This is a genomic window from Sulfitobacter sp. 1A13353 (assembly GCF_043557255.1).
Classification (GTDB): domain Bacteria; phylum Pseudomonadota; class Alphaproteobacteria; order Rhodobacterales; family Rhodobacteraceae; genus Sulfitobacter; species Sulfitobacter faviae.
This window is the reverse complement of the sequence record NZ_JBIFFS010000006.1, coordinates 223617-279395: the sequence shown is the minus strand read 5'-3', so window position 1 is coordinate 279395 and position 55779 is coordinate 223617. Positions and strand designations below refer to the sequence as shown.

The window sequence follows — 55779 nt, the reverse complement described above, 5'->3', positions numbered from 1 at the left end:
AATGGCGGCCCAGCAGCCCCTTGCCCAGCAGATCTTCGGCGGGCGCGTTCAGAACGGTGATCCGCTCTTCGGCATTGATGGCCACGCTTGGCAGCGGCAGCGCCTCCACCACATCGGAAAGGGTTACGGCGGTGCTGCCCATGTCAGAGCGGTTCAAGATCGCGGCGGAAGCGCGCGGCGTTCTCGGCATAGTGTTTGGCGCTCGCGGTCAACTGTTGGATCGCCTGCGCGTCAAGCTCACGGACCACTTTGCCCGGCACACCCATGACGAGCGACCCATCGGGGATCACCTTGTTCTCTGTGATCAGCGCCCCTGCCCCGATGAGGCAGTTCTTGCCGATCTTCGCCCCGTTCAGCACCGTGGCCCCCATGCCGATCAGGCTGTTGTCGCCGATGGTGCAGCCGTGCAGCATGACCTTATGACCGATGGTGCAATCCTCGCCCACGGTCAGCGGATAGCTCATATCAGTGTGGAAAACGCAGTTCTCTTGCACATTGCTGCCGCGGCCCACGGTGATCATCTCATTATCGCCGCGCAGGGTGCTGCCGAACCAGACCGAGGCCTCGGGCCCAAGCGTCACCTTGCCGATGACATTGGCATCAGGCGCGACCCATGCTTCGGGGGCGACTTCGGGGCGCGCATCGGCGAGGGCGTAGAGGGTCATTTCAATTCCTCGAATTCGGATTGCAGACGGCGAACGTGATCCTTGATGGCGGGCTGTTGGCTCAGCCGCAGCCGGGCGGCGGTGATGATGGATTTCAGCCGCGCCTCGGTCTGGTCGAGATCGTCGTTCACCAGCACGAAGTCGTAGCCGTCCCAATGGCTGATCTCATCCCAGCTTTTGCCCATGCGCTTGGCAATCGTCTCGGCATCGTCTTGGCCCCGGCTTTCCAAACGGCGCTTCAACTCGGTGATCGAGGGCGGCAGCAGGAAGATCGACAGCGTGTGTGTGTTCAGGTCGGAGTTGCGGATCTGCTGTGCGCCCTGCCAGTCGATGTCGAAAAGGATGTCCTGCCCCTCGTCAATCGCTGCCTGCACGGGGGCCTTGGGGGATCCGTAGAAGTTGCCGAAAACATGGGCGTGTTCCAGCATTTCGCCCTCAGCCACGGCCTGCCGGAACTCCTCTTCGCCGACAAAGCGGTAATCCTTGCCGTCCTCTTCGCCCGGGCGGGGGGCGCGGGTGGTGGCCGAGACCGAGAAGTTGATCGTCGGATCCCATGCGCGCATGGCGCGGGCCATGGTCGATTTGCCCGCCCCGGAGGGGGAACTGAGGATGATCAGAAGGCCGCGTCGGCTTGGGTTTGTCACGTCTTACTCCACATTTTGCACTTGCTCGCGCATTTGGTCGATCACCGCCTTCAGGGCCAGACCGACAGTCGTCAATTCGGTGCTCTGCGCCTTGGAGCAGAGCGTGTTGGCTTCGCGGTTGAACTCCTGCATCAGGAAATCCAGCTTGCGCCCCACCGGCCCGCCTTGCCCGATCAGCGCACGCGCGGCGGCGACATGGGCGGCAAGGCGGTCGATCTCTTCGGTGACATCGGCCTTGACCGCGATCAAGGCCAGCTCCTGCGCCACCCGGTCTGCATCCGCGCCCTCGCTGTTGTCGAGCACGCGCGCAAGGTTGCGGCGCAACTGGGCAGCGGTCTCTTCCTTCCGGGCCTCGGCCAAAGCGGCGGCTTCGGCAGCGCGGTTTTCGACCTCGGTCAACTGCTCTTGCAATACACCGGCCAGCGCCGCGCCTTCCTGCGCGCGCATTTCGTTAAAATCACGCAGCAGGGTCGGCACTTCCGCCAGCAAAGCGGCGCGCAGTGCGTCGATGTCCTGTGCCTGATCGGCCTGTTCCAACACACCGCGCATGGAAAGAATGTCGCTCGCCCGCGAGGGCGCCAGCGATACACCGGCATCCATCGCACGGGCCTCAATCTCATGCAGGGCGGTCAGCAGTGTGTCGACATGCGCCTCGTTGATCTGCAAGCTGCCGTCACTCTCAGCCGAGGAGATGCGCAGGTTGCAGGTGATATTGCCCCGCGCCACCTCCGCCGAAATTTGCTTGCGCAAGGCGGCCTCAAGCCCCTCGACCCAATCGGGCACGCGCAGCCGCAGATCGAGCCCTTTGCCATTGACCGCGCGCAGCTCCCAAGACCAGCTCCAACCCTCCAAAGCGCCGGAGGCAGAGGCGAAACCTGTCATGGACCTGATCATCGGCGCGTTCCTTGCAAGGGCGGTCATGTCCTGCCTTACGGCGAAACCCCCGCGAGGGGCAAGCCCCCGCCCCCTCGGCCCGGCGGATCCCTTGGCTCACGCGTTAACCACTTCAGCGAAAGCGTAACGAAATCCTTAACCGCCTGCGGTATTAATGATTTGGTAATCATTTCGGCCGCATTGTGCCGCTGTCGTTTCAAAAACGGCTGCTGTATTGGCCAAGACCTTATGGGTGAGTTTCAATGGGCAATACAGGCCACACCGCGCAGAATGTTGTCGCCATGTCAGATCATCGGACGCATGTTGGCTATGGCCCGCTCGCGCAGGTCGAAGCCTATTGGGAGGCCCTGCGCGGCAACAGGTTGATGCCGCGGCGGTCGGATATCGACCCGCGCGGGATCGAGCAGGCATTGGAATATGCCTTTATCCTCGAACGTGTCGCGGTAGGTGTCGGCCGGTTGCGGATCGCAGGCGGCCACCTGCGCGACCTCATGGGGATGGAGGTGCGCGGCATGCCGATCACCGCCTTTTTCGGAACGCAGTCACGCCCCCGCGTCAGCGAAGCGCTGGAAGAAGTGTTTCAGATGCCCGGCCAGATCACGCTGCACTTGGGCGCGGCGGCGAGCTATGGGCGGCCTGCCTTGACGGGGCGGATGCTGCTCTTGCCGCTGAAAAGCGATCTGGGCGATGTCAGTCGGGTGCTGGGCTGTCTCGTCGTGCTGGGGGAGATCGGCCAAACCCCGCGGCGCTTCGATCTGGCGCAGGCCACGCGGCATAGCGCCTTTGGCGGGGTGGCCAAACCTGTGCGCCATGCCGATCCCCTGCAGCAGCCGCTTTTGCCACGCGAAACCGGATTCGCAGAGCCGAAAGCAAGCTTCACCGCCGCCCCATCGGGTGACATCCCGCCCTATCTGCGTCTGGTGAAGTCAGAGCAAGAATAGCCCGTCCGCCGCCCTCGGAACGCGAAAACGCCGCCCCGGAAAACGGGACGGCGTTTCTTTCGTCAAATACAAGTGCAGGTCGAGGATGTTACCCCGCCGCCCGCGCCGTCTGTGCCACGCGGCGGTTCGACAGTTCCTCGGCCACGAGGAAGGCCAGTTCCAGCGACTGGCTGGCGTTGAGCCGTGGGTCGCAGGCCGTGTGGTAACGGTCCGACAGGTCTTCGTCGCTGACCGCCCGCACACCGCCGGTGCATTCGGTCACGTCTTGGCCGGTCATCTCGAAATGCACACCGCCGGGGACGGAGCCTTCGGCGTTATGCACGGCAAAGAACTCATGCACTTCGCGCAGCACGGAATCGAAGGGCCGGGTCTTGTAGCCCGTCGAGGATTTGATCGTGTTGCCGTGCATCGCGTCACAGGTCCAGACAACATTAGCGCCCTCTTCCTGAACGGTCTTGATCAGACGCGGCAAGTGATCGCCCACCTGCCCCGCACCAAAGCGCGAGATCAGGGTGAGACGGCCCTCTTCATTCTCGGGGTTCAACTTAGCCATCAACTGTTTGAGGTCATCGCTGGTCATCGAGGGACCACACTTCAGGCCAATCGGGTTTTGCACGCCGCTGGCAAACTCCACATGCGCCCCGTCGGGCTGCCGCGTGCGGTCACCGATCCAGATCATGTGACCCGAGCCTGCAAGCCACTTGCCGGTCTGGCTGTCACGGCGGCAAAGCGCCTCTTCATACTCCAGCAGCAGCGCCTCGTGGCTGGTGTAGAATTCCACCGATTGCAGCGTATGCGCGGTTTCGGCGGTCACCCCAGCGGCCGCCATGAAATCAAGCGTGTCGGAGATGCGGTTGGCGATCTCGCGGTATTTCTCGGCCTTTTCGTCATCGGTGAAGCCCAGCGTCCAGCCGTGGACCTGATGCACATCGGCATAGCCCCCGGTTGAGAAGGCGCGCAGCAGGTTCAACGTGGCGGCGGCCTGCGTATAGGCGCGCAGCATCTTTTGCGGGTCGGGGATACGCGCCGCTTCGTTGAAGGCCAGATCGTTGATGATATCGCCGCGGTAGCTGGGCAGTTCCACGCCATCCACCACTTCGGTCGGGGCCGAGCGCGGCTTGGCGAATTGACCGGCCATGCGGCCCAGTTTGATCACCGGCACCTTGGCCCCATGGGTCAGCACGATGGCCATCTGCAACATCACCTTGAAGGTGTCGCGAATGGCGTCCGAGCTGAACTGCTCAAAGCTTTCGGCGCAATCACCGCCCTGCAATAGAAAGGCTTCGCCACGGCCTGCGGCGGCCAGATGTTTCTTCAATCGGCGTGCTTCGCCCGCAAAAACGAGGACCGGATAGCGTGCCAGCTGTGCCTCAACCGCTTCCAATGCGGCTTGGTCAGGGTAATCGGGCATCTGGACGCGCGGTTTGCTGCGCCAGCTCGAGGTGCTCCAGTCTGTCATCTTTCTACTCCGCTCCACAGCGCCGAGTGTCGGCACTTCGTGATCTTTCTCTATACAAAGGCGCGGGGAAAGTGACCAGAACCGAAATGCGCCCTATTGACGTGGCGTGAGGCCCGTGGGCAATGTTTCCGGCAAGTTCTGACGGCCATGGCACATGTCGGCAGAGACGACCTGAATAGAAAGACGCCGTGATGTCCCAACCGCGCCCGGCCACCCGCATGCCCCCCCAGACCGACAAGCCGCGGCGCTTCGTCTTTGTGTTGTTGGAGAATTTTACCCTTCTGAGCTTTGCCTCGGCGGTGGAATGCCTGCGGATCACCAACCGCATGCTCGAACGCGAGGTCTATGAATGGCAGGTCGTGGGCGAAAGCGGTGAGACCTGTGTAAGCTCATCCGGCGCGGTGTTCGCACTGGACGGCGGGCTTGAGGAGTTGGGCCGCGACGATACCATCATGATCTGCGGCGGCATCGGCGTGCAGGCCGCGACCACGAAAAAGCTGCTGGCATGGCTGCGCCGCGAGGCGCGCAAGGGGCTGGTTGTCGGCGGGCTGTGCACCGCGGCGCATACGCTGGCCAAGGCGGGGCTGCTCGACGGCAAACGCGCGACGATCCACTGGGAGAATCAGGACAGTTTCGGCGAGGAATTCGAAGAGGTTATTCTGACGAAATCGGTCTTCGTGGTCGACGGCAACCGGCTGACCACGGCGGGCGGCACGTCTTCTTTGGACATGATGCTGAAACTCATCGCCGATGACCACGGTGAGGAGACTGCCAATGCCGTGGCGGATCAGCTCATTTATTCCTCGATCCGCACCGACCAAGACACGCAGCGCCTGTCGGTGCCCACGCGAATCGGCGTGCGCCATCCGAAGCTTTCCCAAGTAATTCAGCAGATGGAGCGCAACATCGAAGAGCCGATCAGCCCCTCCATCCTCGCCCGTGACGTGGGCATGTCGACCCGCCAGCTAGAGCGTCTGTTTCGGCGCTACCTGAACCGCAGCCCAAAACGTTACTATATGGAATTGCGGCTGCAAAAGGCGCGCAACCTGTTGATGCAGACGGATATGAGCGTGATCAACGTGGCGCTGGCCTGCGGCTTTGCCTCGCCCTCGCATTTCTCGAAATGCTACCGGGCGCATTACCAGACCACGCCTTATCGTGAGCGCGGCAGCCAATCCACCCGGCAGCCCGCCTGAGCGTCAAGGCGTGATCCGGTAGACGGTGCCGTTGACCTCTGAGATGAACCAGATCCCACCCTCGGGCCCTTCGACGACATCGCGCACGCGGGCGGTCTCGGCGGTCTTGATCTGCGCCACCTCTTCCAGCGGCGTGCCGCTCAGCCGGGCGATATAGTCGAACTTGAGCGAGCCGACGAAGATGTCACCTTCCCATTCAGGGAAAAGCGCGCCGGAGTAGACCATCAGCCCCGCAGGCGCGATGGACGGGTCCCAGTAGAATTCGGGCTGCGCCATCCCCTCTTTCGCCGTGCCCTCGCCGATCTTCGCGCCGGAATAATGCTCACCGTAGGAAATCACGGGCCAGCCGTAATTCGTGCCTTTGGTGATGCGGTTCACCTCATCCCCGCCCTTGGCCCCGTGTTCCGACACCCAAAGCCGCCCATCCAGATCCAGCCCCGCCCCTTGCGGGTTGCGATGGCCGTAGGACCAGATTTCAGGCAGCACGTCGGGCGTGTCGACAAAGGGGTTGTCATCGGGGACCGAGCCGTCGCGGTTCACACGGATGATGCTGCCGTTATGGGTGCTGCGGTCCTGCGCCGCCGGACGATCGCCGCGTTCGCCGATGGTCACCAGCAGCGTGCCATCCGGCGCTTCGACCACGCGCGAGCCGAAGTGCTGGCCGCCGCTGCTGCCCGGCTTCATGGCGAAAAGCTCGGTTAGGTTTTCAAGACTGCGGGTATCCTCTGACAGATGCGCGCTGGCCAAAGCGGTCCCCGCGCCGCCGCCCTCTTGGGGTTTGGCATAGGTCAGGAACAGCAGGTGGCTTTGCGCGAAATCCCCGGCCAAGGTGATGTCCAACAGACCGCCCTGCCCGATCACGGCCACCTCCGGTAGGCCCGAGACCTCATGCCGTGTGTTGTCTTTTTGGTAGATCAAACGCCCGGCCTTCTCTGTCACCAACAGACCGCCACCCGGCAAGGGGGCAACGCCCCACGGGGCTTCGAGATCCTCGGCCATGGGGGTGATCGTGAGACCGCTCTGCGCTGTGGCGAAGCCCGCGGCGCAGAGGCTGCCGAGGCTGATGAAGGCGGCGGTGGCGAGGTGTTTTGCGCGGGTCATGGGCAGGCTCCTTTGGGCATGGGGGCTTGGTTCAAGACATAGCCAGCCCACCGCCCATTTCCACCATCGTTCCCGGTCCACGCGAAAACCTGCCCGCGAAAAACACTTTATAAATCGCCTTTTCTTTTTCGAAACCACGACCTAACGTTCGATCAGAACGAGAGTTCAACTAAGGGAGAGTACCAAATGAAAAAAATTCTGATGGCCACAACGGCCGTTGCCCTGCTCGCCACTGGCGCGCATGCTGAAGACACCAAGATCGGCATTCTGCTGGGCTTCACCGGCCCGCTGGAATCGCTGGCCAATGACATGGCCGCAGGCGCCGAACTGGCGATTTCCGAGGTTAACGAGAGCGGCCTGTTCCTCGACGGCGCCACCGTTTCGTCCGAGCGTGGCGACACCGGCTGCATCGATGCCGGCCTTGCTGTGGCATCGGCTGAGCGTCTGATCACCTCCGACCGTGTGAGCGGCATCGTGGGCGGCATGTGCTCGGGTGAAACCACCGCCTCGCTGCAAAACGTCGCCATTCCGAACGGCATCGTGATGATCTCGCCCTCCGCGACATCGCCCGCCCTGTCGACGGTCGAAGACAACGGTCTGTTCTTCCGCACATCGCCGTCGGACGCACGTCAGGGTCAGGTCATGGCCGACATCCTGAACGACCGTGGCATCAAGGAAGTCGCCGTCACCTATACCAACAACGACTATGGTAAAGGTTTGGCCGACAGCTTTGAGACCGCTTACAAAGAATCCGGCGGCACCGTGACCATCAACACCTCGCATGAAGACGGCAAAGCGGACTACTCCGCCGAAGTCGGCGCGCTGGCCTCTGCCGGTGGTGAGGTTCTGGTCGTGGCAGGCTATGTCGACCAAGGTGGCGCGGGCATCGTGAATGGTGCGCTGGACGCCGGTGCATTCGACGTCTTCATGTTCCCCGACGGCATGGTCTCCGACACGCTGGAAGAGAAATTCGCCGAGATTGCGGATGGCTCCTTTGGTCAGAACCCGAGTGCTGCTGGCGAAGGCCCCGACAACTACAAGAAGATGGGCAAAGAAGCCGGTTTCGAGCCGACCAACGCCTTCTCGCCTGAATCCTACGACGCGGCGGCGCTGATGCTGCTGGCGATGCAGGCCGCAGGCTCCAACGATCCGGCGGCGTACAAGGAAAAGGTGATGGAAGTCGCCAACGCACCGGGTGAGAAAATCCTGCCGGGTGAATTGGGCAAAGCGCTTCAGATCATCAAAGACGGCGGCGACGTGGACTATGTCGGTGCTTCGGCGGTCGAATTGATCGGACCGGGCGAGAGCGCGGGCAACTACCGCGAGATCGAGATGAAGGACGGCAAGATGGTCACGGTCGGCTACCGCTGATCCGCGCCACCATCTAACCGCTAAGAGAGGCCCGGTCGCAGTGCGATCGGGCCTTTTGCTTAGGAAATCGGCTTTTCTTCCGGGGATGCAGCCAGTACAAATCCCCTATTGAGGACGTGGAAAACACGTCCCGTCTGGGAGGACAGGATGAAAAAGCAACGTATGGCCGTCTCGGTCAGGGCTTTGGGCCAGTATTTTGCTGAACGCGATTTCGGCAATACGGCGCAATCTGCCTCTGACAAGGCAGCGCAGGGCTTTCTTCAGATCAGGATCGCAGCGGTCCCTTCCAAGAATCTCAGCTCATTGTAAACAGGTATGGCGGCGCGCATCTGCCTGCGCGGCCCATATGACGACCAATAAAAACCAGCCACAAGGTGGCGGACACGGGGATGGACATATGATCGTCGTAGACGACGTACACAAACACTTCGGCGGGTTTCACGCCGTCGACGGGGCGAGCCTGTCGATCGAGAAAGGATCGATCACCGGTTTGATCGGCCCAAATGGCGCGGGGAAAACCACGCTGTTCAACGTAATTGCTGGCGTGCTTCAGCCCACTTCGGGCCGCGTCACCATGGATGGGGAGGACATCACCGGCCTGCCCCCGCATGAACTCTTCCACAAGGGGCTGCTGCGCACTTTCCAGATCGCGCATGAGTTTTCTTCGATGTCCTGCCGCGAGAACCTGATGATGGTGCCGGGCAATCAGTCGGGCGAGACGCTGTGGAACACATGGTTCGGCACCAAACGCATCGCCAATGAGGAACGCGCGCTCAAGGCCAAGGCCGATGAGGTGCTGGAGTTCCTGACCATCGAACATCTGGCCGAACAGAAGGCGGGCCAGATCTCGGGCGGGCAGAAAAAGCTGCTGGAGCTTGGCCGCACCATGATGGTCGACGCCAAGATCGTTTTTCTGGACGAGGTCGGCGCGGGTGTGAACCGGACGCTGCTGAACACCATCGGCGACGCGATCATCCGGCTTAACCAAGAGCGCAATTACACTTTCGTCGTGATCGAGCATGACATGGATTTCATCGGCCGCCTTTGCGACCCGGTGATCTGCATGGCCGAGGGCCACGTTCTGGCCGAAGGCACGTTGGATGAGATCAAGGCGAACGAACAGGTGATCGAGGCCTATCTCGGCACCGGGCTGAAGAACAAGGACAAGGTAGGCGCATGAGCAATGATCCCTACGGCGACCGCGGCAACAAAGATTGGTCGGTCGGCAACGCGAAGGGCCAAGGCAGCATCATGCCCAAGGCCAGCGGCAAAACCCACCCCGCCCCCGGCGGCCCCTTCCTGATTGGTGACGGCATGACGGCGGGCTACGGCAACGGCCCCGACATCCTGCATGACTGCACCATCGCGGTCGACCGCGGTGAGATTGCGGTGATCGTCGGCCCCAACGGGGCGGGCAAATCCACCGGCATGAAGGCGGTCTTCGGCATGCTCGATATGCGCAAGGGCCATGTGCGGCTGGATGGTGAAGACATCACCGAACTCAGCCCGCAGGACCGTGTGGCCAAGGGCATGGGCTTCGTGCCCCAAACCTCGAACATCTTCACCTCCATGTCGGTCGAAGAGAACCTTGAGATGGGCGCTTTCATCCGCCGCGATGACTTTCGCGATACGATGGCGCAGGTCTATGACCTTTTTCCGATCCTCAAGGAAAAGCGCCATCAGGCGGCGGGTGAACTCTCGGGCGGTCAGCGTCAGCAGGTGGCCGTGGGCCGCGCGCTGATGACCCAGCCCAAGGTGCTGATGCTGGATGAGCCGACGGCGGGTGTCTCGCCCATCGTCATGGACGAGCTTTTCGACCGGATCATCGAGGTTGCCCGCACCGGCATCCCGATCCTGATGGTCGAACAAAACGCCCGTCAAGCGCTTGAAATCGCGGACAAAGGCTATGTGCTTGTGCAGGGGGCGAATGCCTTTACCGGCACCGGCAAAGAGCTTTTGGCCGATCCTGAAGTCCGCAAATCGTTTCTGGGGGGCTGAACATGGATCTGCTCAACGCTTTCATTGCACTTTCGAACTATGTGATCATACCGGGCATCGCCTATGGCTCGCAGCTGGCGCTCGGCGCGCTTGGCGTGACGCTGGTCTACGGCATCTTGCGGTTTTCCAACTTCGCCCATGGCGACACGATGGCCATGGGCACCATGGCGACGATCCTGATGACATGGCTGTTCCAGTCCATGGGTCTGAGCCTCGGCGTGCTGCCGACAGCGCTTCTGGCCCTGCCCTTCGGCATCGCCTTTACCATGCTTCTGGTGCTCGGCACCGACAAGGTGGTCTACAAGTTCTACCGCGAGCAAAAGGCCAAGCCGGTGATCCTTGTGATCGTGTCGCTCGGCGTGACCTTCATCTACAACGGCATCACCCGTTTCATCATCGGCGCGGACGACCAGAACTTCCTCGACGGCCAGCGCTTCATCATGTCGGCGCGGGATTTCAAGGAAATGACCGGCCTGCGCGAGGGTCTGGCCTTCAAGACCACCCAAGGCATCACCATCGTCACCGCGATCATTGTCGTGGCGCTGCTGTTTTGGTTCCTTAACAAGACGCGGGCGGGCAAATCCATGCGCGCCTATTCCGATAACGAGGATCTGGCGCTCTTGTCGGGCATCAACCCCGAGCGAGTGGTGATGATCACATGGATGATCGTGGCCGCCTTGGCGACCATCGCAGGCACGCTTTATGGCCTTGATAAGTCGTTCAAACCCTTCACCTATTTCCAGCTTCTGCTGCCGATCTTTGCGGCGGCCATCGTCGGCGGGCTCGGCTCTCCGGTGGGGGCCATCGCGGGCGGTTTCGTGATCGCCTTTAGCGAGGTCACGATCACCTACGCATGGAAGAAGGTGCTGGGCTATGTGATGCCCGAAGGTTTGCAGCCGGACGGCTTGGTGCAGCTCATGAGCACGGATTACAAATTTGCGGTCAGCTTCGTCATTCTTCTGATCGTTCTGCTGATCAAGCCCACCGGCCTGTTCAAGGGGAAATCGGTATGACCCAGACTGTGAAAAACACGATCCTTTTCGCGATCATCGCCTTGATGATCATCTACACCGGCTTTGCGCAAAGTTGGAACTCGGCTCTGCTGATCATCGCCATGGGTCTGATCTCTTCGATCATGGCGCTTGGGGTGAACCTGCAATGGGGCTTTGCGGGGCTGTTCAACGTGGGCGTCATGGGGTTTGTGGCGCTTGGCGGTCTGGCGGCTGTGCTGGTCTCCATGCCCCCGACCGAGGGCGCTTGGTCCACCGGTGGTTTCGCCATTCTGGGGGCGCTGGCGCTTGGGGCGGCTACCGTGGTGGCGGCGGTCATGCTGATGAAACGGATGGCGCCGGGCACGCTGCGCACGCTTTCGGTGATCGCGGTCTTGGTCATTGGTTTCTTCATCTTCCGTGCCCTGCTTGACCCCGCCGTTCAAGCGGTCGAGGCGATCAACCCCGCGCAGACCGGCTATCTCGGGGGTCTTGGCCTGCCGGTGCTGATCTCTTGGCCCGTGGGCGGCCTCTTTGCCGCTGGCGCGGCGTGGCTGATCGGCAAGACGGCCCTTGGCCTGCGGTCGGATTATCTGGCGATTGCGACGCTGGGGATTGCCGAGATCATCATCGCGGTCCTAAAGAACGAAGACTGGCTGAGCCGCGGCGTGAAGAATGTGATCGGTCTGCCCCGCCCTGTTCCTTATGAGATCGACCTGCAAAACAACCCCGCCTTCGTGGAGCGTGCGGCGGGCTTCGGCTTTGATCCCGTGGATGCCTCGACGCTCTGGGTCAAACTGCTCTATATCGCGCTTTTTGCCGCCGTTCTGATCGTCCTGTTGTGGATGAGCCAGCGTGCGCTGCACTCGCCATGGGGCCGGATGCTGCGTGCGATCCGTGACAACGAAGTCGCGGCCGAGGCCATGGGCAAGGACGTGACCGCGCGGCATTTGCAGGTCTTCATCCTCGGCTCCGCGATCTGCGGCATCGCGGGGGCGATGATGACGACGATGGACAGCCAGTTGACGCCCGGCACCTACCAGCCGCTGCGCTTTACCTTCCTCATTTGGGTGATGGTGATCGTTGGCGGGTCGGGCAACAACTTCGGCGCGATCCTTGGCGGCTTCCTGATCTGGTTCCTCTGGGTGCAGGTCGAGCCGATGGGCCTGTGGCTGATGAACCTGATCACGGCGGGCATGTCCGAAGGATCGGCGCTGAAGGCCCATCTGATCGAGAGCGCGGCGCATATGCGGCTTCTGACCATGGGCATCGTGCTGCTTCTGGTCCTGCGTTTCAGCCCGCGTGGGTTGATCCCCGAGCGGTAAATCCCGCTGAGCTTCACGATATAAAAAGGGGCGCGGTCGCAATACCGCGCCCCTTTTTCATCTCTCAGGCCGCTTCAACGCCCCTTGAACAATCCGCCCAAGATGCCGCGCACGATCCGGCGCCCGGTGGTGCCTTTCAGCTCTTTGATCACCGCGCTTGCGATGGCATCGCCGAAACCATCCGTCGCCTTGCGGCTTGACCGGCTGCCGCCGCTGCGTGCCCCGCCATAGCGGCGGGCCTTCTGGAACTCACGCGCGGCTGCGTCCTCGGCCTCTGCCGCGGCTTCGATCTTTTCCACCTCCTTGGCCGCCGCCTCCGCGCGGGCCTTCAGCATTTCATAGGCCGACTCGCGGTCCTGCACGGTCTCGTATTTCCCCGCCAGATCGGAGTCCGCCAGCACCGCCGCACGCTCCGCCACGGTGATCGGGCCGAGCCGCGAAGACGGGGGGCGGATCAAGGTACGCTCCACCACGCCCGGCACGCCCTTGCGTTGCAGCATGGAGGTCACGGCCTCCCCAACACCGACCTCGCGGATCGCCTCTTCGGTGTCGAAGCGCGGGTTCTCGCGGTAGGTCTCGGCGGCTTGGCGCAGTTCCTTACGATCCCGCGCGGTAAAGGCGCGTAGCGCGTGTTGGATACGGTTGCCAAGCTGGCCGAGGATATCGTCGGGCACATCGGCGGGGTTCTGGGTGACGAAATAAACCCCGACGCCTTTGGAGCGGATGAGCCGCGCCACCTGTTCCACCTTGTCGACCAGCGCCTTGGGCGCATCGTCGAACAGCAGATGCGCCTCGTCGAAGAAGAACACGAGCTTGGGTTTGTCGCGGTCGCCCACCTCGGGCAGTTCCTCGAACAGTTCGGACATGAGCCACAGCAGGAAAGTCGCATAAAGTTTGGGCGAGGCCATGAGCTTGTCAGCGGCGAGGATGTTGATCCGCCCGCGCCCTTCGGCGTCGCAGCGCATGAGGTCCGAGAGCGCCAGCGCCGGCTCGCCAAACAACTGCGCGCCGCCTTGGTTCTCCAGCACCAGCAGCCGCCGTTGAATGGTGCCGACGGAGGCGGTCGAGACATTGCCATAGCGCAGCGCCAATTCCTTCGCATTCTCGCCGACCCAGACCAGTAGGGATTGCAGGTCTTTCAGATCCAAAAGCGGCATCCCTTCCTCATCGGCCACGCGGAAGGCGATGTTCAGGATGCCCTCCTGCGCCTCGGACAGGCTGAGCAACTGCGCGATGAGCAGCGGCCCCATTTCGGAAACCGTGGTGCGGACGGGGTGGCCCTGCTCACCAAAGAGATCCCAAAAGGTGACCGGGAAGGATTGATAGCTATAGTCGTCAAAACCGATCTTGGCCGCGCGTTCGGTGAAAGCGCCGTGCAGTTTGGCGGCCTCGCTCCCCGCGACGGCAAGGCCGGACAGATCGCCCTTCACATCCGACAGGAACACCGGCACCCCTGCATTGGCAAAGCCCTCAGCAAGGATTTGCAGCGTCACCGTTTTGCCCGTGCCCGTCGCCCCTGCGATCAGCCCATGACGGTTGGCATAGCCAAGATCGAGGAATTGCTTTGTCGCATGGTCGGGACCGCCGCCGCCGATAAAGATGTCACTGCTCACGCTAGGGCCTTTCTGTCAATTTTAGCCATTCGTCCGTTCCACCAGAGCATACAAACTTAACCTTTGCGCGCCATAGTGAAGGCATCCCGCTCGCATGTCCTTTCGTCGGGCGGGTGTACTTCCTCCCTGTTAGACTTGGCCGCGCCTTCGGGTGCGGCCCTTTTTCTGACTGGGGCCGTGCTAAAACCCTGACAGATTGTCGCATTTTTCCTGTTGACCGGCATCACGCGCTTGCCTAACGTGGCATTAATAAGTCGGCCCAGTCCGACGGGGAGAAAGTACACGGAAAGGGGGCGCGCTGCGTCCCCTTTTGCATTTCTGGTCTTTAAGCCTCTGACATCGCGGGAAAACCGCGATTGCGGGGTCGGCATGAAATTGCCCGAACCTTGATCGAAATGCGGCCCTTGGCACTGACAATCCCGGGGCGGCGTGGTAAGGGGCGGTAACGCAACAAATGTGGATATGACATGAGCAAGTTTATGACCGCCCTGCCGCTTTGTGCAGCGCTTGCACTGACGGCCCCAATGACGGCTTTCGCCCAGACCGCCACGGAAGAAGACACCCCCCAGACCGAAGAGCAGCAGCCCCAGCCCGGCACCAGCGGCAATGCTTCGCAGATCGAAGAGCAGCTGAGCCTCGGTGAAGATGCGGACAAAGACCCCGATCTGGGCAAGCCCTACACCAAGAAAGAGATCGGTGCTTGGGAGATGCGCTGCATCAAGACCGAGGAAGAGGTCGACCCCTGCCAGATGTACCAACTCCTCGCCGATGGCGAAGGCGCGCCGGTTGCCGAAGTCTCGCTCTTCCGTCTTCCCGATGGTGGTCAGGCCAAGGCCGGTGCCACGGTTGTCGTCCCGCTTGAGACCGCCCTGCCCGCGCAGTTGACCCTGTCGGTCGACGGTGGCAAGGCCCGCCGCTACCCCTATGCCTTCTGCAACCCCGTGGGCTGCTATGTCCGCATGGGCCTGACCGATGCCGATATCGGTGCGTTCAAGCGTGGCAAAGAAGCGGTGCTGACCATCGTGCCCGCTCTGGCACCGGATCAGGAAGTGAAGCTGACCCTCTCGCTCGACGGGTTCACTGCCAGCTACGACGAAGTCTCGGTGATCGAGCAGTAAGACTGGATTTTACCGATTTGAATGCCGCGCCCGATCTCGGGGGCGGCATTTTTTATGGCCGCGCGTGGATCAGGCGCGGCGCAGCGCCAGCACGGCGTTCATCCCGCCAAAGGCGAAAGCATTGCTGAGCGCCACATCGACCTGTGCCTCGCGTGCCTCATTGGGCACGACGTCGAGCGCGCATTCCGGGTCGGGTTCCTCATAGCCAATGGTCGGCGCGATCACCCCGTCGCGCAGCGCCATGATACAGGCCAGCAGTTCAACCGCGCCGGTGCCGCCGATGACATGCCCGTGCATCGACTTGGTGGAAGAGATCATCAACCGGTCCGCATGGGAGCCAAAGACATCCGCCACCGCCGCACATTCGGTCTTGTCGTTCGCCGCCGTTCCAGTCCCATGAGCATTGATATAGCCGACCTCTTCGCGGCTGATCCCCGCATCGGCCAGCGCCCCTTCCATCGCCCGCGCGGCCCCGGCTTTGGAGGGCATCACGATGTCGCTGGCATCCGAGGTCATGGCGAACCCCGCGACTTCGCAGAGGATCTCGGCTCCCCTCGCGCACGCGTGTTCATAGTCTTCAAAGACAAAGACACCCGCGCCCTCGCCCTGCACCATTCCGTTGCGATTGGCCGAGAACGGGCGGCAGGCATCGCGGCTCATCACGCGCAGCCCTTCCCAAGCCTTCACCCCGCCGAAGCAAAGCATGGATTCGGATCCGCCCGTCACCATCACAGGGCTCATGCCGGAGCGGACTATGGCAAAGGCCTGTGCCATGGCGTGGTTCGACGAAGCACAGGCGGTGGAGACCGTGAAGGACGGCCCGCGCAGGTTCCATTCCATGCTGACATGGCTGGCCGCGGCGTTGTTCATCAGCTTGGGCACCACAAAGGGATGCACCCGATTTTTGCCCTCTTCGTAAACCGCGCGGTAATTGTCGTCCCATGTCGAGACACCGCCCCCCGCCGTGCCCAGCACCACCCCGGCGCGGGCGGCCAAGTCATCGGTGAAGGTCAGGCCCGATTGCTCGATCGCCTCGCGGGCGGCGGTGAGGGTGAATTGCGTGAACCGATCATAAAGCGCGATTTGCTGGCGGTTGTAGCGGCCCTCGGCCTCGAACCCGCGCACCTGACCGCCGATGCGGATGGCCAGCCGCTCCACATCGCGGAACTCCAGCGGACCGATGCCACATTTGCCCTCGCGCATGGCCGCCAGCGTCTCGGGCACCGACAGGCCCAGAGCGTTGATCGTGCCCGCGCCGGTGATGACAACGCGCCGCATCGCTTAGCTCTGTTCGGCTTGCAGCCGTTCCACCCCGGCGACGATGCTGCGCACGGTCGAGATGTCGAAATCGCTTTCGCTGGGGCTGTTGGCGTTGAAAGGCACGTTGATGTCGAATGTCTCTTCAATCGCGAAGATGCATTCCACAACCCCCATGCTGTCGATCCCGAGGTCTTCAAGCGTGCTGTCGAGCGTGACATCCTCCGGCTCTATCATGGCCTGTTCGGCGAGGATGGTAATGACCTGATCCTGAGTGCTCATGCGGCGTCCCCCAACATATGTCCGCGGCAGGTTTAGTCAGCCTTGTCGGCTTTGGAAACCACCTTTTGCAGGGCCGCGACATCACGCAGCAGCTTGGGCAAACGGCGCAGCGCTTTATAGATTTCGGTCTGCTTGCTCATTTGGGTGGCGGGGTAGCCCAACATGGTGCGCCCCTCGGGCACGTTGGAGAGCACAATGGTCCCCCCGCCCGCGATCACCCGGTCGCCGATGGTGATGTTGTCGGCCAGACCGACCTGCCCGCCGAGCACCACATTGTCGCCCACGCGGGTCGAGCCGCCCACGCCTGCCTGTCCGCAGAGCAGGCAGTTTTTGCCGATCACCGCGTTGTGGCCGATATGCACGAGGTTGTCGATTTTCGTGCCGTCGCCGACCTGCGTGTCGCGAATGGTGCCGTTGTCGATGGTGGAACCCATGCCCATTTCGACATCCGCGCCGATGGTCACAGCGCCAAGCGAATGGATACGGGTCCAAGGCTGCGGGGCGGCATCGCCCTGATCGCCGAGCGTTTGCCGCGCGCTTTCCACGGTGGACAGCTCAGCCGTGACGAAAGAGAAACCGTCGCCGCCCAAGCGCACGCCCGACTGCGCGATGAAACCCGATCCGATGGTGACCCGCGCGCCGATGCTGACATGTTCGCGCAGAAAACAGCCATCGCCCAATGTCGCATCCACGCCGACAAAACACAGCGGCCCGATGACGCTGCCCGCGCCGATCCGCGCCCCGGCAGAGATCACCGCCAAGGGGCCGACCGAGACGCCCTCGCCCAGCACGGCCTCGGGGTCGATCACGGCTGTAGGATGGATGCCCGGCTTGAACCCCTGCCCCTTGTCGAGCATCCGCGTCACGCCGGAAAGCGCATAGCGCGGGCGGTTGGGCAGGATCGCAGCCTTGAGGCCCAGAGCGCGCCAGTCGGCTCCCTCCCAAAGCATCGCCACTTCGGCGGCGCCATCGGAAAGGCTGCTGGCATAGCGCGGGTCCATCGCCAGCGCCATTTCGCCATGTTTCGCGCTGGCCGGTTCGGCCACGCCGCTGACCATGAGTTCGATGTCGCCCTCGGCGCTGGCGCCGACGGCTTTGGCGATTTGCTGAACACTATAGGTCATTTCGGGCGGCCCTTACTTGTTGCGCGCCCGAGAGTTACCCCTGAACGCCGCGCAAGGCCACCCCCGCCTTGGAGAGCGCGTTCCAGATCAGTGCATCCCGGCCATAGACGTCATCGCGGTATTCGGTATGGCCGCGGGCGTTGGTCACGGCGGTGCGGTAGATCAGATGCACCGGCACCTGCTCTTCGAGGACGACGCGCGTCTCGCGTCCGCTGCGCAGAATGGCTTGGAACTCGCCTTCGGGATCCGCCGATTGCGGCGCCAGCAGCGCATAGGCGAACTCAAACGGTTCGGCCAGACGCACGCAGCCATGGCTAAAGGCACGCACATCGCGGGCAAACAGGCTCTTGGCCGGGGTGTCATGCAGGTAGATGTTGTATTTGTTGGGGAACATGAACTTCACCAGACCCAAGGCATTGGTCTTGCTGGGCGGTTGGCGCATGGCGAAGGGGAAGCTCCGCGCGGTATAGCGGTTGAAGTTCACCGCGCCGCGGTTCACCTTGCGGCCCCGGCTGTCGGTAATCTCGATATGGCCCACGGCATAGGGGTTGCGCTTGAGCTGCGGCAGGTATTCCCCAGTGACGATTGACCGCGGCACATACCAGCTGGGATTGACCACCATATGCTCCATCACGTCCGAGAATTCGGGCGTCGGGCGGTCCTCGCGAGCGGCCCCCACGACCGAGCGGGTCTGGAAGGTGATCTTGCCATCGTCGATGATCTTGGCCGAGAAATCGGGGATGTTCACAAGGATATGGCGTTTGCCGCGGTCGGTGTTGAACCAACGCTCACGCTCAAGTGCGACCATGACCGATTGCAGCCGCTGCTCGACGCCGATGTTGATCTGCTTCATCGTGGCCGGACCGGCGACGCCATCGGTGTTCAGCCCGTGGGCCTCTTGGAACTGGCGCACGGCTTCGGTCAGGCTGGCGTCATAGCCCACGGCATTGGACCGCTCCAGAAAGCCCATGGCGATCAGGCGGTTGCGCAGGGCAATCACGTCATTTCCGGTATCGCCCGGCTCAAGCTTGCCCGCGGGCACCGAGGGCCCCCAGCCGCCCTGCGACAGCAGTTTTTCCATCGCGATCTTCTCTTTCAGCAGCGCGTTATACTCAAGGCTGCGCGGCGGCAGGGCGCGGAAATAAGCGGCAGGCGTGGATTTGGGCAGGTCTTGCAGATAGCTCTTCCGGTCACGGTACGGAATTTCGCGCACGATCTGGCTGATGATCCGTTTGGGGATCAGCACACCGGTCTGCACGTCGCGGGCATAGCGTAGGAACACGCGGCTCAACTCCACCTCGGCGAATCCCCGATCACGCGGGGTCTTGGCCGTGCGCAGCATCTCCAAGACGGCATCGGGGTTGTAGCGGGTGACCGGCAGGCCATGATCATCCGCCGTGGTGATCGCCCGCATCAGTTCCGACCGGCGCGCGCGGTGCTCTTCGGCGGCCCCTGTCCAGATCGCGGTATAATCGTTCTCACGATAGAAGGCGGCGATGTCATCGTCTTGGGCAGCAGCTTCGGCGACGGCTTGTTTGAAAGCGGTGACCTGCGCCGTGGCAGGCGCGGCAAGGACCAGTGCCGAAATCAACAGGGCAAACCCTGCGATAAATTTGGACAGTTGCCGTGAATAAGTCGCGCTGAAACCCATGTCGTACCCCGTGAATATACCATTGCCGCCGCGCGACCCTATTGCCTGCCCGGTTTGCCAATAATACTACGCGCAAGTCCATTCAAATTTCCGTTCGCAGGAAAAACGCGTGATGGCCTGTGCGGATCGCGCATCGGTTGCCCCTGCAAACATTGGGTTTTTTAATCGCATTGCGCAAAAACTTGCCTAAATTTGAACCACTCGGGAACCATTCCGATTCAGCCCTTGGTCAGGTTTTCCCGCTATGCAATAACAATGTTGCATCTGGGGATGAGATGAATGGCCCATGTAACATCTTGGGTAACTTTGGCAGACGACGGGACAGAGACACATGACAGGCAAAAGCTCCTCGGGGATGACCCGACGCGCCCTTCTCGGCGCATTCGCAGCAACCACCGTTGCAGCAGCTCCCACCTTCTCGAACGCAGCAGGCTTTCTGCGGGGCGCAGGCGACATTCGCCGCATCCGCATGTATTCGGGCCGCACCGGTGAGCGGTTGGACATGATCTATTGGATCGAAGGCCACTATATCAAAGACGCCTTTGCCGAGATCAACCACTTCATGCGCGACTGGCGGACTGACGATGTCATCAACATGGACCTGCGCACCATCGATATCATGGCCGCGTCGCACAATCTGCTGGATGTGAACGAGCCCTATATGCTCCTCTCCGGCTACCGCAGCCCGAAAACCAACGCGATGCTGCGCTCCCGTTCTAGCGGTGTCGCCAAGAATTCGCTGCACCTCAAAGGTCAGGCCGCTGACCTGCGCCTTGCCTCGCGCTCGGTGCATCAGGTGGCCCGCGCGGCGATGGCTTGTCGCGGTGGCGGTGTCGGGCGCTACTCCGGCTCCAACTTCACCCATATGGACTGCGGCACAGTGCGCAGCTGGGGCGGCTGATCGCAGCCTCTCGGGCGGGATGAGTGAATTGTTAAGGGCGCCTTCGGGTGCCTTTTTTGTTGCCCGATTTTGTCGCCGGTGGGCTTTCGCTGGCCGTGGTACGGCTCTACGGTCGCGCCAAACACATGCCGGGGAGAGAGATGCAGATAAAGACGGCGCGCATTGCGGTGATCGGTTTCGGGCCGCGCGGCCTTGGCGCGTTGGAGGCTCTGTCGCAACGGCTTACGGGGACCGAAGGGCGGATACAGATCGACATCTATGAACCCGGCCCCCATCCCGGCACGGGTCCGAACTTCGCCCCCTCCGAGCCCGCCTATTGTCTGCTTAATATCCCTAACCGCGACATCGCGATCCGCCCGCCAAAGGGGTCGCGGGTCGGGCATTTCGCGGAGTGGCAAGACCGCCCAGTCCATCCCGACAGTTTCCCCTCCCGCGCCGAAATAGGCCGCTACCTTATGGCGCGGCGGGACGATCTTTTTGCCCGGGGTTTTACGAAAACTGGCGTGACTTGCAGGGTGATCCCCGCCGCTGTGGCCCGCATCTCGCCCGAGGGGGCAGGCTGGCGTGTGCAATCGGAAAGCGGGTCGGAGGCGCTATATGACGAAGTGCTCCTCACCCTCGGGCAGCCCCCTGTCGAGCCGGACGCGCAGTGGGCCGATTGGGAAGAGCACGCGGCGCAGCGCGAGGCGGAAGTCGCGCAGGCCTATCCGGCTGCAGATCTGCGCCCGAGGGCGGCGGCATGGCGGGGCAAGCACGTCGCGATCCGGGGCTTGGGGCTGTCGACCTATGACGTGTTGCGCGGTCTGACCATGGCGCAGGGCGGGCGCTTCGATGCGGCGGGTTATCATGCCTCGGGCCGGGAGCCCTGCCGCATTCTGCCCTTCTCGCTCAACGGGCAACCCCCCTTCCCCAAGCCACAGGCTGCCGCTTTCAACGCGCTGTTCAATCCCACATCGGAAGAGACCGCAGGTTTCTCAAAAGCCGCCACGGCTGCGGTCAGTGCGGCACGCGAAGCGGCGCCTTCGTTGATCTCTGACGCCCTCCTGCCCGTGGTCGCGCGCATCCTCGCGCCCCAGAATGTGCGGGCGGCGGAAATCGCGAACTGGTTAGAGGTGGAATGGTCAGACCCCGGCGCGCAGGACCAGTTGCCCCCCATGAAGGCGCTGCGTCACGGGATAGAACTGGCCGCCGGAGAGGTCGCGCCGAGTATTGGCTACGCGCTCGGGCAGGTTTGGCGCAAATGGCAAGACACATGGCGTGCGGCATTCAACCCGCGCGGCGCGTCGCCCCAGACAGCCAAGCGGCTGATAGACTTCGATGAGGGATTGAAACGATATTCCTACGGCCCACCCCTCGCCTCCGCACGAGAGCTTTTGGCGCTGATCGACGCGGGGCTGGTCGACCTGTCCTTCGCCACCAATCCAGAGATCACGAATAGCGCGCAAGGCTGGACATTGCAGGTGGAGGGGCACGCGGCGGAGGTGTCGGTCATCGTCGACGCGGTGCTGCCTGCGCCGAACCTCTCGAGCATCGCAGCACCGCCCCTGCCCGATCTCATCTCCCAAGGTTTGCTCTCCCCGCTGTCATCCGATCTGGCCGCAGCGACCGCACCTGACGGGACGCTGCGCGCCGTTGACGGACGCCCCGTGCCGGGCCTTTGCCTGCTGGGGCGGCTGGCGCTCGGCAGCGTGACGGCGGTGGATTCCCTGCACGATTGCTTTGGCCAATCCGCCGACCGTTGGGCGCAGGGCGTGATCGACAGGCTGTCGGTTTGACACGCTGCCGGTTGGCTACAACAGTTTGTGATCCGGCCCGCGCGATGGAACGGCAAGGCGCTGAAACGGTTTCCCTTTCAACACGAGATTGAAGAATAGGGGAACGACGCAATGAAGAGACGACATTTCATCACCGGTGTAGCCGCCAGCGGTGCCGCATTCGGCGGTATCCTTGCCACGCCCGCACTGGCGCACCCGCCCAAGGAAATGCCGAGCTATGACGTGCCGCCAGAGATGATGCCGCGCAAAGTGCCGATCGCGGCGGGCGCGCCGCCCTATGAAATCCACGTCGATCCCGACAATTTCGCGCTCTACTGGACTCTGCCCGACAATATGGCGTGGCGCTATACCGTGGGCGTGGGCCGCCCTGGTCTTTATGAATCCGGTGAGTTCTACGTCGGTGCCAAAAAGGAATGGCCGAGCTGGACCCCAACCCCGGGTATGATCGACCGCGAGCCGGAGAAATACAAGAAATACGCCGATGGTATGGAAGGCGGTTTGGACAATCCGCTGGGGTCGCGTGCCCTCTATCTCTTCACCGAGGAGCGCGGCGATACCTTCTTGCGCATCCATGGCACCAATGACCCCAGCACATTGGGCAAACGCGTCTCGAACGGCTGTGCCCGTCTGGTGAACGATCAGATGGCCGAGCTCTATAACCGCGTGCCGATGAACACCCGCGTGGTGCTTTACGAACCCATCGGCTGAGTTTTCTTTCGGCCACATCAAGCAGCCCGGAGCGGAGAATATCCGCTTCGGGCTTTTTTGTGCCTCTCGGTCGACCAGTAGGATTGAAACATTTCACACGGGCCAAAGAGGTTTGCTTGCGGCGGCGGCACACACGTTTCTGCGACGTCTGTGTAACAGGTCTTGAACGCTCTTCGCGGGGCCGACTAGCGTCATGGGCCCCGGCCCGCGACGCAGGGATAACTTATTAAGAACAGTATCTTATGAGGCTATGGCAATTTGTTACGATCTGATCGCGCCGGGTCTCGCTCTAACACTGGGCCGTGATCCGAGTTGCTTTGTAACCGCCCCTCACTGCGTCTTAATATCATTGTATCGAACGGGCCTCCCGACCTCCCCGCCTCTCCCCAGAGCGAGAAAGCCGACGCCCTTTCCCAAACCTGAAAGGACTAGAACAATGAAACTCTTTATCGCAACCGCCGCCGCCACTTTGATCGCCACCGCAAGCTTCGCAGGCCAATCGACGCGCTACGAAGACCTGCGCTTGGACACGTCTGTCACGGCTGATGTCGTCCATGCCGCGGATGCCGGTGAAACCCGCCCTAATGAGCGCGCCGCTGACCTGCGCTTGGAAACATTCTCGGACGAGAGTGCGCCGGTCGCCACCTTCTCGACCAGCGGCCCCGTGAGCAGCTTGGGCGAAGGTTTCGCCTATGGTGGTTACGGCGCGGGCAACGACTCCCGCTAAACTGTCATAGATAGACCTGAGAGAGCCCGGCCCGAAAGGTGCCGGGCTTTTCTACATACGCCGCCGCATGGCCCCACGGGCAACAGCTTCTTTCTGCAAAAAAAGGGAAAATGGCGGAGCGACAGGGATTCGAACCCTGGAGACGGTCTCCCGCCTACACACTTTCCAGGCGTGCGCCTTCGACCACTCGGCCACCGCTCCGTTGAGGCGGGGTTTAGCTTGGGGGGGCAGTGAGTTGCAAGAGCGAATTCCCCCCAGAGACGATAAATTTATCTAACCGCCCAGATGAACATAGACCCGGCGGTTCAAACGGCCCTTTTTCTCAATCTTTCCAAGGCGAAGCCCGCCGATCTCGCCGGTGCGGGCGACATGGGTGCCGCCGCAGGGCTGTAGATCGATGGGGTCCTGCGCCTCTCCGATGCGGATCAGGCGAATGTCCCCCCGTCCGCGCGGCGGGGCGACGGACATGGTTTTGATGAGCTCAGGCGCGGCGTCCAATTCGGCTTCGGTGATCCAGTCCTCGCTCACCCGCGTATCGAGGGAGACGAAGTGGTTCAGCGCTTCCTCTAGTTCCTCGCGATCCTGCGGCGCATCGGGCATGTTGAAATCGAGCCGCCCATGGGTGGCCGAAATCTGCCCCCCCGTGACCGGATGCGGGATCACGACCGACAGAAGGTGCAGCGCCGTATGGACGCGCATGTGCTTGTGACGGCGGTCCCAATCGAGTTCCTGTTTCACGAAAGCGCCCACCGGCGGCAAAGGACGCGGTTCCGCCGGAACCAGCGCGATGCCGCCGCTGTCGCGGTCGCGCACCGTGGTCGCGATGGTAAGCTCTTGCTTGTCCCACGTCAGCCACCCGCTGTCGCCCGGCTGGCCGCCGCCCGTGGGGTAGAACAGGGAATTGTCCAAGATCACCCCACCTTCGGGCGTATGGGCCGCCACGCGGGCCGGGGCGTCGCGCAGGTAGGTCTCGGTCCGGTACAGCTCGCCCGTCATGCCTGCGGCTCCGGCTTTGCGTCATCTTCTATTTTCGGTGCTTCGGCCTTCAACGTCTCAGGGTTGCGCAGCCATAGGTCGCGTTGGGCAAAAGGAATTTCGATCCCTTCCTCTTTGAAACGCGCGGCGATGGCGTGGTTGATGTCGTTCTTGACCTTCATCATCCAATTCACGTCCCGCAGGTAGCAGCGCACCTCGAACTCCAGCGCATCGGCGCCGAAGTTCAAGAACAAGACCGCGGGCGGCGGGTTGGTCAGGACGATGGGCTGCGCCTCGGCGATCTCTTGCAGGATGCCTTCGATCCGTTTGGTGTCGGTGCCGTAAGCCACGCCCACGGGCACGATGAGGCGGCCCACGGTATTGCCGCGGGTGTAGTTGGTGACCGTGCCGCTGATTAGATCGGCGTTGGGCACGATCACATCGGTGCGGTCGAAGGTCTCGATCCTTGTGGAGCGCACCGAGATGTCGCGCACATAGCCCATCTGGCCACCCACCTCGATCCAATCCCCCTCGGAGATCGGACGTTCGATCAACAGGATGATGCCGGAGACGAAGTTCGACACCACGTTTTGCAGGCCGAAACCGATACCGACCGAGAGTGCCCCGGCAACATAGGCCAGCGCAGAAAGGTCGATTCCCGCCCCGGTGATGGCGAGCAGCGCGGCGAGGAAAATCCCCACATAGCCAATCCCCGAAACGATGGCGTTCTGCCCGCCGATGTCCATCCGCGTCTTGGGCAGGACGTTGCTGCGCAGCGCGCCTTGAATCAGACGGGTGACGGCATAGCCGATCACGAAGATCACCGCGAAGGAGAGGAAATCTGTAGGACGGATCCGCGTCTCGCCAAAGGCGAAGCCACGGCTGAACAGCGCCCAAAGCTCAGTCAGGTCGGTGACCCGCGCGCCCCATGCCAGCGCCATCACGGGCAGCGACAGCAGGAGCAGGATCAGGCCAAAGAACACCGGCATCAGCGCATCGCGCGCCTGCACCCCCTGCCCGGTCATCGCACCGTAAACATCGGCCAAGAAGCGTTGCAGCGTCATGACCAGCCCCAGCAGCACCAGCGTGGTGACATAGGGCGGCAGCAGCGAAACGGCGGCGTTGTAATAGCCACTGATTAGCAAAAGGGGCGCTACCACGGCCACGATCATGGCGCCTAGGCCAAGCCCACGCACGACACGGTTCAGGGTCGAGGTCCGCGGCTCTTCGGCGGCGGAGACGTCTTCCGCCACCGGATCGCTGTAACCGCGCAGGATTTTCCCGATGCGGAACAGGGCAAAAGCGCTCAGCAGCATCACCGGCAGGCGCAGTACGGCCTCGGTGGTTTCCGCCGGTTGCTGGCCGTCGAAAATGGCGGTGATGATGGCGCCAAGGATGACGGTGACGGTGATGATGCTGACGTAGAAACGAACCGCTTTGCGCTCAGCCGCGGGCAGCAGGATCAGCGCCTCGTCCTCATCGCGCGAGAACACCCGTTCGGCGACCCAGCGAACACCCAGCATCGCGCCGCCGATCACCGGGATCAGCTGCACAAGGGTCGAGCCGCGCGGGCCGAGCCAATCGGTTGCCAAGACGGCCATGGCCAGCAAAACCAGACCGACCGTGGGCAGGATGATCCGCAAAAGAGACACGACAAAGCGCCAAATGCCAAAGCCGCGCGCGCCGAATTGCTGAAGCCGACCCACAATCGCGGTCGACCAATGGTGGCCGCGGAAGATCAGCACCAAGCCCAGAATGGTGAGGGCCAGAACCGCAGGGAGAGAGGAACGCAGGCTGCGCCGCGCCGTATCGGCATCGTCTGGGGCTTCGGCGGCAATTTCGCCAGCGGCGGTGGCCAGATCGTCAACCGCGGTGCGCCAATGGACGGGGTTGAGCGGCGTGGGCACTACCTCCATCAACTGCTCGGTCTGGCGTTCGCGCAGGGCCACGTCGATCTGCCCGATCAGCGCATCGGCGCGCAGATATGCCGCTTCGGCCCGCTGAACCGGGGTCAGCAGGGTGTTGAGCTGTCGGTTCAACTCTTCACGGTTGGCGGCGACTTCGGGCGATTCCGGCTCGGCCCCCTCGCCCTCCGGCGGGGTACCAAGCGCGGCCAATTGTTCGCGCAGCGCGCTGATCCGCGCCGCGTTCAGGTTGCGCGCCGCATCGAATTCGGCGCGGTAATCCACCAGCCGGGCGCGCTGCACCTCCAGCATGGTTTCGGTGGTCTCGGGCGCGTCAATCGCCTCTTCAGCCGAAGAGGCGACGGTTTCCCATTGATCGAAATCCGGCAGAGCCGGTTCCTGTGCGACAGCAGCGCCGGTCAGCCAGACCAGCAACGCGGTAAGGCCAAGGGCGAAGCGGAGCATTTGGGTCATGTATCCTCGAAAACACCTGGGATGGATTGCGGCGCGGCATCAAGCCATGCGGGCGTCGGCAGCCCCTTCTCGCGCAGGAACTCCGGGTTGAAGAGTTTGGATTGATAGCGCGTGCCGAAGTCACACAGCACGGTCACGATGGTATGGCCCGGCCCCATCTCTTTCGCCAGACGCATGGCCCCGGCGACATTGACGCCCGAGGAGGCACCAAGGCAGAGCCCCTCATTCTCCAGCAGGTCAAAGACGACCGGCAGCGCCTCTTCGTCGGAGATATTGTAGGAATAATCGGGCTTGAACCCTTCGAGGTTCGCAGTGATCCGCCCCTGCCCGATGCCTTCGGCGATGGAGCTGCCTTCGGACTTCAACTCGCCCTCGGTATAGTAGCTGTGCAGCGCCGCGCCATCAGGATCGGCCAGCGCGATCTTCACGCCTTTGGGTTGTAGCGCTATAGCCACACCAACGAGCGTCCCGCCCGAGCCGACAGCGCAGCAGAAGCCATCGACATTGCCGCCGGTTTGTTCCCAGATCTCGGGGCCAGTGGTTTCGATATGCGCCTGACGGTTGGCGGTATTGTCGAATTGGTTGGCCCAGATCACCCCCTCGGGCGTGGTCTTGGCCAGTTCCTTGGCCAAACGCTCGGAATAGCGGACGAAGTTATTGGGGTTCTTGTAGGGTGCGGCCGGCACCTGCACCAATTCCGCACCGGCCAGCCGCAGCATGTCTTTCTTTTCCTGCGACTGGGTCTCGGGGATGACGATGACGGTTTTGAAACCCATCGACGCGCCGACCAGCGCGAGCCCGATGCCGGTGTTGCCAGCAGTACCTTCGACGATGGTGCCGCCGGGCTTCAATTCACCCCGTGCGATGGCGTCGCGGATGATGAACAGCGCCGCGCGGTCCTTGACCGATTGGCCGGGGTTCATGAACTCCGCCTTGCCCAAGATTTCGCAGCCGGTCTCTTCGCTCGCGCCGCGCAGTCGGATCAGCGGTGTGTTTCCAATGGCCTTGGCCAGATCTTTAGCAACCTGCATGTATGCCCCCAGTTCATGTTCCGTCCGGTTTAGCTGTCGTGTCTTCGGACCTCAAGCGTTCGCGGTGGTGGGCGAGCCAATAGGCGCTTGCCACCAGCGGCGCATTGGCCAGCGCCTGCGCATCCGCCAAGGCCATCAAATTATCGAAGGACATCAGATGGGACCGGATATCCTCACCCTCCGTGGCCAAACCGCCCGTGCCGATGATATGATCCGGCAAATCTGCCAATCCCACGAAAATGTGAAAGAACTCGGTCGCATTGCCGGGAGAGGCATAGACGTTTCCGACCGGCTCCAAGGCGCCCAAGGTGATCCCCGCCTCCTCACGCGCTTCGCGCCGGGCGGCGGCCTGCGGCGTTTCGCCGGGGTCGATATGGCCCGCGATGGGTTCCAACTGCCAGCGGGTATGATCGCCGCGCGCCAGCGGGCCCATGCGGATTTGCTCGACCAGCAGCACGCGGTCGCGCAGCGGGTCATAGGGCAGCACCAAAGCTGCATCCGCGCTGACAAAAACCGCGCGGTCGATCTGCGCCGACATGCTGCCGTCAAATGTCTCATGTCGCAGCGAGATTTCATCAAGGGCGAAGAAGTTCGCGTAAACGCGGCGGCGGTCGGTCACCTCGACCTTGCCATCGAGCGCTAGCGGATCATGCATGCCCTGCGCCGCCAGCACCTGCTGATGGGCTCGGCGGCGGATCATCGGGAACATCGCATCGACCTCGGCCCGCGGGCGCTTGCCCATATAGCTCATCACTTCGCGCGCGGCATGACAGGAAAGCGCGGCCCAATCACGCTCCCACTCAGGCAAGGACCATGGCCCCTGCGCGGTCCAGCGCCCGGGCTGGGGCAGATAGACCTCGGCCCCCTGCCCGTCTGCCAGTGTCACCGGCACCAAATCATAGTCGAACGCGCCTTCATAGAAATCGAGCCGCGCGAAATCATCCGCGCTCAGGCCCCGCACCAGCAAGCCCTCGGCCTGCGCGCCATCGCGCGTCTCAATCGTGGGAAACGGGCCTTCGGCGGCGGCAGAGACTTGGTAGCTGGGAAGATTGGCGAGGCTGAGGTCTATCGCCTCGGCGGAGCGGCCAAGCACAATTTCCAACAGCGGCAGATGCCGCAGGGTGCCGTAAATAAAGAGATGTCGCATGGGGGTCAGGGCCAACGGTTATAAGCAAATTCGGTCAAAAGCCCCGCGATCACGCCGCCGACAACAAGTGCCACGCCGATGGGCACGGTGGCGATCATCAGGCCGAATTCCGCGCCGATCTGAAACACGGCGACGATGGCCTCGAAGGGATCGTCATAGCGGTTGCGCAGCGCCAGCCGGACCATTTCATTCGCCGCCTGCAAAAAGATCGCCCAGAGCATCAGCACAAAGACACCGGCAAAACCGTTGTTGATCGCAGCCACGATGCCCCGGCCCGCGCGCCGACCCATCACGCGCCAGCCCACGATGAGGCCCAACACCACGTTAAGCGGCAGGAAATACCCGAAATCCGTGCTTTCCGGCATCAGTGGCACCACCATGCCCGACAGGACAAAGGCCAGCACGGCGAGTGAGATCGCCGCCATAAGTCGTGCACCAGTCGGCATTTTTCGGCTCCTTGCGGGGGCGGACCGCAGGGGCGGTCACACAGGTCGCCGTACCGTAATCTGCGTCACGTCGCAATTGCCACTGTCAAATGTCGCGGCACAGGAAGTGAGGTAAAAATTCCACATCCGGCGAAAGCGTTCGTCAAAGCCAAGCGCGGTGATCTGATCCCATTTCTCGTTAAAGGTCTCATGCCAACGGCGCAGGGTGATGTCATAGCTTTTGCCAAATTCGATCGACCGGTCGACCACCAGCCCTGCACGCTCCACCTGCTCCCGCAGGATCGTGGGGCTGGGCAACATGCCGCCTGGGAATATGTATTTTTGGATGAAATCCACCCCGCGTTTATAGACCTCCCAACGGCGGTCGGCGACGGTGATGATCTGCAAGGTCGCGGCGCGGCCCGGTTTCAGGCGCTGGTGCAGCGTGTCGAAATAGACCGGCCAGTATTTCTCGCCCACCGCCTCGAACATCTCGATGCTGGCGATGCCGTCATAGCTCTCGGTCTCATCGCGGTAGTCTTGCAGTTTGAAGGTCACGCGGTCTGAGAGGCCCGCCTTGGCAATGCGCTCTTGTGCGTAGTTGAACTGCTCTTGGCTGATGGTCAGCGCGGTCACCTTCAGCCCGCGTTCGGCTGCGGCATATTCCGCAAAACCGCCCCAGCCGCAGCCGATTTCCAAGACATGATCGCCGGGCTGCACACCCATCTGATCGACCATGGACTTGTATTTCGCCCGCTGCGCGGCCTCCAGCGATTGCTGGGCGTCGCCCTCGAAAATGGCCGAAGAATAGGTCATCGTATCATCCAGCCAGAGGCTGTAGAACGCATTGCCCAGATCGTAGTGATAGCTGATGTTGCGTTTGGCCTGTTTGCGGTTGTTGCGCTGGAGCCAGAAGCGGAACTTTTCGAACTGACGCAGCAGCCCTTGGCCGGGGAAACCGTCATAGACCGTCTCATTCCCCGCATGAACCAAATCCATGAAGGCTTGCAGGTCCGGCGTCGACCACCACTCGTCCAGATAGGCGTCGCAAAAGCCCAGGTCGCCCTCGCGGATCAACCGTGCGAAAAGGTCATCGTTATGGATGTGCAGTTCTGCCACCGGGCCGGGCTTGGCCCCTTCGGCGCGGAACACGCGGCCATCAGGCAGGACAAAGTCCACCCGCCCATGCTGCATTTCCTGCGCCATGGCGAAGACCTGCGGGAAATAGCGCGGCAGACCTTTCTGCCCCTCGGTGGTCGTAAGCTTCATACCTCGGTTCCGTTCTTGTTCTTGACGCCTACTGTAACCGCAGGCTGCTGTTTCGCAAAAAGTTAAAAGTCGCGGTTGCGATAGGCATCGAGCGCCCGTTCCCGCCCCTCTGACAGATCGACGATCGGATCGGGGTAATCATCCTCTGGGCTTAGGCCCCAGCGGCGTGGGATCGCGTCGAAATAGGCCAGCGCCTCGTCACGCGGTTTCACGCGCCCCTCGGCGATCCAACGGCGGGTGTAGTCGCGCCCCTTGTCGAACCGATCAAGCTGGGTCTCGGGGTTGAAAATGCGAAAGAACGGCGTCGCATCGGGGCCGGACCCTGCGGCCCACTGCCAGCCCATCGCGTTATTGGCCGGATCCCAGTCGATCAGATGTTCTTCGAACCACTTTTGCCCGATCCGCCAATGACACATCAAATGTTTCGTCAGATAGCTCGCCACGATCATGCGGCCCCGGTTGTGCATGCGCCCCGTGACCTGCAACTCGCGCATGGCCGCATCGACGAAAGGCACCCCGGTGCGCCCCTGTTTCCATGCCAGCACCTCGGCGCGGCGCTCGTCCTCATTCCATGGGAAGGCCTGCCATTCCTCGCGCCAGTTTTGGTCAAGGATGCGCGGCGTGTGATACATGAGGTGATAGGCAAACTCGCGCCAGGCGAGTTCCTTGAGGAAAGTCTCAGCCCCGCGCTTGCCCTCCTGCATCGCCCGCTGGCCCGCGTGCCAACACTGGGCCGGGCTGATCTCACCCAGCGACAGGTTTTCCGACAGGGCCGAGGTGCCATCTTCGCCCGGCATGTCGCGGCTTTCGTCGTAGCCTTCAACGATATGGGCCATGAAAGAACCTAGCCGAGCCTGTGCCGCGGCCTCCCCCAGACGCACATATGGGCGCACCACATCGCGCCCGCGCTGCATCTCGGCGTCCATTTGCCAATCGTCGAGCGCGGCGCTCTCGGGCCAGTTTGGCGGGGCTGGGATGTCGCTCGGAGTGGCCAAGGGGGCCGCCACATCGCGGCCCCGGACCGCCTTCCAATAGGGGGTGAAGACTTTGTAAAAGCCGCCGGTTTTGGTCTCAACCGTCCAAGGCTCGAACATCAGATGCCCGGCAAAGCTACAGGCTTCGACCCCATCGTCCTTCAGCGCCTCTTTGACCTTGGCGTCGCGGTCGATCGCGGCGGGATCGTAAAGGCGGCTCCAACAGACTGCCCCCGCGCCGGTTGTTTCGATCACCTCGCGCAGCACCTCAAGCGCATCGCCGCGACGCAGGATCAGGCGACTGCCCTTCTCGGCCAAAGTCTCCCCAAGGCAGCCCAAGGCCAGCCCGAGGCGGAATTTCGGCGCCGCGCCCAAAGCCTCTGATTGTGCGTCGCGGATGAACAGCGGGATGACCGGGCGGCCCGACTGGCAGGCCGCCGTCAGGGCGGGATGGTCGCTCAGCCGCAGATCGCGGCGGAACCACATGATAATCGGGGAATTGTCGCTCACGTTGGGGGTCTTGCTCCTGCACTTGTCCCGAAACATAGCGCCCCTGCGCCCGGGTCAAGGATCAGAGCAGATCATCCAGCGCGTTCAGCAGCTTGTCCATTTCATCCTGCGTCGTGTAATGGGTGAAACTGAGGCGGAGCACGCCTTTGGCCTCATCTACCCCCATCGCACCAAGCGCCCGGCCTGCGTAGAAGGTGCCACCCCCTGCCATGATGCCGCGCGCGGCTAGTGCCTGCGCCATCTCGCCCCCCGGTCGATCAAGCGCCAATGCCACCGTGGGCGCGCGGGTCGCCGCATCGGTGGGGCCGATGACCCGCACCGAGTTGCGCGCCGCCATGGCATCCAACAGCGGTTGCAGCAAAGCCGTCTCATGGGCGCGCATCGCGTCATGCACAGCAACACCGCGCGCCGTGGCCCCGGCAGTGCCGCCGATATGGTGGGCGTGGAAAGCATCGATATAATCCGCCATGCCCGCGCTGGCTGCGATCTGCGCGTGATCCGGCCCGGCGGGGGTGAAACGTTTGTAAAGCACGTCCCCGTTGAAGTGATGCGCTTGGTTCGGCAGCAGTTCGGTGAGCGCCCGGCGGATGACCATAACACCCTGATGTGGCCCGAAGGTCTTGTAAGCCGAAAAGAGGTAGATATCTGGCCCCAACACCCCGACATCGGCAAAGCCATGCGGCGCATAGGAGACGCCATCGACGCAGACGAAAGCACCGGCGGCATGGGCCAGCGCCGTGATCTCGGTCACCGGGTTGATCTCGCCCACCACGTTTGAGCAATGCGGGAAGCAGACCAGCCGGACATTCTCGTCCAAGAGGTCTTCGAGCTTTGCCGGATCGAGATGCCCGGTGTCAGGGTCGATCTGCCATTCGCGGATCTCGATCCCCCGCTCGGCCAGCCGGCGCCACGGGCCGGTATTGGCCTCATGGTCCTGATTGGTCACGACGATCGCCTCACCGGGCTGCATCATCTGGCCGAAAGCCTGCGCCAGCACATAGGTGTTCTGCGTGGTGGAGGGGCCAAAGCTCAGCTCCTCCGGCGTCACGTCAAGGATCGCGGCCATGCGGGTGCGGGCTTCGTCCATCTCCTCCCCACCAAGGCGGCTGGCCTCATAGGCGCCGTAGGGCTGCACCTTTCGCTGGGTGTAGAAGCGATGCAGCCGGTCGATGACTTGGCGGCAGGTGTAAGACCCACCGGCGTTTTCAAAGAAAGCCTGCCCCTGAAGGCTCGGCTCGGCGAAGGCGGGAAATTGGGCGCGGACCCATTCGGAATCAATATGCATGGCGCGAAGGTTGACCGCAGCGCGGCCAAGGTCAAGCGCCCAAACAAAACGGCGACCCCGAAGGGCCGCCGTCATCCGTTTTACAAAGGCTGTGCAGGTTAGCGGATTTTACGCTCGTCCTGCAGACCGCGGAAGATGCAGAAGCACATGAAGAGCAGCAGCAGCGTGAACAGCAAACCGGTGGAAATCACCATGGATTGCAGCGCCGCGAGGCCCCCGCCGATCAACAGCGCGATGGCCACGGCACCCTCGAAGATGCACCAGAACACCCGCTGCGGCACCGGCGCATCGACCTTGCCGCCTGCGGTGATCGTGTCGATCACAAGCGACCCGGAGTCGGACGAGGTGACGAAGAACACCACCACCAGCACGATGCCGATGAAGGAAGTGATCGAAGCCAGCGGCAGCGCGTCGAGCATTTTGAACAGCTGCAACGGCAGGGCCGCATCTTGGGCCGAGGTGTAGCCGTCGTTCAGCACCTGATGGATCGCGGTGCCACCAAAGATCGACATCCAGAGCACGCAGACCAGCGAGGGGATCAGCAGCACGCAGATCACGAATTCCCGCACGGTACGACCCCGGCTGACGCGGGCGATGAACATGCCGACGAAGGGTGACCAGCTGATCCACCATGCCCAGTAGAAGGCCGTCCAGCCCTGCGAGAAGTTCACGTCTTCACGGCCAAACGGGTTCGCCAGTGCGGGCAGGTATTCGATATAGGCCACCAGCGAGTCCCAGAAGAAGGACAGCAAGAAGATCGTCGGCCCCACAAAGAGCGTGAAGAGCGCCAGCAAGGCGGCCAGCCCCATGTTAATCTCACTCAGCACCTTCACACCGCCATCAAGGCCGCGCAGAACCGAGACCAGCGCCACGGCGGTGATCAAGGAAATCAGCACGACTTCGGAGGTGGTGCCGGTTGGGATGCCGAACAATTCGTTTAGACCCGCGTTCGCCTGCGTGGCCCCCAGACCGAGCGACGTGGCCAGACCAAAGAGCGTGGCGAAAACCGCGATGGTGTCGATGATATGCCCGGGCCAGCCCCAAACACGTTCGCCCAGAACCGGGTAAAAGGCCGAGCGGATCGTCAGCGGCAGACCCTTGTTATAGGTAAACAACGCCAGCGCCAGCGCGACGATGGCGTAGATCGCCCAAGGGTGCAGACCCCAGTGATAGATCGTCGCCGCCATGCCAAGGCGCAGCGAACCAGCCTCGTCACCCGTGGCGGCACCCAAGGGGGCCCAGTCGGTGCGCAAGCCGTTCTCTGTCGTGATCTCGCCCATGGAGGTGGAGAAGTGAGTCAAAGGCTCGGACACGCCGTAGAACATCAGGCCAATGCCCATGCCCGCCGCGAAAAGCATCGCGAACCAGCCCAGATAGGTATAATCCGCTACCGCTTCATTGCCGCCAAGGCGGACACTGCCAAAGGGCGTGACGATCAGCAAAAGTGCAAAGATCACCACCAAGTCGGCAGAGCCGATCAGGAACCAGTCGAAGTTCTTCGTGGTAAAGTTGAACATGGCCGAGAAGATCGCGGCGGCCTGTTCCGGCAATGCGATGGTGTAGAACACGAAGACCACGACCGCGATCCCCGAGATTAGAAAGACCGGGTTGTGAATGTCCAGCCCGAACGGCCCGATCTGCCGTTCGATATTGTCCTGACCGATCTCATAATCGGTATCGATCACATCCGCCTTGCCCTCAGGCTCGGGGATGCCGTGCGAATTGGTATCGCTCATAATCTGTTCCCTCTTTGATGACAGATTACCGCGCAAAACGCGGCGTTCTGTTTTTCTCATCCGTGCGCAACAGGATAGAGGCTTGCGACCATTGGGCAAGCCATTGCGGCCAAGCCCCCTTGGAAACTTGGCTAAAACGACCGTTTCGGTATCTGCTGCGACGTAAGTTTGGGGGGACTACCCTGTCCCGAGCGCGGCTGCAATCGCATCGGCCTGTTCGCGAATCCGGTCCATGTCGCCTTGGACACCGGGCGGGCGCAGCTTGTCGCCCTCATGCCGCGGCAGGATGTGGTAATGGAGGTGAAAGACCTCTTGCCCGCCCGCAGCCTCGTTAAACTGCTGCACCGTGATGCCATCGGCGCCAAAAGCGCGTAGGCAGGCATTGGCGACTTTCTGAACCGTCGCCAGACAATCCGCCAATTGTGCGGGGCTGGCGTCGAGCATGTTGCGGCAGGGCGACTTGGGGATCACCAGACAATGCCCTTCGGCGCGGGGCATGATGTCCATAAAGCAATAGGTCTTGTCGTCCTCATAGACCTTAAAGCTGGGGATCTCTTTGCGCAGAATCTTGGCAAAGATATTGTCGTCGTCGTAGCTGGCCATCATGCTCTCCTTCTGGCGATCGGGGCGGCGCGGACCATTAACCACACCGCCCCGCGCCGAGGCAATATCAAGCGTTTACGTCCACGACCACCCGGCCCTTGACCTGCCCTTTGAGGATGTCGGCCCCGAGTTGGGGCAAATCGCTGAGACCCGCGGGTTGAACCATCGCCTCCAGCTTGTCCATCGGCAGGTCTTTCGCCACCCGCTCCCATGCGCGCAGACGGTTGTCATAGGGCTGCATGACGCTGTCGATGCCCAAGAGGTTCACGCCGCGCAGCAGGAAGGGGATCACCGTGGCAGGCAGGGCCGCACCGCCCGCAAGGCCCACGGCCGCCACGCTCGCCCCGTACTCCATCTGGCCCAGCACGCGGGCCAGCATCGCGCCGCCCACGGCATCGACGCATCCGCCCCATGTCTCGCCCTCAAGGGGGCGTTTGACCGTCTCGTTGATCTCGTCCCGCGCGACGATCCGGGCCGCGCCGAGGCTCTTGAGGTAATCCTCGGTCTCGGGCCGTCCGGTGACCGCCGCCACTTCATAGCCGAGGTTGGCAAGGATCGCCGTGGCGACGGAGCCGACGCCCCCCGCAGCACCCGTGACCAGAACCGGGCCTTTCTTGATGCCGTGATCCTCAAGCGCCATGACGGCCAGCATCGCGGTGAAACCTGCCGTGCCCACGGCCATCGCTTGACGCGTGTCCAACCCTTCGGGCAGCGGCACCAGCCAATCGGCCTTGACCCGCGCCTTTTGCGCATAGCCGCCCCAATGCGCCTCGCCCACGCGCCAACCGGTCAACACCACCTTGTCGCCGGGCTTGTAACGGTCGTCATTCGAGGTCTCGACCGTGCCGGCGAAATCGATGCCCGGCACATGCGGATAGTTGCGGACCAAGCCACCACCCGGCCCGATGCAGAGCCCGTCTTTGTAGTTCACGGTGGAATATTCGACCGCGACCGTCACCTCGGCCTCAGGCAGTTGGTCTTCGGTGATCTGGGTGACCTCGGCCTGGGTCTTGCCTTCGTCATCCTTGTTTACAATCAGCGCATTAAAGCTCATCTTTCATCTCCTTTTCAGGTTTCAATCGACCGGGCCTCAGGCCCAGAAACTTTCACGTACGGTCACGTCACGCGCGCCATCGGGGGTGTGCGCCCGCAAGCGCGTGCCCGGGTCCCAATGGGTCATCCGCACCATTCCGATGGCGACATTCACGCCAAAGTCAGGGGACCAAACCGCCGAGGTCACCTGCCCCACGCGTTTGTCGCCCGCCATCAAGGACCAGACACGATCACAAAGCGGCACCGGATCGCCCGCGATCTCTAGGGGACGTATCTGTTGCACCGGCCCCTCTTTCGCCACCCGCAGCAGCGCGTCTCTGCCGATACAGCCCATCGCCGCCTGCGTGTCGCAGAGCTTGCCAAGACCGCATTCGTGGGGCGTGTTGTCGTCGGTCATGTCATTGCCATAGCTCAACAATCCGCCCTCGATCCGCTCAATCAGGTTCGGACAGCCCGCCCGCACATCCAGATCGCGTCCCGCCCCGAAAAGGGCCTCCCAAAGTGGCATCGCGATGTCGGCCCCTTCGGTATAAATCTCAAAGCCGCCCTGTTTGGAGTAGCCGGAGCGCGCGACATTCATGGCGCGGCCTTGAAACTGGAACTCTCCGAAGCGGAAGAACTTCACCTCCCGCACCGCCGCGCCAAAGACGCGTTCCATTAGATCTTCGGCCTTCGGCCCCTGCACCGCCAGCAGGTTCACATCCGGTTCATCGACCAAAACATCAAGATGATAACCGTTGCATATCCCCTTGGCCCACAACAATAAATCGCTATCGGCGATGGAAATCCACCAACGATCCTCGGCCAGTTTCACCGCCACAGGATCATTGAGCATACCACCCGTCTCATCCACGATTGGCACATAGACACAGCGGCCCGGCGCCACATTGCGCAGATCACGGGGCGTCAGCATCTGCATCAGTCGGGAAGCATCGGGCCCGCGCAGTTCAACCTGTCTTTCGCAAGCCACGTCCCAGACTTGCACGGCTTTCTTCAAGTGGTGATAATCCGCCTCGGTGCTCTCAAATACGGTGGGCAGCAGCATCCGGTTGTAGACCGTATAGGCTTTCACACCCGCCGCCTCGACCCCGGCAGAGAATGGCGTGCGCCTGATCCGGCGCGAGGGAGAGAGTTCGGCCATCAGCCCTCCTCCGGCATAAAGATGAAATCGGTTACCGGCGCGTCACATCCTGCGTTGGTGAGCATGGCGTGCACTTGGCCGCGGTGGTGGGTTTGGTGGTTGAAGAAATGCACCACACATCCCGCCATTGGCTTGGAAACATCGCGCTGCAAGATACCGGAATGCCACGTTAAATCCCCATCCAGCCTTGACTGCTCCAGCCCCGACGCCCACTCAGAAATGGCATGATCGCATTGCCCTCGCGCCAAAACCCAGGCGTCACCGGAGCGGCAAAGCTCGGTGTCTTTGCCTTCCGGTTTTGGCGCGGCAGGCTCGAACCGCGACAGCCAGAGTTGATCGCACCACAGAAGATGGTTCAGCGTGCCGAGGATGGAGCCGAAGAACGCCCCGCGATCCTGCGTTAACGATGCTTCATCCAAAGTCTGAACGACATTTGACAACTGTCTGTTTTGCCAAGCATTATAGCGCGCCATCTCCTTGGCATAGGCGGGGGTGATCACCGCGCCCCCTGCCAATCAATCGCGCAGACCTCAGCCGATTTACCGCCGAAATCCCAGACCCGGCCATAGTCGCGGACCTTGGATTTTACGCCACGCGCAGCCACGATATTCGGGCCCATCCAGTATTTCGAATTGGTGATCGTCACAGGCTCTCCCGGTTCGGCCCCGGCCAGCATCTCGATCTCGCCGTTGATCTTTCGGCCAATGTTGATGACCCGGCGGTTGCCGTCGCGAATGATTTCGACCGGGGCGCGTTCGGCGCCGATGATCTCGCTTACCAACATGGTGAACAGCCCCGTGGTGCCACCCGCAGCGCCTGAGAAGATTTGCAGCAACCCGTCATAGGCCGCCTCGCTCGCGCGGTCGTCCACATAGGCGGCGACCTTCCAATTTCCCTCGCCCATGCGGCCCGGAATGTCGACCAACAGCCCGACGTTCAGACCGGCCAAGTCCTCCCCCTCGAAATGGCCCTCGTCGATCACGATGCCCATCCATGCATGGCAGTGGCCTTCGGTCGGCAGATGCGCGCCAAGGCTGACCACGCAGGGGCAGAAGACATCGCAAGAGCAGTTCAGGAAAAGCTCGCCCTTGATCGCCCAATTGGCGGGTGTCATCTCTCTGTTTGGCATACTATCCTCCTGTGATCATGGGCCAACCCGCCACGGCTCCTGCGCCGAGGATCAGGGCGAAACCCATTGGTTTTGTTACGTAATGCCCGATCTGGGGCAGTTTTTCGATGACCATGAAAAGCGTGGCCAGCCCCATCCAAGCAAGGTTCATGACCCCGCCGGCAAAGCCCAGAAGCATAAAGCCCCAGCAGCAGCCCGTACAAAAGGCGCCGAGGCCCAGCCCCATGCGAAAACCGCCCGCGGCGCCGGGGCGCCAATGGCCCATGAAATACATCATCGGAGAGTGGCAGACGCCGTGGCAAATCTCCTTGGCGCGGGTAAATTGGAAGAGGCCCACAGCCAAGAGCAGCGCCGCCGCCGTCCAACGCGATTTGGCGATGCCGAGCATGTCGATGACGCCGCCGTGCAGCAGCAACAGTTGCAAACCCGCGATCCCCGCTGCGAAGATCAGCCAGACTGCGAGGTAGCCTGCAAGCACCGCCAGCCAACCCGCGCGCGTGCCATTGGCCGAAGTCATGAGGTCTTCGTAAGCGCGTAGCGTCGGCACCATGGTCGGGACCATCATCGCCGCCATCATCGCGCCCCACATCACGAACAGTGGAAAGAAACGCGCCATGGGCATATACATATCCATGCCCGGATCCATCTGCCGCATGCGTTCGCCCATGGCTCCGGGGCGGCCCAGCAGATCGAGATCCATCTGCATCGCCATGCTGTACATCATCCACCAAGCGGCGAGAATTAGGGCGAAAAACCCCAGCCATAGTGTTGATCGTACCATCCCGGTCATCGCCGCCCTCCCCTGCGTGCTCTTGTAGATTTAATGTCAGACAATTAAAGTCCTCGCAAACACTAATTGTAAGACATATGAAAATTGACCCAACCAACCCCGCCGATCTATCGGCCCAGATCGCCACGGCCATCCGCGACGCCATCATCGGCGGGCATCTGATCGTCGACCAGCGCCTGCCCTCCGAGGCGGAGCTGGCCGAGCAGTTCGAGGTTTCCCGCCCCACGGTGCGCGAGGCGCTCAAGCGGCTGGCCGCGCAATCGCTGATCCGCACGCAGCGCGGGGCCACGGGGGGGGCTTTCGTCAACCGGCTGAGCTTTCCGGACGCCTATGCGCAGCAGATCACCACATCGACCCTGCTGCTGTCGATGAATGCGGTGAGTTTTGAGACCGCTTGCGAGGCACGCTTCGCCTTGGAACGCGCCTGCGCCCCGCTATCGGCAGAACGGCGGACGGCGGACCACCTTGCCACCATGCGCGCGGAGATTCACCGGCAGGCGCAGCCGGGACTGACGGATGAGGCCTTTTGCGCCTCCGACGTGGCATTTCACCGGGCGCTGGTCGATGGTGCGGGCAATCCGGTCCTGAGTTATCAACTTGCAGGCGCGGTTGAGGCGATGCAGCCCCTGATGAATATGATCACCTTCACCGCGCGGGATCGCGCACGGATCGTGGCTCTGCATCAAGAGATCGCGGATGCGGTAGAGGCCCATGACGGCAGGGCGGTGACGGCAGGGCTGACCGCGCTGGAGGCCGAGACGCAACAGCTTGCCCAAAGCGTTTTCGCCGCGCGTGCGGCGCGGAATGCCGAAGTTGCGGGCAGACGCTAGGTTGGGCCATATAAACAACGCGATACGCGCTTGTCTTGACGTGAAAAATTCACCGCATCGCACCCCTTGCAATTGACCCATGGCAGCCCTACTTTAATCCTGTCCTTCGGGACTATGGACATAAACGCGCTCGTAATAAGCGGTTCGGACCCGGGGGCGGTACCCGGCGGCTCCACCAAACATCCTTCATTTGGGGATCATGGGGCCGAAATAGGATCGACGAACGTCTAAAGGGGTTGCTTTGTCTCGGTGAGATACCACCGTTATCGGTTCAAACTGTACAATTGCAAATGACAATCGTGCTCCAGTTGCGATGGCCGCGTAAGCGGTTTCAGCGACTGAAATCTTAAGTCCTTAGGCCTTGCAGCTTAAGGCGGGGTTCGCAGGTACCTGGCAACAGAAACCTGCACTTTTCCCTTCCGTTTCATACCCGTTAGACGGCGCTCTTGCATTAACTTGACCGCGCTTTCCTCTGGCCCTATCCGTGACGCAGCGAAGCTGTGGTGGCTTTGATGACGCAGGATGGCCCCGATGACCCCACCTAGTTGGCCCGATATGTTTCGCGTGTTTGGCCGGATCGGGTTGATGTCCTTCGGCGGCCCCGCAGCCCAAATCGCCGTGATGCACCGCGAGCTGGTCGAGCATCGCCCGTGGTTGAGCGAGCAGACCTACCTGCGGGCCCTTTCGCTCTGTATGCTGTTGCCCGGACCGGAGGCGATGCAGCTGGCGACCTATGCAGGCTGGCGCCTGCGCGGTGTCGCGGGCGGGCTGTTGGGGGGGCTGCTTTTCGTCGTGCCGGGAGCTGTATTCATCGCGGCACTCGCGCTCCTTTATGCGTGGTATGGGCAGATGCCCTTGGTGCAAACGGCCTTTCTGGGCATCAAGGCCGCTGTCATTATCGTGGTATTCCAAGCGCTTCTGAAAGTTTCTTCAAAGGCGCTTCACGGGCGTCTCGGCTGGGCGCTGGCCTTTGGGTCTTTCATCGCGCTCTTCGTGCTGGGCCTGCCGTTTCCGCTGATCATTCTGGTGGCCGGGGCCATTGGGATGCTGACCCGAAGCCCGACGCCCGAGACCGAAGCCGCCGACCTGCCGCCGGCGCATAGCCTGCGCACCCTGCTTATCTGGGGTGGTCTCTGGGCCGCGCCGCTTCTGTTCCTTGCCTTCATCGGCGACGACTTTCTGCTGCAACTGGGGCTGTTCTTTTCCAAACTGGCCGTGGTGACCTTCGGCGGGGCCTATGCGGTGCTGGCCTATATGACCCAGACCGTGGTGCAGGATTTCGGCTGGATCGAGACCGATCAGATGATCGACGCGCTTGGCTTGGCTGAGACGACGCCGGGCCCGCTGATCCTTGTGACGCAATTCGTCGGGATGTTGGCGGGATTTGCGCAAAGCGGCCCCGCGGGGGCGATGGCTGCCGGGCTGCTGGCGCTTTGGGTCACTTTCACGCCCTGTTTTCTGTGGATTTTCCTTGCTGGCCCGTATCTTGAGGCGCTCTCTGAACAGCCGCGCATCGCAGGCGCACTGCGGGCGATCACGGCGGCTGTCGTGGGTGTCATCGCCAATCTCTCGGTCTGGTTTGCGCTGCATGTGCTGTTTGACCGGGTGGGCGCTGATGGCCCGCTCGCCCTGCCCCTGCCCGTTTGGGACAGTTTCAACCCCATGGCCGCCGCGCTCACCCTCTTGGCGGCCGTGCTGATGCTGGCGCTCAAGCGTGGTTTTGTCGTCACGATGGTTCTGCTCGCCACGCTGGCGCTGATCCTTCAAGCGATTTAGCGCGGGACCCCCTTTCACTCGCCCCTGAATGGGGTATGCTTACCCCTGCCCAACGCCCGGACCGGAGAGAAGAATGAGCCGCAGCATTGATTACGGCAACCTGATGCACGAAGCCATGCGGGGCCTGATCCGCAGGGTCTTGCAAGACGTATCGGACAAGGGACTGCCGGGGAATCACCATTTCTTCATCACCTTCGACACCTCGCATCCGGATGCGGAATTGGCCGATTGGCTGTCCGACCGCTATCCAGATGAGATGACCGTCGTGATGCAGCACTGGTACGACGGCCTCGATGTGGGTGAAGACGGTTTCGCCATCACGTTGAACTTCGGCGATGCGCCGGAGCCGCTTTATATTCCTTACGACGCGATCCGCACCTTCGTGGACCCTTCGGTTGAGTTCGGCCTGCGGTTCGAACAGCAAGAAACCGAAGAGGAAGACGTGGCGGAGGATGAGGCCACGCTCGACCAGACGGATGAGGCAGAGCTGGAAGTCGCGGAAGAGCCGGTCAAAGATGCCGAGATCGTCTCGCTCGATTCCTTTCGGAAGTAGCGGCGGAATGGCCGTTAGCGCCATCCCCGCATTGCGCAGCGCGTAAGGCGCAGGTACACCGCTGGACAACGATAAGTCACAGCAGGAGCCGCAGAATGGCCGATACCCGCACCGAAACCGACAGCTTTGGTCCGCTTGAAGTCCCCGCCGATAAATACTGGGGCGCGCAGACGCAGCGTTCGATCATGAACTTCCCGATCGGCTGGGAAAAGCAGCCCATCGCCATCGTGCGCGCGCTCGGCGTGATCAAGAAAGCCTGCGCGCAGGCGAATGTCGCGCAGGGCTCGCTGGACGAGGAACGCGGTAAGGCAATCATTCAGGCCGCTGGCGAAGTGTTCGAGGGCAAGTTCGACGATAACTTCCCGCTGGTGGTCTGGCAGACCGGTTCCGGCACCCAGTCGAACATGAACGCCAATGAGGTCATCGCCAACCGCGCGATCGAACTCATGGGCGGCACCATCGGCTCCAAGGACCCGGTGCACCCCAACGATCATTGCAACATGGGCCAGTCTTCGAACGACACTTTCCCCACCGCCATGCATATTGCTACCGCGATGACGGCGCGTGACGTGCTGCTGCCGGGGCTGGAGAAGCTGCACGGTGCATTGGAGAAGAAGGTCGAGGAATTCGACGGCATCATCAAAATCGGCCGCACCCATACGCAGGACGCGACACCGCTGACGCTGTCTCAGGAATTCTCGGGCTATACCCATCAGGTCGCCATGGGCATCGCCCGCGTGCGCGATGCGCTTGGCCGTATCTATGAGCTGGCACAGGGTGGCACCGCCGTCGGCACCGGGCTGAACACCAAACAAGGCTGGGCGGAGACTGTGGCGCATAACATGGCCGAGATCACCGGGTTGCCCTTCGTCACAGCCCCCAACAAATTCGAAGCACTTGCCGCCCATGACGCGATGGTCGAGATTTCCGGCGCGCTGAAGACCGTGTCGGCTTCGCTGTTCAAAATTGCCAATGACATCCGACTTCTGGGCTCCGGCCCGCGCTGCGGTCTGGGCGAATTGATCCTGCCCGAGAACGAGCCCGGCTCTTCGATCATGCCGGGCAAGGTGAACCCAACGCAATGCGAGGCGCTGACGCAGGTCTGCGCCCATGTTATGGGCAATGATGCCGCCGTGGGTTTCGCCGGGTCGCAGGGGCATTTCGAGCTTAACGTCTACAAGCCGATGATGGCCTATAACGTGCTGCAATCTATGCAGCTTTTGGGCGATGCAGCTTCGGCCTTTACCGACAATCTGGTGGATGGCCTCAAGGCTGACGCGGACCGGATCGAAAAGCTCATGCGCGAGTCGCTGATGCTGGTCACCGCGCTGGCCCCCGAGATCGGTTATGACAACGCCACCAAGGTCGCAAAGACCGCGCATAAGAACGGCACCACCCTGAAGGAAGAGGCGATCGCCTTGGGCTTCGTCGATGCCGAGACATTCGAGCGTGTGGTGCGCCCCGAGAACATGATCGGCCCGAAATGAGCCAGCCCATCAACCTGAACAAGGCGAGAAAGGCACGCGATCTTGCGGCCCGCCGCGCTCAGGCGGATGAGAATGCGCTGCGCTTTGGCCGCAGCAAGGCCGAGAAGGAGGCGGCGCGCAAAAGCGCCGCCCAAGCCAAGGCCACGCTCGACGCGCATAAGCGCGAGACATGAGCGCAAGGCCCCGCAAACATTCGGTGACCCTAAGGGGCCACCGGACATCGATCTCCCTCGAAGACGAATTCTGGGCTGAGTTCCGCGCCATCGCCGCCGCACGGGGCATGCCGATCAACGCGTTGGTGGCCGAGATTGACGCCGCCCGTGGGCTGGACATCGGGCTGGCCGGGGCGATCCGCTTGTTTGTGCTGCGGTCGTTAAAGGAACGTTTACCAAAAGCGGATTAGCGTCCGGCCATGACTTTGGCCTCTCCCCTTTCGCCACAGGCGTGGCTCCACAGCCTCTTTGCCTCGCGCGCCGCGATCAGCGGTCAGGTGATCCGGCGCAAAGCGCGGGATATCGAGAAATTCGTCGGACGCCGGGCATTCGAAGCGGAATTGAAGCGCCGTGGGTATCAAGCGGTGGAAAACGCCGGACAGGTCATCATATTTTGCCATCGTGAACCCATCCGGCGGATCGTGTAGCCGTTTTCTTTAAAAGAAAACGGCTTCGGAATTTTCAAAAAATTCCGTTTAGCAAATCGAGGCTTGGTAGATTTTCTCGATGTTCTGCCCAAGCGCCGTGTTGAACTCGGCGTCCGTCATCTTGACGTTCAGCCTTTCGGTCAAAGCGCGGGAGAAGCTGGCGATCATGGTCCGGTTCTTGCCCAGCCGTTCGCAGGCTTCCGCCGTGGAATAGCCACCCGACAGCGCCACGACGCGCAGCACATTGGCATGCTCGGCAAGATCGTCATAGAGACCGGCCTTTTCGGGGATCGTCAGTTTCAGCATCACCATCTCACCTTCGGGCAGCGCCTTCAGGTGCTTCTCGATCTCACCGTGCAGAATTTCTTCGGCCTCGGCCTTGCTCTCGGAGTTGATGTTCACCTCGGGCTCGATGATCGGCACGAGACCGGCGGCACAGACCTGTTTGGCCAGTTCGAACTGCTGCGCCACCACGGCGGCGATGCCGTTTTCATTGGCCTCATGAATGACAGAGCGTTCCTTGGTGCCGAAGATGCCGTGTTTCACGGCACGGGCCAGCAGGTCGTCGATCTCCATGATCGGCTTCATCATCTGCACGCCGTTATTGGTCTCTTCCAGACCCTTGTCGATCTTCAGGAAAGGCACCACGCCGCGGTCTTCCCAGAGCAGCTGCGCGACCGGCTTGCCGTTGATCGTGTCATCCATCGTGCGCTCGAAAAGGATCGCGCCAATCACTTTTTCAGAGGTGAAATCATCGGCCAAGATGATCCGCGCCCGCATGTCATGGACGGCTTTGAACATCTCTTCGTCGCCGTTGTAGTCCGACGGTTCCACGCCATAGAGGCTCAGCGCCTTGGGGGTGGAGCCACCCGATTGATCAAGCGCCGCGATGAAGCCCTTGCCGCTGTCCATTTGCTCAAGTTGCGCCTTGTCGTAGCCCATGTCACCCAGGTCCTATTTTGATTCCGTTCGCTGCGTTTCTAATTGAAACGCAAAGCCGATGATAGCAGCTAGCGTCTTGATAGCGCTAACCAAATGCCCTTATCTGAACGGACGGTCAAATGTGCGACAGGCACTGGCACGCGGCCCGGTTGGGCCGTCACGCGGAAGTCGCGCAGGATGCGCGACAGGATCAGCGGCCCCTCGACCATGGCAAAGCCCGCCCCCGTGCAGACCCGCGGCCCGGCGGAGAATGGGATGAAAGCGTCGCGCTGGCACTGTTTGCCATTCTCGGTCTGCCAGCGGGTCGGGTCAAAGCCGTCGGGGTTCTCCCAAAGCCGTTCGTGGCGGTGCAGATGCCACGGGCTGAGCACCAGTTGCGCGCCCTGTTTCACCTGTCGGTCACGGAAGTGTTCGGGGCAGCGGTTCTCGCGCACCATCATCGGCACGGGCGGGTAAAGGCGCAGCGTTTCGCGAAAAACATCGCGGCTGAGCTTTAGTTTCGACACCACCGCGAAATCGCAGGTCTCAAGCGCCTGCGCCTCTTCCGCCAGTCGCTCTTGCCACGCGGGATGGGTGGCCATCAAGTATAGCGCCCAAGCGAGGGCCGAGGCGCTGGTCTCATGCCCTGCAAGAAAGAAGATCGCGACCTGATCGACCATCTCTTGGGTGTCGAAGCGCTCTCCGGTTTCGGGATCTGCTTGGGTCATGATCTTGGTGGCAAGATCATCGGGCGCGGTGCCCGCCTCGATCTGCGCGATGCGCGCGCGGGTAAGATCGGTGATCAGCGCCCTGATCCGCGCCGCACTGGCCCGCGTGTCGCGGCGAAACAGGCGCGGCATCCAGCGCGGCAGCGGCAAAAGCGCCCCGAGGTTCAGGATCGGCTGGCTGCGCTGGTAATTGCGAAACTCGTCAAAAACGGCGCGGGCGACCTCATGTTCGATCGGCAGCGAAAACAGCGTGCGAAAGATCACATCGGCGGCGGCGTGGCTTGTCTCAGCCTCGATCTCGACCACCTCACCCGCCTTGGGCTCCAGCCTTGCCGCAGCCGCCTCTGCCGCGTCCCACATGGCTGGAAAGGTCTCGCGCAGCCGCCCGCCCTCGAAGGCTGGGTCGATGATGCGGCGCTGGCGTTTCCATGTCTCGCCATTGGTCAGAAAGACTGAGTTGCCCAAGAGGGGCCGCAGCCCCTCGCCGATACGGTCGGATTTGGGGAAATCCTCGGGCCGGTCCTTCAACACGGTTTTCACCAGTTCGGGCTGGTTCATCAGGTAGCTGCGAAAGAAGGGCGTTTTGAACTCAGCCATCCATGCCCGATAGAGCCGCGCGGGCTGGGCCGAGAGGATGTCGGCGCGGAACAGTTTGGCATAGCGCCAGAGCGACACGCGGTCGGGCCGCGCGGGGGGGTTGGGCGGATGGCTCATGCGGCGACAGAGGTGTATTTGCTGACCGCGTGGTCGATCCGGGATTTCGACGCGGGCCGCCCGTCATAGCGCGTGGCGAGTGTCTGGGGCCCGGCAGTGATCTGGAAATAATCGTAGTCGCGTGGCCGGTCAAAGGCGCAAAGATACTGGAAATGCAGCCGGAAGAAACGCCAGCGCAGCGCCTTCCAACGCGCGGGACTAAGCGTTTGCGTGAAGGCGGCGGAGAAGACCAGCGGCCAGCGTTTCCCCTCGGGGGCCACGCCGGACACCGACACCGGATCGCAAAGCGCAAAGGCGCAGCCATCGCCCGGGGCGGTGACATCGACCCAAGCCAATTCATCTCGCGCCGAGAGATAGCGCAGATCGCCGCGCAACCGCTCGGCCCGGGGCAGGAAAGACACCATTGGCACCACCTGCCCCAGCGTGAGGAAACCCAGAGCAGGCCCGCCTTCGGCCACCCTGCCCGACCGGATCAGATCGGCCAGCACAGAAACCCCCAGATGCGCGCCCGAGGAATGGCCGATGACCAAGACCTCGTCGACATCATCGGTCAGCGCGGCGGCGATGGCATCGCCAAAGGTGGCCATACGGGCCTCAAGCTGCGGCGGATTCGCGCCCTTGGTGGCGGCGGAATAGGCGTAATCATGCATGAGGTAATAGGCGAAAAACTTGCCGTCCTTCTTTTTGAACCAGCGCAGCAGGGCAATGCCCAACCCCATGCCCAGTGCCGCGAAGGCGAGCCGCGCGGCCCAATGATCGCTGAGCATGCCGAGAAGGCCATAGCTCAACAGGCCAAGCGCCACCGCCAGCAGCGCCTGCGCGATCAACATGCCAACGGGGTAGAGTGCGGCGATCACCGGCCCCCTGCGCAGCCGCATGAGCCGCCAAAGCGCGCCCGATCCGATGTAGACCCAAGCCGTGCGCAGCAATTGCCAATAGGTCGCCGGGATCGAACTGCTCATGCTTTCGCGCACGATGTCGGACCAGACCAGAACCTCGACCTGCGCGCTCACCCGCTGCCCGTCGATCTCAGCATCCACCTGCCAGCCGTAATTGCCGCGGCCCGCCTTCGGCTTCAGACCGATCTCATAGCCCGAGATCGCCGCCTGCGCGGCGCCTTCCTTGCGGTACAGCTCGCGGTAGCGGCGCGGGTGAATCGGATCGTAGCCGGGGATGTAGAACACCCGGCGCGTTTTCACCGTCTTTCCCTGCGCTTTGCTTACCATGCCCGCCCTCTTCTTCGGCAGAGTCTAGCCGTAATTCGGGGCGAGAATAAGGCTTAACCCACGGTTGCGAGGATCGGGAAGGTTTCGAGCAGCCAGAAGGAGAAGGCGGTGAAGGCACCGGTCAGCAAAGCCAGCCCGACGAGCACAAGAAGCCCCCCCATGATCCGCTCAATCAGCTTCATATGCGGTTTGATCCGGTTCATCAGCGTCATGGCGCGGGTGATGAACATCGCGGCCAGCAGGAACGGAATCCCCAGCCCTGCCGCATAGACGCCCAGCAAAAGCGTACCGCGAGAGACGGAAGCCTCGCTTGCCGCGAGCGACAGGATCGCGCCAAGCTGCGGGCCGATACAGGGCGTCCAGCCAAAGGCGAAAGCCAGCCCCAGAACATAGGCACCAAAGCTGGAGCCGCCTTTATCGCCCGCGTCCAACCGTGCCTCCTGGTCCAGAAAGGGAATGCGGAAAAGGCCGATGAAATGCAGGCCAAAGACAATGATCACCACGCCGGAAATCTTAGCGAAAAGCGCCTGATTCTGGAGAAAGAACATCCCAAAGGCCGAGGCGGTGAAGCCCAAGAGCACGAAAACGGTGCTTAGCCCCAGCACGAAGAACAGCGCCGCCACCACCGCCCGCCGCCGCGCGCTGGATTGGCTCGACATGTCATTGATCGACACGCCCCCCATATAGGCCAGATAGGGCGGCACGATGGGCAGCACGCAGGGCGACAGGAAGCTGAAAATCCCGGCGACAAGGGCGATGGTCATGGCCGGCAGGATCCCGGCGTCGAGGAGGCTTATTTCAAACATGACCGACTCCTAGACCGACATGGCCCCGGCGTCACCTGTCATATTGTCACAAGATCGTGGACCTCGGGACCGGCTTGGCTTAACTGATCTTATGAAGATCGAAAAACTGGATGCCACGGGGCTTCTCTGCCCCCTGCCCGTGCTGAAGGCACGCAAACGACTGGCCGCGCTGGCGCCGGGCGATCAGCTTCACATGACGGCGGATGACCCCGCCGCGGTGATCGACGTGCCGCATTTTTGTGCCGAGGCGGGCCATCAGCTGACTGAAACCCGGACCGAGGGCGCGGCAGAGCTTTACATCATCACCAAGGGCGGCTGAGCGGGCGCGGTCGCGCCGTCTTTCTTACCCTATTGCCAAACTGAAAACGGCGGGCTCTCAAGCCCGCCGTTTCCGTTATCTAGAGCGCTTTAGCTGCCCAGCGACCACCAGCCGCGCCGTTTGGGCTTGGGCTTTTCAGTGGGCTGCTCTTCGACCTTTTCCGCGACCGGCTCGGGAGCGGTTTCGGCAGCGGGTGCCTCGGCCTCGACCGGCTGCGGCGCGGCGGCGGGCTGCGGCTCAGGTTGAGGCGCTTCCGCGACAGGCGTCGCCGTCTCAGGTGACGGGGCCGCGATGGGCGCTTCACTCGGCAGGGCTTCGGCCATTGCATCGGGCGTGGCTTCGGCGACCGGCTCGACCGGCTTGGCCTTGGCCCGGCTGCGGCGCTTGGGCTTCGGCGCGGCTGCGGCCTCTTCCTCACTTGCCACGGCGTCTGCGCTCACGGTCTCTTCCGCCGCTTCGGCTGCGGGTTTCTTGGTCCGACGGCTGCGCTTGGCCTTGGGCTTGGGGGCCTCCTCCCCTTCGGCCTCGGCGCTGACTTTCGGCGCTTCGCCTTCTGCGGCGGCAAGGGCTTCGGGCGCGGGTTCCGCTTCGGGAGCGATTTCGGCCTTGGGCTTGCGCGAGCGGCTGCGGGATTTCGGCTTGGGCTTCTCCTCGGCAGCAGGCGCGGCATCCGCTTCGGCTTGCGGGGCTTCCGCCTCTACCGGCGCGGTTTTCTCGCCCTCGTCCGATTTCGCCTCGTCCTGCTGCTGAGCACCGTTTTGATCCTCTGCACCGTTCTGCTGATCGCCATTGCCATTGCGGCCACGGCCACCCCGGCTGCGGCGACGGCGGCGGCGGCGCTTGGATTTGCCCTCGCCCTCTTCACCATTGCCATTGCCGTTCCCGTTGTCGGAGGGGCTGGCGTCCTGTGCGGCGGGGGCCTCTTCGGCCTCGGCGGCGCTCTCATCCTCATCGATCTGATCCATTAGGGAAGTATCGACCGAGACGACGTGATCCGAGACGGGCGGCACGGTGCGGGTGGCCGTCTTGAACTTCTCGATGTGGAAGTCAGGGCTCACCAACGACGGATCGCCTTCGATCCGCACGGACATGCCATAGCGCATTTCGATATGGGCGATATGCTCGCGCTTTTGGTTCATCAGGAAGTTGGCGATGCCCACGGGCGCCCGCACCAATACCTCGCGGGAGCGGCGGCGGGTGCCCTCTTCTTCGATCTGACGGATGATCGACAGGGCGAGGTTGTCGTCCGAGCGCACGAGGCCGGTGCCGTGGCAGGCGTGGCAAGGCTGGGTTGTCGCCTCGATCATGCCGGGGCGCAGGCGCTGGCGCGACATTTCCATCAGGCCAAAGCCCGAGATGCGGCCCACTTGAATCCGCGCGCGGTCGGTCTTGAGCCGGTCCTTCATGCGCTTTTCGACGGCGGCGTTGTTCTTGCGCTCGTCCATGTCGATGAAGTCGATCACGATGAGCCCGGCAAGGTCACGCAGACGCAGCTGGCGTGCGACCTCATCGGCGGCTTCAAGGTTGGTCTTGAGCGCGGTCTGCTCGATCGAGCCTTCCTTGGTGGCCCGGCCGGAGTTCACGTCGATCGCCACCAGCGCTTCGGTCACGCCGATCACGATATAGCCGCCCGAGGGCAGTTGCACCGTGGGGTTGAACATGCCCGAGAGGTAGCTTTCCACCTGATAGCGGGCGAAGAGCGGCAGGCTCTCGTTGTAGAGCTTCACGTTCTTGGCGTGGGACGGCATGATCATCTTCATGAAGTCCTTGGCGATGCGGTAGCCACGCTCGCCCTCGACGTGAATCTCGTCGATCTCGCGGTTGTAGAGGTCGCGGATCGAGCGTTTGATCAGGTCGCCTTCTTCGTAGATTTTGGCAGGCGCGATGGACTTCAGCGTCAGCTCGCGGATCTGCTCCCAGAGACGCTGGAGGTATTCGTAATCGCGCTTGATCTCGGCCTTTGTGCGTTTCGCCCCGGCTGTGCGCACGATGAGGCCGGCACCTTTCGGCACCTCAATCTCGGTCGCGATCTCTTTCAGCTTCTTGCGGTCGGCGGCATTGGTGATCTTGCGGCTGATGCCGCCCCCACGGGCCGTGTTGGGCATTAGCACGCAGTAACGACCGGCGAGGCTGAGGTAGGTGGTCAGCGCCGCACCCTTATTGCCGCGCTCTTCCTTGACGACCTGCACCAGCAGGATCTGGCGGACCTTGATGACTTCTTGAATCTTGTAGCGGCGCGGGCGCGGTTTGCGCACGGGGCGGATGTCTTCGCTGTCGTCCTCATCGGCGACGGATTCGATGGAATCGTCCTTCGCCGTGGCATCGCTGCCATTGTCGTCTTCGCCATCGGCGTCCTCACCGTCGGCCTGCGCGTCATCCTTGGCGTCGGCATCCTCGGCCTTTGCCGCGTCATCCGCCTTGGCGGGGGCCGCGTCCTCGGCCTTGGCGACATCGCCCTCCGCCGCATCATTCTCGGGCTCTTCGACCGGCGTCTCCCCGACCCGCTCCATGGGCGAGCTGCCCTCTTCAATGTCGAGATCGACGGTTTCCATGCCCGCGATCTGATCGCTGTTGTCCTCGGCGACCTCGGCGGTGGCTACGGCATCATCGCTGTTGGTCTCGGCCGCTTGGCTTTTCGACCGGCTGCGCGACCGCGAGCGCGTCCGCTTAGGTTTTTCTTCCTCGTCATCCTTGGCGGCCTGCGCTTCGGCATAGGCGCGCTCTTCTTCCAGCAGCGCCTGACGGTCGGCCACGGGAATCTGGTAATAATCGGGGTGAATTTCCGAGAAAGCGAGGAAACCGTGACGGTTGCCGCCATAGTCGACAAAGGCCGCCTGAAGCGACGGTTCGACCCGTGTAACCTTGGCTAGATAGATATTGCCAGCAAGCTGGCGTTTATTTTCCGATTCAAAATCGAATTCTTCGACCTTGTTTCCGTCCACAACCACGACCCGAGTTTCCTCGGCGTGGGTGGCATCGATAAGCATTTTCTTAGACATAGATCCATTATGCACAGCACCCGCGCACAAAAGGCCCCTGGCGGGGCTTCGGGCTGGGAGGTGTGACTTGTCAGGGCGATGGAGGACGCGGCAACAGCAGGGCCACGAATGGCCCCCATCTGTCTGCTCTGAGCATCTGCGCGCGTCATCGCGGTTCTTCTCCGATGCGAGGGCTCTGCGGCCTCTCCCATCCATTAATTAGCTGTGCTTCGGTCGGGCTAACCCTCGCGAATATCAGCGGTTCTTCGGCCGTTTCCGGCCCAATCGGTCTGCTGGCCCCCCGGTGTCGGGCTGGCACGGCAGCGAAACTGTCAAAAGTCACCCCACGCCGGTCGGGCGTTACGGGACTTATCCGGCTAGTTAAGGGCTTTACGGGGTGAAACACAATGGTCAATCGAATGAGCAACAGTCAAATGCGCTTTATCCCCGGTCGGTTGACAAGGCGCATGGGCTTGGAAACATTCAGACTGTCGCGGCGGCTGTCGCCGGGCGACACCATAGAATTGCCTTGCCGCCGATGCGGCCCAGAGTTTCAAAGGACCGCTTTCATGCCTAAATTTCTGCGCCCCGCGCTTTGCCTGACCCTTCTGGGCCTCACCGCCTGTGATGAGATCGCCGTGGCCGACGACCCCGCAGCGCTGGCGGAATTGCGCGGGCAGAAAAGCTGTATCTCTGCGGTGGCCCAGCAAACCGAAGCGGCGGGGGTTGCGATTAACACCACCCGTCCGGTCGTTGAGCTTTACCGCCATATCATAGATGTGCCCGGCGCGGCGAGCTGGTCTTGCATCACCGATCCGAATGGCAAAGCGGTCGAGATCGCAGAGCAGCGCAACGGTTAAGCCGCGCTGCTTGTGGGGCGCGGTCAGAGGTAATCTGACCGCTGCAACCCGTATTTCGCCATCTTCTCGTTCAACGTCCGGCGCGGCAGGCAGAGCTCGTCCATCACGCTGGCGATCGAGCCCTTGTGGCGGCGCATGGTGTTGTCGATCAACATACGCTCAAAGGCTTCGACATATTCCTTCAGCGGCTTGCCCTCGGTGGTCATCACCGGCTGCATTTCGTCATGGTCACTCATCAACAGCGAGGCAATGGTGCCCGAGCCGCGGCGCGATTGCAGTACGGCGCGTTCGGCCACGTTGATGAGTTGACGCACGTTGCCGGGCCAAGGCGCCTGCAACAGTTGTGCCGCCTCTTGCGCGCTGACCTGAGGCGCCTCGCAACCGTATTCATCCGCGAATTGATCGCTCAACCGAGTAAAGAGCGTCAAAATATCTTCGCCCCGTTGGCGCAGCGGGGGCACGGTGATGCGCAGGGCCGCCAGACGATAAAACAGGTCCGAGCGCAGCGCGTCTTCCGACGTGCGCCCTGCCTCTTGCAAATTCGAGATGGCGACAATCCGCGTCTCCGCCGGGGTGCCTTGCTCGTTGATCGCGCTCAGCAGCCGGGCTTGGAGTTGCTCAGACAGCGCTTCGATATCCTCCAAGACCAGCGTGCCGCCACGGGCTTCTTCGATAGCAGGCAGTTGCGCGTCTTCGGGCTGCATCGGGCCGAAAAGCCGTTTGGCCAGCGCTTCTTCCTCCAAGGCACCGCAGGAGACGAGCACGAATTTCTTGCCCGCCCGCGAGCCTACGGCGTGCAGCGCATGGGCGACCAAAGTCTTGCCCGTCCCGGTCTCCCCGTCGATCAGCACATGCCCATCGGCCTGCCCCAGATCGAGAATATCCTCGCGCAGGCGCTCCATCACCGGGGATTGGCCGATCAGCTTTTTCATCAACTGGCCGCCGTCGGACAGTTCACGCCGCAGCGCGCGGTTGTCCATGACCAGCCGCCGCGCGTTGGTGGCTTTCTTGGCCAACTCGCTCATCCGGTCGGGGTTGAAGGGCTTTTCGAGGAAATCGAACGCGCCCACCCGCATCGCCTCAACCGCCATCGGCACATCGCCATGGCCGGTGATCATGATGACCGGCAGGGCCGAGTCGCTACCCATCAGCTTTTTCAGAAATTGCATCCCGTCCATGCCCGGCATCTTGATGTCGGAAATGACGATGCCCGGGTAATCCGGCCCCAATGTCTTGAGCGCGTCCTCGGCGCTGCCGAAAGTTTCCGTGTCATAGCCCGAAAGGGCCAGCCACTGGCTGATCGACTGCCGCATGTCCTGTTCGTCATCTACAATCGCGATTTTCATTGCCTGAGCCATGCGTTCACTCCGCCGCTTCTATCTTCGTTTCATCTGCCAATATGGGCAGCTGCATTTCAAATACAGCGCCACCGTTCTGTCCGTTGCGCGCCGTCAGCCTCCCGCCGAGGTCGTTGACGATCCCCGATGAAATAGCAAGACCCAGCCCAACGCCATCGCCGGGCTGTTTGGTCGTGTAGAAAGGTTCGAACAGCGCGTCCAAGTCTTCGATCCCCGGGCCATTGTCGCGCACGGTCAATGTCGCCGTCTCCCCCGCTGATAGTATAATGTCCACCTGAGGGTTTCGTTCCGATTTTGTTGCGTCTAATGCGTTTCTTAACAGGTTTACCATAACTTGTTCGATCCGCATACGGTCTCCCATCACCATGACGGGATTATCGGGTAGAATACGGCTGATC

Annotated in this window: 55 protein-coding genes, 1 tRNA gene and 1 other RNA gene (2 of these 57 running past the window's edge); 23 read left to right on the top strand and 34 right to left on the bottom strand. The window is 62.2% G+C overall.

The window, feature by feature from the left end; genetic code table 11:
- The 4 genes in view from ACGYLO_RS15975 to ACGYLO_RS15960 are tightly spaced (at most 3 nt apart) and all read right to left on the bottom strand, a layout consistent with a single transcriptional unit that may run on beyond the window.
- Positions 1-142: the beginning of an ATP-binding protein gene (locus ACGYLO_RS15975; RefSeq protein ID WP_271689969.1), read on the bottom strand. The gene continues 911 nt to the left of window position 1, outside the view; 142 of the gene's 1053 nt are visible here — the first part of the coding sequence; its start codon is at positions 140-142; its stop codon lies beyond the left edge, outside the window.
- 1 nt (position 143) lies between these two features.
- Entirely contained in the window at positions 144-665 is a 522-nt protein-coding gene (locus tag ACGYLO_RS15970) for a gamma carbonic anhydrase family protein (protein WP_271687277.1), read from the bottom strand.
- Positions 662-1309, bottom strand: coding sequence for a guanylate kinase (gene gmk, locus ACGYLO_RS15965; protein WP_276154400.1), 648 nt, complete (start codon positions 1307-1309; stop codon positions 662-664). The genes ACGYLO_RS15970 and gmk overlap by 4 nt, the downstream gene beginning before the upstream one ends.
- A 3-nt stretch (positions 1310-1312) precedes the next feature.
- Positions 1313-2203 (bottom strand): YicC/YloC family endoribonuclease, encoded by an 891-nt coding sequence (locus tag ACGYLO_RS15960; RefSeq protein ID WP_271687276.1) that lies wholly within the window; start codon positions 2201-2203, stop codon positions 1313-1315.
- Positions 2204-2445: 242 nt separating this feature from the next.
- Here ACGYLO_RS15960 and ACGYLO_RS15955 point away from each other — a divergent pair, with 242 nt between their 5' ends.
- The gene (locus ACGYLO_RS15955; protein WP_394376870.1) at positions 2446-3144 is read left to right on the top strand and encodes a PAS domain-containing protein; all 699 of its coding nucleotides are present in this window, start codon (positions 2446-2448) and stop codon (positions 3142-3144) included.
- An 88-nt stretch (positions 3145-3232) separates the two neighbouring features.
- On the opposite strand, the gene ACGYLO_RS15950 is transcribed toward ACGYLO_RS15955, so the two are convergent.
- A complete protein-coding gene (locus ACGYLO_RS15950) occupies positions 3233-4603 on the bottom strand; it encodes a class II 3-deoxy-7-phosphoheptulonate synthase (protein WP_271687274.1) in 1371 nt (456 codons plus the stop codon).
- A 191-nt stretch (positions 4604-4794) separates the two neighbouring features.
- On the opposite strand from ACGYLO_RS15950, the gene ACGYLO_RS15945 reads away from it, so the two are divergent.
- On the top strand, positions 4795-5799 hold the full coding sequence (locus ACGYLO_RS15945) for a GlxA family transcriptional regulator (protein WP_271687273.1): 1005 nt from the start codon (positions 4795-4797) through the stop codon (positions 5797-5799).
- Positions 5800-5802: 3 nt separating this feature from the next.
- On the opposite strand, the gene ACGYLO_RS15940 is transcribed toward ACGYLO_RS15945, so the two are convergent.
- A complete protein-coding gene (locus ACGYLO_RS15940) occupies positions 5803-6900 on the bottom strand; it encodes a PQQ-dependent sugar dehydrogenase (RefSeq protein WP_271687272.1) in 1098 nt (365 codons plus the stop codon).
- 186 nt (positions 6901-7086) lie between these two features.
- Here ACGYLO_RS15940 and ACGYLO_RS15935 point away from each other — a divergent pair, with 186 nt between their 5' ends.
- The 6 genes from ACGYLO_RS15935 to ACGYLO_RS15910 all read left to right on the top strand — a co-directional run bounded on the left by ACGYLO_RS15935 (position 7087) and on the right by ACGYLO_RS15910 (position 12583).
- Positions 7087-8271 (top strand): ABC transporter substrate-binding protein, encoded by a 1185-nt coding sequence (locus tag ACGYLO_RS15935; protein ID WP_271687271.1) that lies wholly within the window; start codon positions 7087-7089, stop codon positions 8269-8271.
- Positions 8272-8418: 147 nt separating this feature from the next.
- Positions 8419-8580 carry a hypothetical protein gene (locus tag ACGYLO_RS15930; RefSeq protein WP_271687270.1) on the top strand — a complete coding sequence of 54 codons (162 nt, stop codon included), beginning with the start codon at positions 8419-8421 and terminating at the stop codon, positions 8578-8580.
- Positions 8581-8668: 88 nt separating this feature from the next.
- The gene (locus ACGYLO_RS15925) at positions 8669-9451 is read left to right on the top strand and encodes an ABC transporter ATP-binding protein (protein ID WP_067266791.1); all 783 of its coding nucleotides are present in this window, start codon (positions 8669-8671) and stop codon (positions 9449-9451) included.
- The gene (locus ACGYLO_RS15920) at positions 9448-10269 is read left to right on the top strand and encodes an ABC transporter ATP-binding protein (RefSeq protein WP_271687269.1); all 822 of its coding nucleotides are present in this window, start codon (positions 9448-9450) and stop codon (positions 10267-10269) included. Before ACGYLO_RS15925 ends, ACGYLO_RS15920 begins: the two co-directional genes overlap by 4 nt.
- Before the next feature lie 2 nt (positions 10270-10271).
- Positions 10272-11282, top strand: a complete 1011-nt coding sequence (locus tag ACGYLO_RS15915) for a branched-chain amino acid ABC transporter permease (RefSeq protein ID WP_271687268.1) — start codon at positions 10272-10274, stop codon at positions 11280-11282.
- On the top strand, positions 11279-12583 hold the full coding sequence (locus tag ACGYLO_RS15910) for a branched-chain amino acid ABC transporter permease (protein WP_271687267.1): 1305 nt from the start codon (positions 11279-11281) through the stop codon (positions 12581-12583). The genes ACGYLO_RS15915 and ACGYLO_RS15910 overlap by 4 nt, the downstream gene beginning before the upstream one ends.
- Before the next feature lie 74 nt (positions 12584-12657).
- Here ACGYLO_RS15910 and ACGYLO_RS15905 read toward each other — a convergent pair whose 3' ends face one another.
- Positions 12658-14196 (bottom strand): helicase HerA-like domain-containing protein, encoded by a 1539-nt coding sequence (locus tag ACGYLO_RS15905; protein WP_271687266.1) that lies wholly within the window; start codon positions 14194-14196, stop codon positions 12658-12660.
- A gap of 467 nt (positions 14197-14663) precedes the next feature.
- Here ACGYLO_RS15905 and ACGYLO_RS15900 point away from each other — a divergent pair, with 467 nt between their 5' ends.
- On the top strand, positions 14664-15314 hold the full coding sequence (locus ACGYLO_RS15900) for an invasion associated locus B family protein (RefSeq protein ID WP_271687265.1): 651 nt from the start codon (positions 14664-14666) through the stop codon (positions 15312-15314).
- Positions 15315-15383: 69 nt separating this feature from the next.
- On the opposite strand, the gene ACGYLO_RS15895 is transcribed toward ACGYLO_RS15900, so the two are convergent.
- From ACGYLO_RS15895 to ACGYLO_RS15880, 4 genes are read right to left on the bottom strand one after another with little or no spacing between them, the layout of a single operon-like run.
- Complete coding sequence (locus ACGYLO_RS15895) at positions 15384-16592, bottom strand: beta-ketoacyl synthase (protein ID WP_271687264.1); 1209 nt, start codon at positions 16590-16592, stop codon at positions 15384-15386.
- A 3-nt stretch (positions 16593-16595) separates the two neighbouring features.
- Positions 16596-16853 carry an acyl carrier protein gene (locus tag ACGYLO_RS15890; protein ID WP_209217782.1) on the bottom strand — a complete coding sequence of 86 codons (258 nt, stop codon included), beginning with the start codon at positions 16851-16853 and terminating at the stop codon, positions 16596-16598.
- A 32-nt stretch (positions 16854-16885) separates the two neighbouring features.
- Positions 16886-17977: a UDP-3-O-(3-hydroxymyristoyl)glucosamine N-acyltransferase gene (lpxD, locus tag ACGYLO_RS15885; RefSeq protein WP_276154401.1), complete on the bottom strand. Its 1092-nt coding sequence runs from the start codon at positions 17975-17977 to the stop codon at positions 16886-16888.
- A gap of 34 nt (positions 17978-18011) precedes the next feature.
- Complete coding sequence (locus tag ACGYLO_RS15880) at positions 18012-19628, bottom strand: murein L,D-transpeptidase (RefSeq protein WP_271687262.1); 1617 nt, start codon at positions 19626-19628, stop codon at positions 18012-18014.
- A gap of 331 nt (positions 19629-19959) precedes the next feature.
- On the opposite strand from ACGYLO_RS15880, the gene ACGYLO_RS15875 reads away from it, so the two are divergent.
- From ACGYLO_RS15875 to ACGYLO_RS15860, 4 genes are all read left to right on the top strand, one after another.
- Positions 19960-20529, top strand: coding sequence for a DUF882 domain-containing protein (locus tag ACGYLO_RS15875; RefSeq protein WP_067267369.1), 570 nt, complete (start codon positions 19960-19962; stop codon positions 20527-20529).
- Between the two features lie 47 nt (positions 20530-20576).
- On the top strand, positions 20577-22304 hold the full coding sequence (locus ACGYLO_RS15870) for an FAD/NAD(P)-binding protein (RefSeq protein WP_271687261.1): 1728 nt from the start codon (positions 20577-20579) through the stop codon (positions 22302-22304).
- Positions 22305-22415: 111 nt separating this feature from the next.
- Positions 22416-23012 carry a L,D-transpeptidase gene (locus tag ACGYLO_RS15865; RefSeq protein ID WP_271687260.1) on the top strand — a complete coding sequence of 199 codons (597 nt, stop codon included), beginning with the start codon at positions 22416-22418 and terminating at the stop codon, positions 23010-23012.
- Between the two features lie 436 nt (positions 23013-23448).
- Positions 23449-23739, top strand: a complete 291-nt coding sequence (locus ACGYLO_RS15860; protein WP_271687259.1) for a hypothetical protein — start codon at positions 23449-23451, stop codon at positions 23737-23739.
- Positions 23740-23850: 111 nt separating this feature from the next.
- On the opposite strand, the gene ACGYLO_RS15855 is transcribed toward ACGYLO_RS15860, so the two are convergent.
- The 16 genes from ACGYLO_RS15855 to ACGYLO_RS15780 all read right to left on the bottom strand — a co-directional run bounded on the left by ACGYLO_RS15855 (position 23851) and on the right by ACGYLO_RS15780 (position 40185).
- A tRNA-Ser gene (locus ACGYLO_RS15855) sits at positions 23851-23940 on the bottom strand.
- 72 nt (positions 23941-24012) lie between these two features.
- Positions 24013-24735 (bottom strand): alanyl-tRNA editing protein, encoded by a 723-nt coding sequence (locus ACGYLO_RS15850; RefSeq protein ID WP_271687258.1) that lies wholly within the window; start codon positions 24733-24735, stop codon positions 24013-24015.
- The gene (locus tag ACGYLO_RS15845; RefSeq protein ID WP_271687257.1) at positions 24732-27092 is read right to left on the bottom strand and encodes a DUF3772 domain-containing protein; all 2361 of its coding nucleotides are present in this window, start codon (positions 27090-27092) and stop codon (positions 24732-24734) included. The genes ACGYLO_RS15850 and ACGYLO_RS15845 overlap by 4 nt, the downstream gene beginning before the upstream one ends.
- Positions 27089-28123 carry a cysteine synthase A gene (locus tag ACGYLO_RS15840; RefSeq protein ID WP_394376869.1) on the bottom strand — a complete coding sequence of 345 codons (1035 nt, stop codon included), beginning with the start codon at positions 28121-28123 and terminating at the stop codon, positions 27089-27091. The genes ACGYLO_RS15845 and ACGYLO_RS15840 overlap by 4 nt, the downstream gene beginning before the upstream one ends.
- A 13-nt stretch (positions 28124-28136) precedes the next feature.
- On the bottom strand, positions 28137-29270 hold the full coding sequence (locus ACGYLO_RS15835) for an NUDIX domain-containing protein (RefSeq protein ID WP_271687255.1): 1134 nt from the start codon (positions 29268-29270) through the stop codon (positions 28137-28139).
- Between the two features lie 5 nt (positions 29271-29275).
- A complete protein-coding gene (locus ACGYLO_RS15830) occupies positions 29276-29716 on the bottom strand; it encodes a TrgA family protein (protein WP_271687254.1) in 441 nt (146 codons plus the stop codon).
- A 36-nt stretch (positions 29717-29752) separates the two neighbouring features.
- The gene (locus ACGYLO_RS15825; protein WP_271687253.1) at positions 29753-30964 is read right to left on the bottom strand and encodes a cyclopropane-fatty-acyl-phospholipid synthase family protein; all 1212 of its coding nucleotides are present in this window, start codon (positions 30962-30964) and stop codon (positions 29753-29755) included.
- Positions 30965-31026: 62 nt separating this feature from the next.
- Positions 31027-32448 carry a deoxyribodipyrimidine photo-lyase gene (locus ACGYLO_RS15820; RefSeq protein WP_271687252.1) on the bottom strand — a complete coding sequence of 474 codons (1422 nt, stop codon included), beginning with the start codon at positions 32446-32448 and terminating at the stop codon, positions 31027-31029.
- Between the two features lie 61 nt (positions 32449-32509).
- Complete coding sequence (locus ACGYLO_RS15815; RefSeq protein ID WP_271687251.1) at positions 32510-33733, bottom strand: aminotransferase class V-fold PLP-dependent enzyme; 1224 nt, start codon at positions 33731-33733, stop codon at positions 32510-32512.
- 98 nt (positions 33734-33831) lie between these two features.
- Positions 33832-35469 (bottom strand): BCCT family transporter, encoded by a 1638-nt coding sequence (locus ACGYLO_RS15810; protein ID WP_276154402.1) that lies wholly within the window; start codon positions 35467-35469, stop codon positions 33832-33834.
- Positions 35470-35646: 177 nt separating this feature from the next.
- Positions 35647-36072: an HIT family protein gene (locus ACGYLO_RS15805; protein WP_067266693.1), complete on the bottom strand. Its 426-nt coding sequence runs from the start codon at positions 36070-36072 to the stop codon at positions 35647-35649.
- A gap of 67 nt (positions 36073-36139) precedes the next feature.
- The gene (gene acuI / locus ACGYLO_RS15800; RefSeq protein WP_271687249.1) at positions 36140-37126 is read right to left on the bottom strand and encodes an acryloyl-CoA reductase; all 987 of its coding nucleotides are present in this window, start codon (positions 37124-37126) and stop codon (positions 36140-36142) included.
- A 36-nt stretch (positions 37127-37162) separates the two neighbouring features.
- Positions 37163-38266 carry a dimethylsulfoniopropionate demethylase gene (locus ACGYLO_RS15795; protein WP_271687248.1) on the bottom strand — a complete coding sequence of 368 codons (1104 nt, stop codon included), beginning with the start codon at positions 38264-38266 and terminating at the stop codon, positions 37163-37165.
- Positions 38266-38766: a DinB family protein gene (locus ACGYLO_RS15790; protein ID WP_271687247.1), complete on the bottom strand. Its 501-nt coding sequence runs from the start codon at positions 38764-38766 to the stop codon at positions 38266-38268. Before ACGYLO_RS15790 ends, ACGYLO_RS15795 begins: the two co-directional genes overlap by 1 nt.
- Positions 38763-39395 carry a DUF1326 domain-containing protein gene (locus ACGYLO_RS15785; RefSeq protein WP_271687246.1) on the bottom strand — a complete coding sequence of 211 codons (633 nt, stop codon included), beginning with the start codon at positions 39393-39395 and terminating at the stop codon, positions 38763-38765. Before ACGYLO_RS15785 ends, ACGYLO_RS15790 begins: the two co-directional genes overlap by 4 nt.
- Position 39396: 1 nt before the next feature.
- A complete protein-coding gene (locus tag ACGYLO_RS15780) occupies positions 39397-40185 on the bottom strand; it encodes a DUF2182 domain-containing protein (protein ID WP_271687245.1) in 789 nt (262 codons plus the stop codon).
- A gap of 77 nt (positions 40186-40262) precedes the next feature.
- Between ACGYLO_RS15780 and ACGYLO_RS15775 the strand changes: the two genes are divergently transcribed.
- The 8 genes from ACGYLO_RS15775 to ACGYLO_RS15740 all read left to right on the top strand — a co-directional run bounded on the left by ACGYLO_RS15775 (position 40263) and on the right by ACGYLO_RS15740 (position 45471).
- Positions 40263-41015, top strand: coding sequence for a FadR/GntR family transcriptional regulator (locus ACGYLO_RS15775; RefSeq protein ID WP_271687244.1), 753 nt, complete (start codon positions 40263-40265; stop codon positions 41013-41015).
- Between the two features lie 62 nt (positions 41016-41077).
- Positions 41078-41426: a transfer-messenger RNA gene (ssrA, locus tag ACGYLO_RS15770) on the top strand.
- 120 nt (positions 41427-41546) lie between these two features.
- Positions 41547-42791 carry a chromate efflux transporter gene (gene chrA / locus ACGYLO_RS15765; protein ID WP_271687243.1) on the top strand — a complete coding sequence of 415 codons (1245 nt, stop codon included), beginning with the start codon at positions 41547-41549 and terminating at the stop codon, positions 42789-42791.
- A 73-nt stretch (positions 42792-42864) separates the two neighbouring features.
- Positions 42865-43344, top strand: a complete 480-nt coding sequence (locus ACGYLO_RS15760) for an SspB family protein (protein WP_067266680.1) — start codon at positions 42865-42867, stop codon at positions 43342-43344.
- 95 nt (positions 43345-43439) lie between these two features.
- Positions 43440-44831, top strand: a complete 1392-nt coding sequence (gene fumC, locus ACGYLO_RS15755; RefSeq protein WP_271687242.1) for a class II fumarate hydratase — start codon at positions 43440-43442, stop codon at positions 44829-44831.
- Positions 44828-45004: a DUF4169 family protein gene (locus ACGYLO_RS15750; protein ID WP_067266677.1), complete on the top strand. Its 177-nt coding sequence runs from the start codon at positions 44828-44830 to the stop codon at positions 45002-45004. Before fumC ends, ACGYLO_RS15750 begins: the two co-directional genes overlap by 4 nt.
- Positions 45001-45234, top strand: coding sequence for a ribbon-helix-helix domain-containing protein (locus ACGYLO_RS15745; protein ID WP_271687241.1), 234 nt, complete (start codon positions 45001-45003; stop codon positions 45232-45234). Before ACGYLO_RS15750 ends, ACGYLO_RS15745 begins: the two co-directional genes overlap by 4 nt.
- Positions 45235-45243: 9 nt before the next feature.
- Complete coding sequence (locus tag ACGYLO_RS15740) at positions 45244-45471, top strand: N-(5'-phosphoribosyl)anthranilate isomerase (protein ID WP_271687240.1); 228 nt, start codon at positions 45244-45246, stop codon at positions 45469-45471.
- A 48-nt stretch (positions 45472-45519) separates the two neighbouring features.
- On the opposite strand, the gene ACGYLO_RS15735 is transcribed toward ACGYLO_RS15740, so the two are convergent.
- The 4 genes from ACGYLO_RS15735 to ACGYLO_RS15720 form a co-directional block, all read right to left on the bottom strand.
- Entirely contained in the window at positions 45520-46413 is an 894-nt protein-coding gene (locus ACGYLO_RS15735; RefSeq protein WP_271687239.1) for a fructose bisphosphate aldolase, read from the bottom strand.
- 68 nt (positions 46414-46481) lie between these two features.
- A complete protein-coding gene (locus ACGYLO_RS15730; RefSeq protein ID WP_271687238.1) occupies positions 46482-47834 on the bottom strand; it encodes a cytochrome P450 in 1353 nt (450 codons plus the stop codon).
- A complete protein-coding gene (locus ACGYLO_RS15725) occupies positions 47831-49060 on the bottom strand; it encodes a hypothetical protein (RefSeq protein WP_271687237.1) in 1230 nt (409 codons plus the stop codon). Before ACGYLO_RS15725 ends, ACGYLO_RS15730 begins: the two co-directional genes overlap by 4 nt.
- 53 nt (positions 49061-49113) lie before the next feature.
- Entirely contained in the window at positions 49114-49866 is a 753-nt protein-coding gene (locus tag ACGYLO_RS15720; RefSeq protein ID WP_271687236.1) for a cytochrome c biogenesis CcdA family protein, read from the bottom strand.
- Positions 49867-49957: 91 nt separating this feature from the next.
- Here ACGYLO_RS15720 and ACGYLO_RS15715 point away from each other — a divergent pair, with 91 nt between their 5' ends.
- Complete coding sequence (locus tag ACGYLO_RS15715; RefSeq protein WP_067266668.1) at positions 49958-50185, top strand: sulfurtransferase TusA family protein; 228 nt, start codon at positions 49958-49960, stop codon at positions 50183-50185.
- An 89-nt stretch (positions 50186-50274) separates the two neighbouring features.
- Here the strand turns inward: ACGYLO_RS15715 and ACGYLO_RS15710 are convergent, their stop codons facing one another.
- Positions 50275-53184, bottom strand: a complete 2910-nt coding sequence (locus tag ACGYLO_RS15710) for a ribonuclease E/G (protein ID WP_271687235.1) — start codon at positions 53182-53184, stop codon at positions 50275-50277.
- A gap of 548 nt (positions 53185-53732) precedes the next feature.
- Here ACGYLO_RS15710 and ACGYLO_RS15705 point away from each other — a divergent pair.
- Positions 53733-54023 (top strand): hypothetical protein, encoded by a 291-nt coding sequence (locus ACGYLO_RS15705; protein WP_271687234.1) that lies wholly within the window; start codon positions 53733-53735, stop codon positions 54021-54023.
- 23 nt (positions 54024-54046) lie between these two features.
- Here ACGYLO_RS15705 and ACGYLO_RS15700 read toward each other — a convergent pair whose 3' ends face one another.
- Positions 54047-55381, bottom strand: coding sequence for a sigma-54 dependent transcriptional regulator (locus ACGYLO_RS15700; protein ID WP_067266663.1), 1335 nt, complete (start codon positions 55379-55381; stop codon positions 54047-54049).
- 4 nt (positions 55382-55385) lie between these two features.
- Positions 55386-55779, bottom strand: partial view of an ATP-binding protein gene (locus tag ACGYLO_RS15695; RefSeq protein ID WP_067266661.1) — the end only. Its footprint extends 1367 nt past the window's final position; only the last 394 of its 1761 coding nucleotides appear in the window; the start codon falls outside the window, past its right edge — the gene reads right to left on this strand; it ends in the stop codon at positions 55386-55388.

Bases quoted from the DNA above. Each gene is read 5' to 3' on its own strand.
- ACGYLO_RS15970 (WP_271687277.1), bottom strand. From the start codon at position 665: ATGACCCTCTACGCCCTCGCCGATGCGCGCCCCGAAGTCGCCCCCGAA.
- ACGYLO_RS15960 (WP_271687276.1), bottom strand. From the start codon at position 2,203: ATGATCAGGTCCATGACAGGTTTCGCCTCTGCCTCCGGCGCTTTGGAG.
- ACGYLO_RS15955 (WP_394376870.1), top strand. From the start codon at position 2,446: ATGGGCAATACAGGCCACACCGCGCAGAATGTTGTCGCCATGTCAGAT.
- ACGYLO_RS15950 (WP_271687274.1), bottom strand. From the start codon at position 4,603: ATGACAGACTGGAGCACCTCGAGCTGGCGCAGCAAACCGCGCGTCCAG.
- ACGYLO_RS15945 (WP_271687273.1), top strand. From the start codon at position 4,795: ATGTCCCAACCGCGCCCGGCCACCCGCATGCCCCCCCAGACCGACAAG.
- ACGYLO_RS15940 (WP_271687272.1), bottom strand. From the start codon at position 6,900: ATGACCCGCGCAAAACACCTCGCCACCGCCGCCTTCATCAGCCTCGGC.
- ACGYLO_RS15935 (WP_271687271.1), top strand. From the start codon at position 7,087: ATGAAAAAAATTCTGATGGCCACAACGGCCGTTGCCCTGCTCGCCACT.
- ACGYLO_RS15930 (WP_271687270.1), top strand. From the start codon at position 8,419: ATGAAAAAGCAACGTATGGCCGTCTCGGTCAGGGCTTTGGGCCAGTAT.
- ACGYLO_RS15925 (WP_067266791.1), top strand. From the start codon at position 8,669: ATGATCGTCGTAGACGACGTACACAAACACTTCGGCGGGTTTCACGCC.
- ACGYLO_RS15920 (WP_271687269.1), top strand. From the start codon at position 9,448: ATGAGCAATGATCCCTACGGCGACCGCGGCAACAAAGATTGGTCGGTC.
- ACGYLO_RS15915 (WP_271687268.1), top strand. From the start codon at position 10,272: ATGGATCTGCTCAACGCTTTCATTGCACTTTCGAACTATGTGATCATA.
- ACGYLO_RS15910 (WP_271687267.1), top strand. From the start codon at position 11,279: ATGACCCAGACTGTGAAAAACACGATCCTTTTCGCGATCATCGCCTTG.
- ACGYLO_RS15900 (WP_271687265.1), top strand. From the start codon at position 14,664: ATGAGCAAGTTTATGACCGCCCTGCCGCTTTGTGCAGCGCTTGCACTG.
- ACGYLO_RS15895 (WP_271687264.1), bottom strand. From the start codon at position 16,592: ATGCGGCGCGTTGTCATCACCGGCGCGGGCACGATCAACGCTCTGGGC.
- ACGYLO_RS15890 (WP_209217782.1), bottom strand. From the start codon at position 16,853: ATGAGCACTCAGGATCAGGTCATTACCATCCTCGCCGAACAGGCCATG.
- lpxD (WP_276154401.1), bottom strand. From the start codon at position 17,977: ATGACCTATAGTGTTCAGCAAATCGCCAAAGCCGTCGGCGCCAGCGCC.
- ACGYLO_RS15880 (WP_271687262.1), bottom strand. From the start codon at position 19,628: ATGGGTTTCAGCGCGACTTATTCACGGCAACTGTCCAAATTTATCGCA.
- ACGYLO_RS15875 (WP_067267369.1), top strand. From the start codon at position 19,960: ATGACAGGCAAAAGCTCCTCGGGGATGACCCGACGCGCCCTTCTCGGC.
- ACGYLO_RS15865 (WP_271687260.1), top strand. From the start codon at position 22,416: ATGAAGAGACGACATTTCATCACCGGTGTAGCCGCCAGCGGTGCCGCA.
- ACGYLO_RS15860 (WP_271687259.1), top strand. From the start codon at position 23,449: ATGAAACTCTTTATCGCAACCGCCGCCGCCACTTTGATCGCCACCGCA.
- ACGYLO_RS15850 (WP_271687258.1), bottom strand. From the start codon at position 24,735: ATGACGGGCGAGCTGTACCGGACCGAGACCTACCTGCGCGACGCCCCG.
- ACGYLO_RS15845 (WP_271687257.1), bottom strand. From the start codon at position 27,092: ATGACCCAAATGCTCCGCTTCGCCCTTGGCCTTACCGCGTTGCTGGTC.
- ACGYLO_RS15840 (WP_394376869.1), bottom strand. From the start codon at position 28,123: ATGCAGGTTGCTAAAGATCTGGCCAAGGCCATTGGAAACACACCGCTG.
- ACGYLO_RS15835 (WP_271687255.1), bottom strand. From the start codon at position 29,270: ATGCGACATCTCTTTATTTACGGCACCCTGCGGCATCTGCCGCTGTTG.
- ACGYLO_RS15830 (WP_271687254.1), bottom strand. From the start codon at position 29,716: ATGCCGACTGGTGCACGACTTATGGCGGCGATCTCACTCGCCGTGCTG.
- ACGYLO_RS15825 (WP_271687253.1), bottom strand. From the start codon at position 30,964: ATGAAGCTTACGACCACCGAGGGGCAGAAAGGTCTGCCGCGCTATTTC.
- ACGYLO_RS15815 (WP_271687251.1), bottom strand. From the start codon at position 33,733: ATGCATATTGATTCCGAATGGGTCCGCGCCCAATTTCCCGCCTTCGCC.
- ACGYLO_RS15810 (WP_276154402.1), bottom strand. From the start codon at position 35,469: ATGAGCGATACCAATTCGCACGGCATCCCCGAGCCTGAGGGCAAGGCG.
- ACGYLO_RS15805 (WP_067266693.1), bottom strand. From the start codon at position 36,072: ATGGCCAGCTACGACGACGACAATATCTTTGCCAAGATTCTGCGCAAA.
- acuI (WP_271687249.1), bottom strand. From the start codon at position 37,126: ATGAGCTTTAATGCGCTGATTGTAAACAAGGATGACGAAGGCAAGACC.
- ACGYLO_RS15795 (WP_271687248.1), bottom strand. From the start codon at position 38,266: ATGGCCGAACTCTCTCCCTCGCGCCGGATCAGGCGCACGCCATTCTCT.
- ACGYLO_RS15785 (WP_271687246.1), bottom strand. From the start codon at position 39,395: ATGCCAAACAGAGAGATGACACCCGCCAATTGGGCGATCAAGGGCGAG.
- ACGYLO_RS15780 (WP_271687245.1), bottom strand. From the start codon at position 40,185: ATGACCGGGATGGTACGATCAACACTATGGCTGGGGTTTTTCGCCCTA.
- ACGYLO_RS15775 (WP_271687244.1), top strand. From the start codon at position 40,263: ATGAAAATTGACCCAACCAACCCCGCCGATCTATCGGCCCAGATCGCC.
- chrA (WP_271687243.1), top strand. From the start codon at position 41,547: ATGACCCCACCTAGTTGGCCCGATATGTTTCGCGTGTTTGGCCGGATC.
- ACGYLO_RS15760 (WP_067266680.1), top strand. From the start codon at position 42,865: ATGAGCCGCAGCATTGATTACGGCAACCTGATGCACGAAGCCATGCGG.
- fumC (WP_271687242.1), top strand. From the start codon at position 43,440: ATGGCCGATACCCGCACCGAAACCGACAGCTTTGGTCCGCTTGAAGTC.
- ACGYLO_RS15750 (WP_067266677.1), top strand. From the start codon at position 44,828: ATGAGCCAGCCCATCAACCTGAACAAGGCGAGAAAGGCACGCGATCTT.
- ACGYLO_RS15745 (WP_271687241.1), top strand. From the start codon at position 45,001: ATGAGCGCAAGGCCCCGCAAACATTCGGTGACCCTAAGGGGCCACCGG.
- ACGYLO_RS15740 (WP_271687240.1), top strand. From the start codon at position 45,244: ATGACTTTGGCCTCTCCCCTTTCGCCACAGGCGTGGCTCCACAGCCTC.
- ACGYLO_RS15735 (WP_271687239.1), bottom strand. From the start codon at position 46,413: ATGGGCTACGACAAGGCGCAACTTGAGCAAATGGACAGCGGCAAGGGC.
- ACGYLO_RS15730 (WP_271687238.1), bottom strand. From the start codon at position 47,834: ATGAGCCATCCGCCCAACCCCCCCGCGCGGCCCGACCGCGTGTCGCTC.
- ACGYLO_RS15725 (WP_271687237.1), bottom strand. From the start codon at position 49,060: ATGGTAAGCAAAGCGCAGGGAAAGACGGTGAAAACGCGCCGGGTGTTC.
- ACGYLO_RS15720 (WP_271687236.1), bottom strand. From the start codon at position 49,866: ATGTTTGAAATAAGCCTCCTCGACGCCGGGATCCTGCCGGCCATGACC.
- ACGYLO_RS15715 (WP_067266668.1), top strand. From the start codon at position 49,958: ATGAAGATCGAAAAACTGGATGCCACGGGGCTTCTCTGCCCCCTGCCC.
- ACGYLO_RS15710 (WP_271687235.1), bottom strand. From the start codon at position 53,184: ATGTCTAAGAAAATGCTTATCGATGCCACCCACGCCGAGGAAACTCGG.
- ACGYLO_RS15705 (WP_271687234.1), top strand. From the start codon at position 53,733: ATGCCTAAATTTCTGCGCCCCGCGCTTTGCCTGACCCTTCTGGGCCTC.
- ACGYLO_RS15700 (WP_067266663.1), bottom strand. From the start codon at position 55,381: ATGGCTCAGGCAATGAAAATCGCGATTGTAGATGACGAACAGGACATG.